Origin of the sequence: Corynebacterium aquatimens (assembly GCF_030408395.1) — a bacterium.
GTDB classification, from domain to species: Bacteria; Actinomycetota; Actinomycetes; order Mycobacteriales; family Mycobacteriaceae; genus Corynebacterium; species Corynebacterium aquatimens.
The window spans coordinates 115,344-172,292 of record NZ_CP046980.1 but is presented as its reverse complement, the minus strand read 5'-3'; the positions used below and the strand labels follow the sequence as shown (position 1 = coordinate 172,292).

Below are 56,949 nucleotides of genomic sequence, written 5' to 3'. Positions count from 1 at the left end.
CGTCGCCGTAGTACCGGGGCCGCCAATGGTGATGTTGATGGTGTAACCGGGGTACACGGTGACCGGGTTGGTTGGAACCCCAGGGCTCGCAGGCTTTTCGACGGTCACCTTGGCCGGTACCCGTTCGTCTTTCGTGCCGTCCGGGTACGTGACGTCGACGAGAATTTGCTGCACGTCTCCCTCGTTCGCGCTCGGCGGGATGACAACGGTGATCTTGCCGGTGTTCGGATCAATGGTCGGCTTCCAGTCACCGAGGATCTGGTTTGGGGAGATCACATACGTCGAGCCCGACGGGATGCCTGGGGTCAGCTGCTCCAAAATGATGGTGTCGCCGGGCTTACCCTTTCCTTCGCCGTACTTCGGGTTATGGAAGTCGGCTTCGGTGGCGACCTTGACACCCGGTTTCAAAACGTCCTTTGAGCCATCCGGGTAGGTGACCGTTACCTCGAGCGCCTGTACCTCGCCGGCACGCGCATCTGCCGGCGCGGCCACAGTCAACGTGCCAGTTTTTTTATCAATCGTCGCGTTCCAACCACCAACAGGCTTGGCGACGCTAAACGTCGTGCCATCGATGACTTTCTGGCCACCAATGACCTCCGTGATCGTCTTTTCCAAAGAGATCTCGAGGGTCTTTCCTGCTTGCACCGTGCTCTCGGCGGGGTAAGCAGGGTTGAACGAAGCGATGTTCACCTTGCCCACGAACTTCTTCGAGTTGTGGTCGACCGAACCAGGCCTTGCCTTATTCTCAATCCGCAAGAACTGCTCGTTGCTGTACGCCGCGTACATCGAATCCTTCGTATTTTCACGTGGCTTCGCCCAGATCTCCACATCAAGCTGCTTCGGCTTGTTGTCGTCCCACTCACCAGTGGAGCCCGGCTGCAAGGTCACAAAGACTTTACCTGCAGAATCAACGCGTACCTGCGCTCTGTCAACCTGCTTGCCTGCCCAGAAAACCCTTCCCGTCAGGCGCTCATAGTCCTCCTTGGCGTTAGCCACGACAATGCCGGAGTCGTACTCGCGACCGTCGGCGATGACGCTCACCGTCTTCTGTTGGGACGGGAGCATGGGCTGGCACTCGTCAGTTTCAAACGGCCACGGTTCCGCGTGTCCTTCAAGGACCGGGCGCGCCTGGGACATGTACAGATCACGATCTGTCGGATCGAATGGGGCCGTGATCTTCCACATCCAAACCTTCTTCTCTTTCAGGTCTGATGCAGATAGCTGAGCCCACGAACTCTTGGATTCCCCCGGTGCCAGGGTTATCGTTGAGTCACGAAGACCCAGGGTGTCTGTGACCTTCACCGAAACGTCTTGCGTGCCTTGAGAAGTTGCGACGTCCTTCCACGCGTAGACGCCAGGCTTTACCCGTTCAATCTTGTACGTGACGTTCTGCTTCGAAACGTTGCGGAGCTCAGGGGTGAACTGAAGCAGTCGGAACATACGATCACCTTCGGGAACAGCCTCAGCCCAGATGTAAAACTCCGTACGCTTGTTGATCCAATCTTCAACACGGTATGTCCCCACGGCCTGTCCGTTTGATTCCGAACGTTCGTAGAAGCGCGCATGCTGTCCGGGTTCCACGGAGTGGGAGACTGTGTTCCGGCAACCGCGTTCATAGCCGATGTTCAAACCGGGAGGGCTTTGGAAAGTGGCGGGAAGGGCTTCGGCGTACGGGGCGGTGAGTACGCCTGCGCCGAGCGTTAGGGCGAGGGCGCTGGCGGTGATTTTTCTGGAGAGTCTCATGGGCATCTTTCTGTGGATGTGATTAGAAATTACTGCTTACTATGAGACGTTTCTAAATGTTTTTCAAGTTTTAGAATAATTTAACTTAGGTTATCCACAGGATTCCACAGCCACGGTTCTGTGGATAAACGGTGTGGATCAAAGCATTCCAGCAGCTCATTGAGCGTTTTCACTTCGGGGTAGCCGATAGATTTACACAATGTTTCCACAACCTGTTGGGTACCCCCGTTCGCGGACATCTCCCTGAAAGTGACTGCCCCATCGCGTTTCGCTAAACGACGGCCATCGCCCGCGACAACAAGCGGAACATGCACGTAAAAACGTTGTTCCACGCCCAGTTCGTGCGCGATGTAGGCCTGCGTGGGCGCCGAGGGAAGAAGGTCATCGCCGCGAACGATCTGGTCGATATTTTGGTAACCATCGTCAACGACCACGGCCAAGTTGTACGCCCAATCGTCGGCTTGGTCACCAATCCCGCCGCGGTGGAGGACTACGTCATCGACTGGGCCGGTGTATTCCCCGTGGTAAAAGTCGTGGATTGTCCATTTCTCAGAATTCGCTCTGAGACGGATGGCTGGGGAGCGGTTGTTTTTGGTAAATTCCGACCGTCGATAAGCGATCTGCTCCTGCGTGAGGTTCCTACATGTGCCGGGGTACATGCCGGGCTGAAGATCCGGGCGGGCGTGAGGCGCTGAGGTGGCCTCGCGAATGTCCTTGCGTGAGCAGAAGCACTCATAGGTGTTGAGCTGGGCTAAGGCCTCCGCGTAGGCGGCGTGGCGCGTCGATTGGTAGACAACCGGCGGGTCGAAGGCGAGGCCCACGGCTTCGAGATCCTCGATCTGGCGGATCGCGGACTCTTGCGACGAGCGAGCGGTATCGATGTCCTCGACGCGAAGGTAGAAATCGCGGCCTGATTGACGGGCAAAGAGCCAGGCCAGGACGGCTGTGCGTAGATTTCCAAAATGCAGATCGCCGCTGGGTGAGGGGGCGTAGCGGCCCGCGCCCGCGTGATCGTTGGGGCGAGTGTCGTGCATATGTGCCATGATATTGCGCATGACTCAACCCGTGACTCACCCAGTGGCCCGCTCACCGTTTCCGTACCTCGTCGCCGTCTTTTGCGCGGTGTTCTTGATCTCAAATATCACTGCCCAAAAGGGCGTGGAGATCGGACCCCTCGTGACCGACGGTGCGTTCTTCCTCTTCCCGCTGTCGTACGTGATCGGCGATGTGTTGGCGGAAGTCTACGGGTTCAAGGCCGCCCGCCGTGCGGTGTTCACCGGATTCGGAATTGCGTTGCTTGCCATCGCGTCCTTCTACATCGCGATCTGGCTGCCGGCGGCGAGCTTCTACGACATGCAGGACACGTTCTCCGCTGTTCTTGGCCTGCTTCCGCAGATCGTTGCTGCATCGCTCGCCGGCTACGTCGTGGGCCAGCTGCTCAACGCGTGGGTGCTGCAGGAGATGAAGAATCGCATGGGCCACGGCAACCTGTGGGCACGTTTGATCGGTTCGACCGTCGTCGGTGAATTCGCGGACACCTTGTTGTTCTGCTCCATCGCAGCCACGGTGATCGGAATCGACTCGTGGCAAGCATTTGTGAACTACGTGGCAGTTGGATTCCTGTGGAAGACCTTGCTCGAGGTCGTGCTGTTGCCGATCACGTACCCGACCATCGCAGCCGTGCGCCGGGCTGAGGAGCGCGTGAGCGCGGAAACCGCTTAGCTGCGAGGCCCGTAGTACCGGCCGAGGAATTCGGCACGGTACTCCTCGAACCGGCCTTCGTCGATGGAGGCGCGGATGTTGTCCACAAGGCGAAGCATGAACTCCAAATTGTGGAGCGTGCACAAGGTCCCGCCGAGGAATTCCTTCGCCTTTAAAAGGTGGTGGATGTAAGCACGGGAGTAATTAGAGGACACGTAGGCGCCGGTCGCAGCGGCGAACTCGTCGTCGATTCCGCCAAAATCCCGTTTGAACCTGGCGGCGGCGAGGTTCATCCGTCCGTCGAGGGTGTAAACGCCGCCGCGGCGGCCAAGGCGGGTCGGGGCGACGCAATCAAACGTGTCGGCGCCGTTGGCGATGCACTCAAACAGGTCATCGGGTTCAGAAATTCCCAGCATGTGACGCGGTTTGTCATCGGGGAGTTCGTCGGTGACCCAGCTGGTGATCGTGCCCAGGATGTTCTTTTCTAATGCGCCACCGATGCCGTAGCCGCCGAAACCGCGCCGCCCCTCAGCCTGGGCGCGGTCACTAATTTCTACGAGCCCGCGGGTGGCTTGGCGGCGCAAATCCTCGTACTGCGCCCCCTGCACCACACCCCACAGCGACTGCTTGGGCCGGTCGGGATGGGTGATCGCGCGAGCGTTGGTCAGCCGGTCGTGCTCATCAAGGCAGCGCTGCGCCCAGCGGTGGGTGCGCGCCACAGATTCCTCCTGGTACGCACGCGTATCGACGAGCGTTGTGAGCTCATCAAAGGCAAACATGATGTCCGCACCGAGTTGGTGCTGAATCTGCATGGACACCTCGGGCGTGAAGCGGTGGGAGGAGCCGTCGATGACGGATTTGAAGTCCACCCCGTCGTCGTCGACACGCGCCATGCGGTCTTTCTTCGCGGCGCGAATGTCGCCTTCCGTGAGCTCCGCAACGTCCATGGCGAGGATTTTTTTAAATCCCACGCCCAGGCTCAAGACCTGGAAGCCGCCGGAATCGGTGTAGGTGGGGCCGCGCCAGTTCTCAAAAGCCGCAACACCCCCGGCTTCATCGACGATGTCCGGGCCAGGCTGGAGGTACAGGTGATACGCATTCGACAGGACCGCCTGGGCACCGGCGGCTGCGACCTGCTCCGGGGTGAGCATCTTCACCGTCGCCTTGGTTGCAACGGGAATGAACGCAGGCGTGGCAATGTCCCCGTGGGGAGTTGTGATCACGCCGCTTCGCGCGCGGCCGTGGGTGGAGCCCACTGTGAACGAGAGATCAGGCATGGGCGAATTCCTTTTCCAGCGCCTCGCCCTCGATGTCAAGGTTGGGCAGGGCTTTGTCCAGCCACTTGGGCATCCACCACGTTGCGTTGCCCAGGATGAACATCGTGGCGGGAACAAGGGCCATGCGGACAAAGAAGGCGTCGAAAAGCACGGCGGCGCCGAGGGAGAAGCCGAAGATCTTGATGAATGGCAGCGGCTGGTCAATGAAGGCAACGAAGACGGCGATCATGATGATCGCGGCGGCCGTGACCACGCGGGCGCCGCGGGTGAAACCTTCGATGGTGGATCGTTCAACCGCGTGGAGGCGCGCGTCGGAATCGCTGCCGTCACTGTCGTCACTGTCGGCACTGCGTAGGCGGGTGTACTCCTCACGCATGCGAGTGACCAGGAAGACCTGGTAGTCCATGGCAAGACCGAAGGTAACGCCGATCAGCAGGATCGGAAGGAATGACAGGATCGGGCCGGGGGTGTTGACCAGGCCGCCGAAGCCGTTCTGGAACACAGCGACGGTGACGCCGAAAGATGCCGCCATGGACAACAGGAAGCCAAGGCCTGCTACCAGCGGCACGAGCAGCGAGCGGAACACCAGAATAAGCAGCACGATGGCGAGACCCACGACGATCGCGAGGTAGAGCGGCATCGCGCCACTTAACGCTTCGGTGATGTCCATCTGGACTGCCGTGAACCCGGTCAATCCAACCTTTGCGCCGGTGACGTCCTCAATCTCACGATCGATTTCGCGCAGCGCGTGGGCGGTATCCACGGTGTATTCGTCGTCCGGGCCCGTCTTCGGCGTGGCCAGGATCTGGGCGGCCGTCATGTCTTCGTTGACGCCGACGAGCTGCGCGTGGGTGATCCCCGCGCTCGTCCCAGCGCGCTCCATCGCGTACATGAACGTGGCCAAAGCAGCCTTTTTCTGCGGGCCAGGGGCTTGCTCGTCGGGGATGAGGTTGATGTAGGGCTTGAGGCCTTCTGAATCGGGCTTCGCATCGTGCGCATCAACGACGAGGAGGAACGGCGCGTTCACGCCGGGTCCGAATCCCTCGGCCATCAGGTCGGCGGATTTACGCTGCGTGGTGTCGGTGTCGCTGTTGGAGTCCGAAGGAAGGGACAGCTCCATGTTCAGCGCGGGCAACGCGAGCCCACCCAGCGCCAACACGACCACAGCCATCACCAGCGCGGGAGCCTTCGCGACAAAATTCACCCAGGCGCGGCCCATGGTTCGGCCGTTTTCATCATGCTTAGCGACGAAAGGCAGGCGCACCCCAAACATCTTGTCGCCGAACAGGCCCATGAGGGCAGGTAGGAGTGTGATCGCCACGGCCACAGCAATGGCGACCGTGAGCGCAGCGGACAAGCCCATCCACGACAAGAATTCGATGCGCGCGAGGACAAGCGCGACGAGCGCCGTGAAGACGGTGCTTCCGGCGAAGACCACGGACGAACCCGCGGTGCCCGTCGCTAAGCCAGCAGCTTCAGGCCCGGGGAGGTGCCTGCGCTCCTGGCGGTAGCGCGACAGAATGAACAGCGCGTAGTCGATTCCCACGGCCAGGCCGATCATGATGGCCATAACCGGCGTGACCTCATTGAGGTCCACCCAGTTGGTCACAATCAACGTGAGGAAAGCGCCTAGGCCCACCCCCACCACTGCGGTAATGACCGGCATGCCGGCAGCAATGAGGGAGCCGAAGGTCACCATCATGACCAAAAAGGCAATCGCGATACCGACGATCTCAGAGGTGGACTTGATCTGGATTGGCTCACCGAATCCCGGCCCGCCGGCCTCAACCTGAAGCCCGCGTTCCCGGCCGATTTCCAGTGCCCGGTCCACCACCGCGCGCTCTTCATCGGTGACCTGCATGGAGGTTTCAGCGCCGAATTCAAAGGTGGTGTAGCCGATCCTGCCGTCGTCGGACACGAGGCGAACGTTGTGCGCATCAGCTTCGGCGCGTTCTTTCGGCAACCCCATCTCCGTCATCATGGAGACGATCTGTTCGGTTTGGGCTTTGTTGATCTCTACCGGATTACCAAAGCGCTGGTCGCCCTTGATGCCGCTGAGGTTGTCTTTGATGTAGCCCACCGTGGCGTCGATGGCGTCGGTGTGGTTGGCCAAACTATCTCCCTGCGGCGCCGCGAACACGAGGTTCACGGTGGGGGCCTGGACGGGATCGGATTGATCGGGGAATTGCTCGGTCAGCGTCACCAGCGCGTCGATAGATGGCGTGCCAGAAATAGCAAAGTCACTCGTCAGCGGCTTGGAGAGCGTGACCGCGCCGAGTGCCCCACCGACGAAGAGCAGCACCCAGGCAACGATCACCTTCCACTTATTCAGGAAGGACCATTTGCCCAGCCGGTAGAGCATTGTCGCCACGTGACGAGTCCCTTCAGCGCATCGAACGGAAATGAATCGGAAATGAATATGGAAAAAGTCCGTCAGCCGTGTGGCTGCGGACTTCTGTGGCGGTAGCGGCGGGATTTGAACCCGCGGAGGTTTTACCCTCACTCGCTTTCGAGGCGAGTACCTTCGGCCGCTCGGACACGCTACCGCGAAATACGTTAGCGGTAGCGCGCCTATGAAACCAAATTAGTTGTTCTCGCGTGCGTCCTGGATCTTGCCAGCGACCTCGTTGGCCTTGTCCTTGATAGCGTCTCCAGCCTGGTCCAGCTTGTCCTTGATGTCGCCGGACAGCTGGTCAGCCTTGCCCTCGTTCTTCAGCTCGTTGTTGTCGGTAGCGTCGCCCAGAGCTTCCTTAGCGTCGCCCTTGAGAGATTCTGCCTTGTCAGCCAAACCCATGATTGTCTCCTTTTCGTTGAAGTAATTGTTTCGACCCATGGTACGGCGGGGCCTAAAGAAGTTGTGTAACAATTCGGCACACTCTCGCTCACGAATTCCACCGCGCACCTCAACCGTGTGCAGATGATGCGGGTCACGCAGCGCATCAAGAACCGAACCCACGGCGCCAGTTTTCGGCTCGTATGCACCGAAAACCAGGCTTTCGATCCGCGCGCCTAGGATCGCGCCCGCGCACATCGTGCACGGCTCCAGCGTCACCACCAGCTCGCAGCCGTCGAGCCGCCACGTGCCCAACGCACTCGCGGCTGCGCGTATCGCTTCAACCTCCGCGTGGGCTGTGGGATCGCAGCTTGCTTGACGACGATTGGTCCCCACCCCAAGCTCCTCCCCACCCGGCCCGTACACAACGGCGCCCACAGGAATGTCACCGTCCGGGGTGGTGCGCGCGATGTCCAGAGCGCGCTGCATTCGGTTATCCAGGCGCTTATCCAAACGGTTATCCAACTGCATCGAGCAATTCGTCAAGAAAACCGAGCTCATCAGCGATCCGCTCGATGATCTCTGATGGGTCCGCCTCCCCATCGTCGATAAGCACGGCTAACGTGCCCTCACTCAGGCCGAGGTCTGCGAGGATGTCGAAGTCCCCGTCGGCGTACGCGTCAACGTCGTCCAGGTCGGCCGGGTCGATGTCGGGGATCTCGATGCCTGCTTCTTCGCAAATATCCGCCGCGAAGTCATCGTCGACCGCCATCGTCGCGTCCGAAATTAGCGCGCGGGTGCCGCGGGGACCGGGGCGAACGATGGCGAGGTACTCCTCCTCGACGTTGACGATGGCGAACGCCGCGGACTCACTACGCAAGTTGCGCACGGCTGAAATCGCGTGGCTGACGCGCGTGAAGTTGTCGGCGAACTCGCGCACTTCCCACCGTCCCTCGCGCTGGGTGACGGTGATTGCGTAGCCTTCCTGGTTCATGCCTAGTCAGCCTAATAGCAATGTGGGACACTTGGTTTTGTGATCGATCCTTCGAAGAATTCTCTCAGCGTGTGTGTGCTCGGCCTTGGCCTGATCGGCGGGTCGATTATGCGCGACCTTGCCGCGGCCGATGTGGAGGTTTTCGGCTATAACCGTTCCGCAGCGGGCGCGCGCGGGGCGGAAAAAGACGGCTTTGATGTCACCACGGATTTGACTGCGGTGCTGCAGCGCGCCGAAAAAGCCGGGGCACTGATTGTGATCGCGGTGCCGATGCACGCGGTGGGTGTCGCGTTGGACGCGATCAATGAACACGCACCGAATTGCGGAATCACTGACGTCGTGAGTGTGAAAGCTGCCGTCTACGACCTCGTGCGCGAGCGCGGCATGGGCCAGCGTTACGTGGGTGGGCACCCGATGGCGGGTACGGAGTACTCCGGCTGGATGGCCTCGAAGACCGGGCTCTTTGACGGCGCGGCGTGGGCCGTGGCCTACGACTACGCGCTGGAAAACCCCACTTCGCAAAAGTGGATGGACGTCTTTGGGCAGGTGTGCGCTGTCGCCCAGATCTGCGGGTCGGAGATTGTGCCGGTGACGGTCGGGCACCACGACGAATCCGTCGCCCGCGTTTCCCACCTCCCCCACGTGCTCGCTGAAGCATTGGCGGTCATCGGCGATCGGGGCGGCACGCTGGCGCAATCGCTCGCTGCTGGCTCTTTTGCTGGCGCCACCCGGGTGGCTGGGACCAAGCCGGAACTCGTCCGCGCGATGTGCGAAACCAACGGCCCCGCTCTGGTGAAAACGCTGGATGAGATCATCCCGATCCTCCAGAAGGCGCGGGAGGACCTAGAAACGCCGACCATCAAGGACCTCGCGGAGGCCGGCAACAACGCCTACGTCCGGTTCGGCGCGCGGGCATCGCGGCCCGTGATGCGGATTAACCCCGGCGGGCCGGGCTGGGTGGACCAGCTCAAGCAGGCCGAATCCATTGGCGGCCGCATCGAGGTGATGTAACTCAGGATGATCCTGACGGCCCTGACGATCCTGACAACGCAGACACCCATAAGGAAACCTGCACGTTTTTGACCTGCAGGTTTAGGGGCCGGATAGTAATGAACCCCGCCCGGGGATTGAACTGCTCCCCATTAGTTGGACTGAGAAATCAGTTACCGACTAGTGGGGAGCAGTTCCTTTGAGAGCACGTAGTTCGCTCAGTGAAGTTCAGCGTGAACAGTTAGTGGAGCTTTTCGAGCAGGGGATGGGTTGCCAGGCCGCTGCCATTGCTCTTGGTGTCTCCAGATACGCCGCCCGTATGCTCTATCGTCGGTTTACGCTGCATGGCAAGCTATGTCTTGTGGAGAAACCGACTAAGCAGCAGTATTCGTTCGAAATCAAGAAGGAAGTTGTCCAACGCCACCTTGCCGGTGAGACGGCGATGGATCTTGCGCGTGAGTTTGGCCTGTCATCAGACCAGCTAGTTAAAGGGTGGTCGTGGAAATGGCGTAAAGGTGGCGATGAGGCGCTAAAACCGAAGCCGAAGGGTAGGCCCAGAGGCTCGGTCGCACCGAAGCCGCTGTCGGAGGAAGAGAAGCTGCGCCGCCAGATCGCACGGTTGGAAGCGGAAAACGCATATCTAAAAAAATTGCGGGACTTGAGGAACCAGGGACGCGCCTGAAAGTCCAGGCGATTGTCATCCTCAAGTCACAACATCGTCTGCAATACCTTTTGGATGCGGCGGGCATGGCGAGATCGACGTTCTTCTACCACCAGAAACGCCTGCGCGAGCCGGATAAGCACGCTGCGCTCAAAGACGCGATCCGGGAAAGTTTCGAGCGTAATAAGCATCGCTATGGCTACCGACGAGTGCTACTTGACCTGCGCAACCAGGGCTGGGTGGTCAACCACAAGCTCGTCTACAAGCTCATGTGCGAGATGGGGCTTCGAGCCAAGGTCCGCCAGCGCAGGCCATATGTTTCCTACAACGGGACGATCAGCCACATTGCCGCCAACACACTTGACCGCAAGTTCACCCCAGATAAGCCAAATGCCGTCTTTGTCAGCGACGTCACCGAGTTCAGGGTCGCAGGCCGCAAGGTATATCTGTCACCGGTGATGGACCTGTTCGACCGTTCAATCGTTGCCCACACCGTGGCTACATCGCCGTCGACAGCGTTTACCGCCGCTTCTTTATCCAAGGCAATCGCGGCGTGTGCACCTGAACCCGGGTGGATGATGCACACCGATCAAGGCTTCCAGTACCAGCATTCCTCGTGGCGTGACCTGATCGGCGATAACGGTGGTGTTCAGTCGATGTCGCGTAAAGCCAACTGCTACGACAACGCGGTGATGGAGAACTTCTTCGGCCACCTGAAAGCCGAGATGTACCACGGGGAAGTCTTCGACACCGTCGCAGAGTTCAACCAGGCGATCGACGAGTACATCCAGTGGTACAACACCGAACGCATCCAACAACGACTCAAGGGCCTGACCCCGATGCAATATCGGAATCAGACCCTTGAAGCCCTAACCGCCTAGAATTAAACCAGTCCAACTTTCGGGGGCTAGTTCAGATGTCAGGATCCTCAGGGCGGGGCCGAAACGATCGCATACGATCCGTCGCATCCTGACCAAAGTGGGGCTCATCCCCCGAAGAAGAAGCCGAAAAGCGCCTACATCCGCTTCGAAGCCGCACTGCCCAACGAATGCTGCAGGCCGACATGCTCCGCTGTTAGGTGCTGAGTTGATGGGTATCGGGCTCCCGGATTATCCTGGTGTTTTCTCTACCGCATGGGCAAGCGGATCAAATCCAGATCTAATGAGCTTGGTGTGACACCAAACCACTCCCTGCTCTAGGAGTGAATATGCCGGGTACGGACAGCGGCATCGACGATGAAATAGGGATCTAAGACGCGGATATTGCTTTACGTAGGCTGAGCTAGTCATCAAGGCTAAGAAGAGCAAAGCAGGTAATCTTACAGTGAGATTAGATTAGTCTGCCTTTTCGCGCGAGTAGACGGCCAGCAGGAAAAGACCAAGGGTTCCCAGTGCAGAGAAGTCTGCAAACCGCGACCAGTCTAGATCCTCATCCCATCCTATGACGTCCCGGAGTACAACGTACGCTCCGATGATCAGGATCATGATAATCCACCTGACCAGGAATTTTCCTACAGCTTCCACGCATACGCCCTTCTAGTTCTGCTTGTGATGCTAAGGATTTACCAGCTACCTCGGCACTGCCAACCCCAATACGCGAACATGCCAGCCAGAGCAGCGGCATTTCTCTTGATGCCTTGCTTAGCTAGGTACTTCACTGCTTCCTTTGCGGCCTTGGCGTAGTTTTCTTGGCCAATCGCGGCGGCAACTACGTTAATGTCGAAGACGCTCTTGATGTCATCAGAGGCTTTTCCCTTAACACAGGTGAGGAATGTTCCAGCCCCGCGCGAGGACACGGACTGACCGGAGGCAGAATTCTCCTTGATTGCTTGATTAGCTGCGTCTTCACCGAGGAAATCTACGAGTGCGTCATGTGCTTCCTTTTCGGTTTGAGCATTGTCAATTTTGGCAAAGTATTGGGCGAGTGCTTGTTCGTCGACGGTTCCTGCAGATTCGACAGGAGCAGGAGTCTCTGCCGCAGCTACCGGGGCAACTGCAAGGGGCAGTGTGAATATGAGGGCCATCGTGGCGAGGCGAGTACGAGTGTTTCCCAGCATTTTGGGGGTCCTTATGGGTTTAGAGCGTTGAAGTAACCTAGCGCGTATTACTTCAAGCTTTGTGTCGATTATTGTTTGTAACCAAAACTAATCGAAGAAATTGTCAGATGCGGGTTTTTGGTACCGGTGTTCCGGAGACCCGGTACTGCCGGGTTCCGGGTAGTTGGTACCGGGGGCCGGGCCGACGGAGTCGGCCCGGCTGTTTGCTTTATTCGTCCGGTTCTATTGGGGTGGTGGCCTTGCGCATGTCGAAGTCTCCGATGCGGATTCGGTGGCCGTTGTTGAGGCGGCTAACGAGTGAATCGGCTCCGACTCTGTCGGGGAGGGCTTCGACCCAGTAGGCGGCGGCCGATTGGGAGGAGATCAGTGTTGGGAGCCGACCGTCGCGGTCGAATATGATCTTGCTCAGGTCTTCTTGCCCGCGCTGGTTGATGCTCATGGTCATAAAATCGTCGATGATAAGGACATCGACATTGATCAGTTTCCGCATCTTATCGAGGTAGTTCTGGTCAGTCGGTGAGAAGACCGCCAACATGTCTACGAGTTGGTCTAGCCGGTAGTAGGCCACGGAGTATCCGGCTTGACATGCGGCGACGCCGATGGCGCAGACTATGTATGTTTTCCCTGTTCCGGTCGGCGCGAGGATGTGAATGTTGGTCGGATTTTCCCGCCAGTTGGTCGCCGCGATTCGTTTCAGTTGGCGCATGTTGATGCCGCGTTGTTCTGCTCGGGTGACTTCAGCAAGGCTCGCGTCCGGGTATCGGAATTGTGCCTGGGTGATGGCTTTGGCGATGTTGCGTTGTTGCCGCTGTGTGTAGGCCTCTTCGACTGCTGCGAGGAAGATGTCCTCTGGTAGCGCATCCGCGTAGGCCTCGTCGTTGACAATCTCGTAGAAGACATCAGCGAAGGTCGATACGCGAAGCTTTCGCATTTTTGCCCGTACTGTTTCGTCATTGATGTTGCTCATGGTTCACGCTCCTTCTAGTTTTCGTAGTGGTCAGCAGGCCGGATGAAGACGGCGTCAGCTGCGTCGCTGGTAAGCGGGGCGCCTGGGCGTTGTTGGTTCTTCGTCGCGGGCTGTGTCCTTCGCCCTGGTGCAGCAGGGTGCTGCTGAGCGTGCGCAATGTCAGTCTGGATGCGCTTGATCACAGCCATAGTTGGAGCCAGCTTCTTTTCTAAGACCTGCTGGCACGCCGGCTCGAGGGTGGTTTTGCTGTGCTTTTTGCCCAGGTTGGCCAGCACGTTGCGAGCTTGGAGAAGTCCGCGGGGGACGGCGGCACTATTACGATCGAGGATCATCGCTATGACTGTGTGCGTTGCAGAACCGAACGACGAGGCCCAAGCCAAGAGTTCGTCGCGGGTGAGCGCCTTGTGGCCTTCGTCATCGCTGCTTGGCCCATGGTTGGGATCAGTGGAGTACCGGTATTTGAATCCGTGAAGGCGTGTGTGTTCAGCAACTAGTTGATCGCCGTTGAAGATGCTCACCAGTTGCGGGGTGAGCCTGACCGTCACTGCCTCTCCTACCAGCTGAAATGGCACAGAGTAGTACTGGTAGTCACAGGTGATGTGCCAATTACGGTCGACTTTGAGCCGCTTGTATGACACTTCCGTAAACGGTGTCGGCGGCAGATCGCGCATCACTGATGCTTCTTCTTGCTCAAAGCGCATGCGCCGTGTTGTGCCATCAGCCCGTGTCATTGCGCTGTTGATATCGGCAAGCCGGTCAGCGATTGCCTCATTGAGTTCATCGAGATTGTAGAAGACCTCGTCGCTGAAATACCCGAGTATTTTGGCGTAGGCGATTTTCACAGCACGTTCTACTGCCGCTTTGTCGCGTGGCCTGCCAGGTCTTGTCGGCACAATCGTGACCCCGTAATAGTCGGCAAACGCTGCGTAGCGGTCAGTGACCATCCGGTAGCCTGAATGCTTCCTCGGCCGGTAGGTCGCCGTAGAGGCATTATCCGGCACGATGACCGCCGGTAATTTGCCAAGATAGTTCAACGCTTTGACGTGGCACTCAATCCAAGCCGGCATCTTCTCATTCGCAGCAGCAGTGACGTACATCAGTCCTGAGTACGGGCATACCGCGATAAACAGTGACGCCTTGAATGCGGTATCACCACTGGCCTGATCCACCACCGGCACTTTGTCGCCAGCCCAGTCGACGTAAAGCTCTTGCCCCGGCTCATGGGTGACGACTTCGACAAGATCATGAGCACGGAGAAATTCATTGAGCCCACTGCAAAACTGGGAGTACTGGTACTTTGTCTTGTCCGTCGGACACGGCTGCGACAAGTAGTCCATCCACAGCTTATGCCTGGTCACGTGCTTTTTGCTTTGGAGCTTGCGTGCAAGGGCTTGAAAATCAGGCTGGTCGTAGGACATCGTCCGCTTACTCCGGCCGTCGCTGAATCGTTCATCGAACCATCCCGGTGGGAGTTGGCGGAAACGCTCTGGCGTTAGTGCCTCATCAGCGATGACTTTCTTTGCGCGGGATACTTCTCGCCGTGAACATCCCAATGCGTGTGTGATCTGCGCATAGCTTGCACCGTCAAGGCACATCGCGATGATCTGTTTGAAGTTGGCCACAAGGACCGGCTCCTTCCAAGTAGATGTTGACGCGACACCACCGGATTGTGGTGTCGCCAACATCAACTATGAAAGAAAACCCCTTGCAGTACCGAGTACGTGGAACACCGGTACCAACTACGCGGACTCGCGGTACCAACTACCCCGAATCGACAAAGAAATGACACAATGCAAGGATTTACTGACGTACCTCATGGATAGAATTTGCTGTGGGCTTCATTGAGAAAAGGCCTACTGGAAACACGGCGAACCACCACTACGCCCCGACTAACCCAAAACCGGTGCCCCAGAACACAAAAAACTGAGACACCGGTTTGTCCACTATGTCGCGACTCATCTGTCAAACATGTCGCGACTCAGGACAGTGGCGCGCCCGGAGGGATTCGAACCCCCAACCTTCTGATCCGTAGTCAGATGCTCTATCCGTTGAGCTACGGGCGCAACTCGCTAAACTGTACTCCCCCGACCGAAGAATCCAAAATTGCCAGCTAGGACCAGCTAAATCCCCAGCACCGCCTTGGCGATGAAGAAGTAGATCACCAAGCCGGTGGCATCGCAGAAAGTGGAGATGAAGGGGTTGGAAAACACCGCCGGGTCCGCGCCGACGGCCTTTGCGATGATCGGCATGGCACCGCCGACGGTGGCGGACATCGTGCACACGGCCAGCAAGGTCAGCCCAATGACGGTGCCGATGTCCATGCCGTAGAAGATGGATGCCACACCGAACCCGAGTGCGCCCAGCACGGCACCTAGCGTGAGCCCCACGCGGACTTCGCGCCACATGACCTTGACAATGTCGGACTTGTGCACGTCGCCGAGTGCCAGCGCGCGCGTGACGGTGGTGGCGGCTTGGTTACCGGTGTTGCCGCCGGTGCCGGTGAGCAGCGGAATGAACAGGGACAGCACGACTTTCTGTTCCAGGGTGGCCTCAAAAATATCCAGGACCTGGACGGTGAGGATGGCGGAGACCGCCAAGACGAGTAGCCACACGATGCGCGAGCGCACCAGGGCGAGCACCGGCGTGGTGAAGTAGGGCTGGCGCAGGGACTCGGAACCACCGTGGCGTGCGGAATCCTCGTTGTCCGCGCTCTCCACGATGCGGTACGCCTCGTCGTACGTGAAAATGCCCACGAGCTGCTCTGAATCATCCAGAACCGGAATAGCGATTCGCCCGGAGGTGAGGAAGGTGCGCGCAGTGTCCTCGGCATTATCGCTGGCGTGCGCCGTGGGTGTTTCGCTCGCAAGATCACTCATTACCGTGTCGCGATCGGCGAGGAAGAGGTCCCGCATTCGAACGGCGCCCAAAAGTAAACGGTCCTCATCAACGACTGGCAGGGTGTAGATCGTTTCCAGGTGGTCATGCTGGTCGCGAATCAGTTCCGCCGCGTCCCCCACCGTCATTTCGCCGGTGATCAGGGGAATCTCCGGGCTCATGACGCGCCCGACGGTACCCTTTTCGTAGCCAAGAACAACGTTCGTGCGGTCCTTGTCGTCCTCGCCGAGCTCCTCGATGAGTCGGTCGGCAACTTCGGCCGGGAGTTCGTCGAGAAGCATGACGCGATCCTCCGCGCCCATCTCCGTGAAGAACTCGTTGACCGAATCACCGCCGAGCGCGGTCACCAGCTCAGCCTGGTGGCGCGGGTCGAGCGAATCAAAGACAATGCTCGCGCGCTCAGGCGGGAGTAGGCGGAACAACACGGCACCCTTTTTCGCGGGATACCGCTCCATGAGGCGGAGGAGGTCATTGAGCGGGGTCTTGTTAACAAGACCTTGGATTTCTTCCGCGCGATCCGAATCAATCGTGCCGCTAGACTTCAGCACTTCGCGCAGCTGCGACACGGCAGCGTCTGTTTTCATAACTGCCATTATGGCGCATAAAAAGTGGCGCGCCCGGAGGGATTCGAACCCCCAACCTTCTGATCCGTAGTCAGATGCTCTATCCGTTGAGCTACGGGCGCGTGGCGGAGATGACAGGATTTGAACCTGCGGCCCTCGCGAGAGAGCAACTCCTTAGCAGGGAGCCCCATTCGGCCACTCTGGCACATCTCCAAAGCCGAATTTGAATAGTACCTAATTCCGCGCCTTAGACACAAATACTTGAGACTCGAATACTAGAATTTCACTCCATGATCCGCCCTGATTTGGAATCCATTCCCGCGTACGTGCCCGGCACCAGTGACCCGGAGGCGCTGAAGCTGTCCTCGAATGAGTCCCACGTACCGCCGATTCCGGCCGCCGCGGATGCGATGGCGCGGGCCGCGGCTAACAGTAACCGCTACCCGGACATGTCAGTGGTGGCATTGAAGAGGGCACTCGCTGACCACCTGGGGGTGACCTCCCACCAGGTCGCGGTGGGGTGCGGCTCATCCGCGCTGTGCCAGCAGCTGGTGCAGGCTACCTCGACCAGCGCCAACAACGTCATCTACCCCTGGCGCAGCTTTGAGGCGTACCCCATCTTCTGCTCAATCGTGGGCGCGCAGCAGCGTTCGGCTCCACTGTTAGACTCCGGCAAGCTCGATTTAGAGGGCATGGCTTCGCTTATCGACGACTCCACCTCACTGATTTTCCTATGCACGCCGAACAACCCCTCAGGCGCTGTGATCTCCACCGATGAGTTCCGTCAGTTCATGTCGCAGGTCCCCGATCATGTCACCGTCGCCTTGGATGAGGCGTACTTTGAGTACGTACGCGACCCGGAAGCCGTGAACGCGACGGAGGAAATCCGCAACTATGACAACGTCGTGGGGCTGCGAACTTTCTCCAAGGCATACGGGTTAGCCGGCGCGCGCGTGGGGTACGCGTTCGGCCCTGCGGAAATCATCGAGGCCCTGGACAAAGTGGGCGTGCCGTTCCAGGTCAGTGCCGTGGCGCAAGCAGGCGCTCTTGCATCCTTGCGCCGTCGCGACGAGGTGCTGGACCGCTGCGAAGAAACTGTTGCGGTCCGCGACGAGGTGGCGGACCACGTAGGTGCTGCACACTCGCAAGCGAACTTCGTCTGGCTTCCCGCGGGCCACACGTTCGACGGCCTGACGATCGACCCCTACGACATGGCATCCCGCTTAGCCGTTCACGGGGTTCTGACCCGCGCGTTCCCAGAGGGCCTTCGCGTGACCGTGACCAACCAGGAGGAGGCCGATGAATTTCTCTCCGCGTGGGATGCGTCCGTCGCCGAGGCCAAGGCCAGCGCCGATGCTGCCTCGTGAGCGGTTTGATGCCAAATTGTAAGAATCGGCTGATGCATTCCCGGCTACACTGGCAGGAGTGAAACTGAACTACTCCCTGACCTCGGGCTTTGCTTCCGGCGATGGCGCGGTCCCCACGACAGACAACGTCGATGCATGGATCGCCTGGACCACCGATCCCACCTCCACCACTTTGTACTTGGCCCCGCGGGCAATCCCCGGACTGAGCGAAAATGCAGCGCTGTACGGCGTGCTGGTTGGTGAGCTAGGGGGCGTCGATAAGCATGCACTCGCGTCTGGGGTGAACCCGCAGGAATTGGCGTACCACGACGGCGCGAACGCGACGATTGAGCTGGACGCACCGCTGCCCGCTGAGGCGATTCGCATTGTTGCGGCGGCGAACCGCGCGGGGCTCCGCGGCGCTCAAGCAGCGCTGGCGGACGTGCCGGGTGAGCGGCAGTTTCACGTTATGAGCGAGCTATACATCTAGAAAATCGAAGAGAAAGAAATCAATCATGGTGCGTTTTATTACTGACATTATTGTGACCATCCTGGCCCTCTGGCTGGTTACCGCAATTGTCCCCGGCGTTGAAGTCAACGGCGGCGTCGGCTCCTTCATCTGGGTCGCCCTGGTGTTCATGTTCGTGAACGCGGTGATCTCCCCGATCCTGCACACCCTGAGCCTTCCGCTGAAGATCGTGACCTTCGGTATCTTCTCACTGCTGGTCAACACCCTCCTGTTCTCCATCACCGGCTGGCTCTCCGGCCTGAACATCAGCGGCTTCTGGGCCGCATTCTTCGGTGCGATCGTGATGACCATCGCACTGTGGATCGTCGAGGGAATCTTCTCCGCACTCGGCGCAAAGAACACCGAAGCAACCGTCTAAGGTTCTTTTACCCATCCCGTCGGCCCTCTGGTCGGCGGGATTTTTCACGTGACAACAGTCTTAGAATTAGCTAAAATCGTCACTCCAGTAACACACGTTAGTGGGGACTGCCCCCCCGGACACCTGAAAGAAAACTGATGTTCCGCACGAAAATCCGCTCCAAAATCAGCACAGTTCTTGCCGCCTGCCTGGGTGTGGCAGCACTTGGCGCTGGCACCATGACCGTCACCGCTGACGCGGCACCGAACGGCAACATCGTCACTTTTGGTGATTCCTACACATCGAACCCTGACGAGCTACGCAACACGGTGAAGGGGATCAAAATCCCGCAGGTGCAGCACTTCGTGTGGGGCACCTACCCCAGCCGTGATGGCTGCCTGCAGGCCCCGAATAACTGGCCGCGCATGCTCGGCGGCATGACCGGCGCGCCGATCTCGGACTACTCCTGCACTGCGGAGTCCTCCCACGTGATCCCAGGCAAGGTTGACCGGGCAATCCGCAACGGTGACATCCACCGCGGCACCCGCGCCGTTGTTATCGCCGTTGGCATCAACGACTACGGGCCGTGGGGCATAGCCCGCGGCGCAAACCCATTGGACCAGCCGCGCATGCACCGCGAGTACGTGCACAACATCAGCGTTGCAGTGGGCAAGATCCGCCGCGCCGCTCCGAACGCGAAGGTCTTGCTGCCGGGCACCTTGTCCATTTCGGAGCCGTACCGTTTGAACTCCATTTGTCTCCTGGTCGCGGCACCGAACATGCCAATTGGTCTTCCGCTGCCAGCCCTGCAGCAGGTTGAAAACTTCAACCGCGACAATCAGCGTGCGGCAGCCCGCGCAACCGGCGCTACCTACATTGAGATCAAGGATCCGTCCGCTGGCCACAACACCTGCGCACTAGACAAGGACCGCTGGGTCGTGGGCTTTATGGACCCGTACGTGGAGCACAACATGAACCTGCACCCCTCCCCCGCTGGTTCGCGCTTCATGGCGGAGCAGGTCGCGCGCAACCTCTAAAGAAAAAAGCGGAGACGGCGGGATTTGAACCCGCGGAGGTGTGACCCTCGCTGGTTTTCAAGACCAGTGCATTCGGCCGCTCTGCCACGTCTCCTTGCCCGATGCCAACGCTTCGGGCACAAGGAATTCTAGCTAACGGCGGCCCGTGGGCGTGAATCGTGGGGGCTGTTTACGCCAGGGAGGCCACGACGCGGATTAGTTGGTTGATGTCCGCTTCCGTGTTGAAGGGGCTCAAGCCCACGGTCACGGCGCCGTTCATTTCCTCCAAGCCCATGTCCGTCAGCAGCGGGGACGGCGCGGCAAGGGATGTGACGATGCCGTTGTCAATGAGGCGCTCGTACACCGTCGCGGCGGGAACGCCACGCACGCCGAAGGTCAACACCGGGAGCCGGTCGGGGGCAGCTTCTGCTGCTGCTTCACCACTGGCGCCCATGATGTGGACCGCGGGCAGGGTGCCTAGGAAGGTGTACAGGTCATCGCGCAGGTGATCCATGTAGGCGGTGGTCTGCGTCATGGAGGCCTTCAGCCGGTCACGGCGGGTGACTTTGCCGGAGGCAGGCTGCTGCAAGGCAGCCAAAACGGCTAAGTGTTCCACTGCTTCGGCGGCGCCGCCGGCGAGGCCCGGCGCGACATCCAATGCGACGGTGCCGCCGAGGCGGCGGAACATCGCGGTGTCGCGGAAAACCAGGGCGGAAATCTGCGGGCCGCCGATCTGACTCACATCAATGCCGACGATGTCCGCGCCCCACTCATCGAAGTCGATGCAGCGGTAGGCAGCGTACGCCGATGCGTCCACAAGCACCCAGGCGCGCGAGCGCTCATGGACCATATCCACCACGTCAGCGACGTCCACGAGCGTGCCCAGTTGGTGGTGCGCAGCGGGAACGGTGATTAGGCGCGTGGTGCCGCTAACGAGCTCTGTGAACTGCCAGGCAGGCAGCTCCCCTGTGCCCAAGTCGGCGTGAGCGCGGCGCACATCTGCATCGACGAGGGAGAGCCCCGCGTGAAGCTCCGGGCGGTCTAGGTGCGTGACCACAACGGAAGAGTTGTAGCGGAACTGCGGGCGCATCGCCGCGATGAGGGAGGCGTAGAGGACCGGCAGGCTGGGACCAAGCACCACGCGGTTGGCCGTAGCGCCGACCAGGTCGGCGATGGCGTAGCGGGCGCTGGCTAAGTAGTTGAGCCCCTCCGGTTGGCCGATGAGGCGGCGGGAGTGGGAGCCTGATGCAGCCTCAGGGGGAGAAACGGATGCGGCCAAGCGGAAAGAGCGAGCAACCGCAGAGGCGACGCGTTCGGGGACTTGCGGGCACACGTCCGCGTTCAGGTAAGTCCACCCGTTGGACAAGGAGCTGTACAGCCCACGCACACTGGCGACATCGTACGACCAGTCATACGCCACGGCACGGCCCCTTTCCTTTACGTGTATTCATCCCTTGAGTGAGGATCCCCAATGGGAACTAGTATGCCTGCGCGGCGGGTAGAACGCACACTGGCCCCCAGACGGTGACTAGGGTTTAGGACGTGGTTGCACACCAGCAGGAGAAAGAGAAACTGCGCGCCGATGTGTCGCGGATGACGTCCGCTGACGCAGACGCGCCGCCAAAGTCCGCGTCCCAAACCATGTCTGCCGCCGCCTCGGACCTCACCCGGGGGTGGGGCCAGTACGAGCTGTGGTTGCAGTTGGGCTGGCAGGACATTAAGCAGCGCTACCGCCGAAGCGTGCTGGGCCCGTTGTGGATCACCATCGCGACGGGCGTGATGGCGCTGGCGCTCGGACTGTTGTATTCCATGCTCTTCCAGATCTCCGTGCGGGAATTTCTTCCGCACGTCACGGTCGGTTTCATCGTGTGGGGTTTCATCTCCGGCTGCATCAGGGAAGGTGCAAACGTCTTCATTGACAACGAGGGGCTGATTAAGCAGCTTCCTTCCGCCTTAAGCGTGCACGTGTACCGGTTGGTGTGGCGCCAACTGCTGTTTCTAGCGCACAACATGGTGATCTGGCTGGTGCTGGTGATCATTTTCCGCATCCCGCTCACGCTGCACACGCTGTTGGTGGTTCCGGCGTTGGCGCTGCTCATCCTCAACGGGGTATGGGTCACCATGCTCTTCGGCGTGGTGGCTACCCGTTTCCGCGATGTTGCGCCGCTGCTTGAGGCGCTGGTGCAGCTGTTGTTCTACGTCACGCCGATTGTCTGGACCACGCAGACGTTGAAAGAACAAGGCGGTGACGTGGCGCAGCGCGCGAAGATCGCGGAGCTCAACCCCTTGTACCACTACCTTGAAATCGTCCGCGCGCCACTGATTGACCAGCCGCTGGCCGCCTACCACTGGTGGGTGGTGTTGGGGTGCACTGCCGTTGGTTTGCTCCTGGCGCTCGTGGTTATGAAGCAGTGGCGCTACCGCGTCCCGTACTGGGTCTAACAGGTGAGTGATAAAAATGGTTTCCATTGATACGTACGGCGCCTGCGTTGACTTCCCCATCTTCGACGCCAAATCGCGCTCGCTAAAAAAAGCAATGATCTCTTCTGCTGGCGGGGCGATTGGTAAGAACGAATCCAATACCGTCGTCGTTGAGGCGCTGCGTGACATCAACTTGCACCTTCGTGAAGGCGATCGCGTGGGGCTGGTCGGCCACAATGGCGCCGGCAAGTCCACGCTGTTGCGCCTTCTCTCCGGCATTTACGAGCCCACCCGCGGCGTGGCTAACGTTCGCGGCCGAGTGGCCCCCGTCTTCGACCTGGGCGTAGGCATGGACCCGGAGATCTCCGGGTATGAAAACATCATCATCCGCGGGCTCTTCCTTGGGCAGACACGCAAGCAAATGAAGGCAAAGATTGATGAGATCGCGGAGTTCTCGGAGCTCGGCGATTACCTCAACATGCCGCTGCGCACCTACTCCACGGGCATGCGCGTGCGCTTAGCGCTTGGGGTTGTCACGTCCATTGAGCCAGAGATTTTGCTTCTCGACGAAGGGATTGGCGCCGTTGATGCCGCCTTCATGGCCAAAGCTCGCCACAGGTTGGCCGAGCTTGTGGAGCGCTCCGGAATTTTGGTGTTTGCCAGCCACTCCAATGATTTTTTGGCGCAACTGTGCAACACAGCGCTGTGGATCGATAAGGGCGAAATCCGCCAAGCAGGTCTTGTGGACGAGATTGTGGAGGCCTACGAAGGACCCGAGGCCGGCAAATACGTCCGGGATCTGTTGGTGCGCTTCGACAGTGAAGAGGAAGGTCTGGGCCAGTGAGCACCCAACTCAATGCACACGGCACGACCGCCGCAGTGATCGTGACGCACAAACGCGTCGATCTACTGGAACGATCCTTGCGCCAGGTCGTCCGGCAAACGCACCCTGTGGACTGGGTCGTTGTGGTGGATAACGGGTGTGAGGAAGCCGTCGATAAGCTAGTGAGCTCTGTGGCTGGCGAACGTGCGGTGTACCTGCCGTCGAAGACAAACCTCGGGGGCGCGGGTGGCTTTGCGTACGGATTCTTGCACGCGCTGGCGTTGGGCGCGGACGCGATTTGGTGCGCCGACGATGATGGAATGCCCGCGGATTCGGGCGTGTTGGAAGAGCTGTACCGCGTGGCCACGCGTGAGGGGCTGAGCGAGGTCTCCCCCGTTGTTGCCAACATCGACGACGCGGAAGCCTTGGCGTTTCCGCTGCGCCAAGGGCTTGTGTGGCGCCGGCGCCGCGATGAACTAGAGGGGGACTTCCTGCCGGGCATTGCGTCGCTGTTCAATGGCGCGCTGATCTCCGCGAAAGCGATGGAGCGCATTGGCGTGCCGGACTACCGCCTGTTCATCCGCGGCGATGAGGTGGAATACCACCGCCGATTAGCGCGCAGCGGGATGCCGTTTGGGACCGCTCTGACGTGCGCATACCTGCACCCGGACGGCTCGAGCGAGTTCCACCCCATCATGGGCGGACGCGCACACGCGCAGTACCCGGACAACGAGGTCAAGCGCTACTTCACCTACCGCAACCGCGGCTACATCATCGGCCAGCGGGGAATGAAGAAGATGCAGCTGCAGGAATTCGTGCGCTTTGGGTGGTTCTTCCTCATTGAGCGGAAGAACCCGAAGGAATTCGTGCGCTGGCTTAGGCTTCTGCGGATGGGTGCGCAGGAAGATTTCCGGCGTCCTTAAAGATGAGGACGCGCTGGAGCACAAAGTTGGTGATCGTTGCCACGCCTTGCGCGATGACGAAAGAAATCGTGTCCTTCCACGGATCTTCAAAGCCCAAGGCGATCAGCGGCGCGTTTGTCAGCTTGAACAAGCCCACCTGAATCGCGAACGTCGTGGCGTACAAAATAAACACGGCCCAAGCTCGTTTGGCCGTGAGCTCCGCCTTGAACGTGTAACGCGAATTCAGCACATACGCCGTAGCGGTTCCCGCGCACCAGCCGATAATTTTCGCGTTCACGCGGTCCCACCCAGCAACGTGGGTGAGGGTGTAGGTCAAACCGAAGTCAATGCATGCGGTAAACAGGCCCACGATGGTGAAGCGGATGAGCTGGGCTAATGCAGAATCTGTTTTCACGGCCGTGAAGTCTACTCGGCGGGGCCCTGGCGGCGAAGCAGCGCGCGGTAGACGTCCAAGCGATCCACCGCCGATGCCGATCCCGGCCCATACGCGCCGATCCCGGCGAGACGCACCAACGACCCGGAGCACAGGCGCTTCGCGCCCGCCGCCGTGACCTTGTTGCCGTGGGCTTCCGTATAGCCAAGCGCATCCATCGTGGCCTCAATGACAGCATCCGTGGTGGACGCATCGGTCATGCACGAATGGGCTAGCACCGTGGCCCAAAATGCATCGCGCGCTTTTGGTGATTTCTCCCGCGGCAGGCTCCGCAGTGTTTCGCGCTTGCGACGCTCCATGCTTTCCGGGCGTTCCAAGTCCATTGCCTTGAGCAGTGCTGGGAAGTCCAGCGAGGGCGCACGGTCTACCACGTCTTTGACCTCCGGACGCGTCTGCCCCAAGACGGCCTGGATCGCCGTTGGCCCAAGCAGCTGCGCGTTCACCGCGGCGATATCAAACGAGCTGTCGGGGAAACTTCCGGCACCCGCCACGCACAGCGCAGTGGGCGTCGCCGAGTCACGCAGATAGTCCTCCAACGCCGTAATCTGGAACGTCCACAGGCCCCAATGGAAAAACAGCTCGTCCCCAGGGTGCGCAAGGTAGCGGCCAAGGGGATCGTGCGGGTCCAACCGGCCGTCATCATCGTATCCGTGCGTGAAACGCTCAGGACTGTCCACCTGGGGCAGGCTGAAGGCCTTCTCAATGACGCCGCGGAAGTCCTCCAACGTGGTGTCACCGCACACACCAATGTGGCGCAGCACCTCTTCGTCCCCGAGCGCGACGCTGCAGCGCACCAGCAAAGTGCGCCCGCTTAAGTCTGTCCCCCGAAGACGCGCGCGGGCCGCTGCAAGGTCGACGACCTCCGCCACCTGCTGGTGGCGTTGCGGACGGTACAGCGTGCTGGGCATGACCCCAGGGTAGCTATTTTCGCGCTATCGCCGAGCCAGCGCTTCCGTCACCGCGAAGGTGGCAATGGCCGCAGCGGCGCCGATCCGGGTGTGCGGGCGGGCCCAGCCCTTCTTACGCAGCGTGGTGTTCAGCCAGCCATGGAATTTCACGTGCCCGGCGAGTGCACCGGCCAACCCCGCGGTGAGACCGACGAGCAATCCCCAGGTCTTCGCGGGTGAACCCACCTCGTGCCCGTGGTCCAGCTGGGCGGTCAAGTCATTGCGCGGGTCCTCATCGAAGGAGTTGAACACGCCAATGGTGGCAACAAGCGCAGCGAGGACCCCCAGCGAGGCCACCCCGCGGCCCCGAGCTACGTAGTCCGGCACAGCATAAAACGCGCCGACGAACGCCGCTTGAAGCGCGCGGCCCGCCGTCGTGTTGTCAAGCGCGTTGTAATCAATGGCGGTTTCACCAACTTGGTCTTGGATCGTGGCTGTCATGGGTGCCATAGTAGGCGTATGAGTGAAAAGCACATCGCGGCACAGTTGACCGAGGTTCCGCTGGATGACTACATGACGCGGTTGGTGGCCCAGGAACTCCCGTTGCTCGACAGCGTCAGCCGCGGGATTGTGTATGAGGAATTGCACAGCTACGACGGTCCTGTGATCTGTAGCCAAGACGAGCTTCCTCCGCGCGTGCGCGAAGTCCTAGACCTCTAGCCGCGGGTAGGCTGGCGGGCATGGAACTTCACACCACCGCCAAATCGCTTTACGGCTGGGGGCGCACTGCACCGTCCACGGCCCACGTTCTGAGCACCCCGGATGTAGAGGTAATCGCAGACGCAGTCCGCCTCGTTGCGGAAGCTAATGAATCATCGCCAAAGGCCGTCCAGCGCGGCGTAATCGCCCGCGGAATGGGCCGCTCCTACGGCGACCCCGCGCAAAACGGCGGTGGCTTAGTCATTGATATGCAGCCACTGAGCACAATCCACTCGATCGATCCTGAAACCGCGATCGTAGACGTGGACGGTGGCGTGACGCTGGACCAGCTGATGCGTGCAGCCGTGCCGTACGGCCTGTGGGTCCCGGTGTTGCCGGGCACCCGCCAGGTCACCATCGGTGGCGCGATCGGCCCAGACATTCACGGCAAGAACCACCACTCCGCCGGCTCCTTCGGTGACCACGTGCTGTCCATGGAGCTCCTTGTCGCAGACGGCCGCGTGCTGCACTTGGAACCGAACGGCTCCCCGGATGACCCGGACGGCACGTTGTTCTGGGCCACCGTCGGCGGAATGGGCTTGACCGGCATTATCCTGCGCGCCCGCATTCAAATGACGCGCACGGAAACCGCGTACTACATCGCGGACACGGTCCGTACCTCCACGCTGGATGAGACCATTGAAGAACACAGCCACGGTCAAGAGGAGGGCTACACCTACTCCTCCGCATGGTTCGATGCGATCTCCGGTCCGCCTAAGACAGGCCGCTCGACGATTTCCCGTGGTTCTCTAGCTACGCTTGCGCAGCTCGAGGAATTCGCGCCGAAATTGGCAAAGGACCCGCTGAAGTTCTCGGCCCCGCAGCTGCTCACCGTGCCAGACATCTTCCCGTCCTGGACGATGAACAAGCTGACGCTTATGGCGATCGGTGAGGCCTACTACTTCATGGGCAAGGACAGCAAGAACGACATCAAGAACCTGACGCAGTTCTACCAGCCGCTGGACATGATCGCGGAGTGGAACCGCGGCTACGGCCCAGCTGGCTTCCTGCAGTACCAGTTCGTCGTGCCCACTGACGCCGTTGAGCCGTTCAAGCAGATCATCTACGACATCCAGTCTTCTGGCCACTACACGGCGCTCAACGTGTTCAAGCTCTTCGGTGAAGGCAACCGTGCCCCGCTGAGCTACCCGATGCGCGGCTGGAACGTCTGCGTGGACTTCCCAATCCGCCCGGGCCTGCACTCCTTCCTGGACCGCTTGGATGACCAAGTCATGGAGTTCGGCGGCCGTCTCTACCTCGCGAAGGAATCACGCACAACCGCAGAAAAATTCCACGCGATGTACCCAGAGATGGACAACTGGCTTGCCACCCGCAACGCGATTGACCCGCACGGCGTTTTCGCCTCCGACATGTCCCGTCGACTTGAGCTCGCGTAGCTCGCTCAGAAAATAAGGATTAAACATGCTCAATGCAGTAGGACAAGCTCAACACATTCTTCTCCTCGGCGGAACCTCCGACATCGGGCTTGCCATTGTGCGCGAATTTCTCGTGCGCGGCGGCAACCCAGTAGTCACCCTGGCTGCCCGTGAAAACTCCCCTCGCCTTGACGCGGCGGTGGAGGAGGTCCGTGCAGCCGGTGCGCGCGAGGTGCGCGTGATTGACTTCGACGCTTTCGCCGTCGATAAGCATGAAGGCGTGATCGACGCAGTCTTCGCTGAAGATGACGTGGACGTGGCCATCGTGGCCTTCGGTACTCTGGGTGACCAGGAAGAACTGTGGCAAAACCAGCAGGCCGCAGTAGCTTCCGCGCAAACCAACTACACCGCGCCCGTGTCCGTGGGCGTGCTGTTGGGCCAGAAGATGAAGGAGCAGGGTCACGGCACGATCATCGCGATGTCCTCGGTAGCGGGCATGAAAGTGCGCCGCTCCAACTTCGTGTACGGCTCGGCCAAAGCAGGCATGGACGGCTTCTACATGCAGCTCGGCGAAGCGCTGCGCGATAGCGGCGTGAACGTCTTGGTGGTGCGCCCAGGCCAAGTACGTACGAAGATGACCGCGGACTTGGGCAAGGAAGCCCCGCTGACAGTGGACAAGGAAGAAGTGGCCAAGGCCACTGTTGATGCCGTTGTGAAGAAGAAGACCGCGATCTTTGTCCACCCGCTGTTCGGCCCAATTTCATTAGTGCTGCAGCACATCCCGGCACCGATCATGCGGCGGTTGAGCTTCTAGCCCAACGTGTTTGTGTGGGACACTGTTTTCTATGACTGACCGCCCCACGCACACCTCGCGCTTTGAGGCCCTGAATTTTGAAGTCCAGGAGTACGCGCCGGACGCTGTGAGCCTCCGCAGTGCCGTAATCCGCATGATCATCGCGATGATCTCTGGCGGAATGCTCGTCTTGATAGGGTGGTACGCTCTGCGCGCCACGTCGCTTCCCGCGTTCAGTTCCTCCATGGTGACTCGGGCGCTGTCCACCGCTGGGTCGCTCATGGTCCTAGCCGTAACGGCGACGTTGGCTTTCTTCTGGCTTCGCGACGCACGTCCGGAGGGCCGCAATAAACCTGGCGAGCGTCCACGCTGGCGCTACATCCTTACCGAAGGCGTGTGCGCGATGGCCCCGGCGGGCATCGTGCTCACCTCGATCGGCATTCCGCTTGCCTCCACCCGCCTGTACCTCGACGGAATCCAGGTTGACCAGGGCTTCCGCACCCAGTTTTTAAGCCGCATGGTCCAAACGGCATCCAACTCGGACATGGCCTACGTGGACATGCCGTCCTACTACCCGTCCGGGTGGTTCTGGCTGGGCGGACGTTTTGGCGCACTGCTGGGTCTTCCCGGGTGGGAGGCCTACCAGCCGTGGGCACTGGTGTCGCTTGCCATGGCCGCCAGCGCACTCACCCCGATTTGGCGCAAGCTCACTGGTTCTTTGCCCGTTGCTGTCGCCATCGCGCTGACAACGACGGCGATTGTTTTGCGCCTCGTTCCGGAGGAGCCCTATGCCGCGGTCGTGGCCATGCTTGCCCCGGCTATAGCGATCATTGCTACCTATGCCTTCCGCGGGCACTGGGCATCGACCATCGCTGTCATGATCTACCTCGGAGTTTCCGCCTGCTTCTACACCCTCTACACGGGCGTGATGGCACTAACGATGGTGGTCTACGCGTTTATCGTGTTCTTCTCCCGCGACCGCAGCTGGCGCCCGGTCATTCACTTGGCTGTGATGGGCGTGGGCTCCATCCTTATTGCGCTGTTGGCGTGGGGGCCCTACCTCATCAAAGCCGCGACCTTTGACGGTGTCTTGAGCTCGACGGCACAGCACTTCCTCCCGCGGGAGGGCACAGTTTTCCCGATGCCTATCTTCCAGCTTTCCCTGCTGGGCATCCTGACTTTCGTGGGTCTGATCTACATCATCGCGCGGTTCTCCACCCCGAAGATCGGCGCCCTCGGAATCGCCACTGGCGTGTGCTACGTCTGGTGCATCGGATCCATGGTGGTCACGGTGGTGGGCACCACCTTGTTGGGTTTCCGCGTTGAGGTGCTCATCTCCCTGCTGCTTGCAACCGCGGGAATCTTGGCCATCGCTGACTTGCGCCTCACCGGGTTTGATTACCTCTACCCGGGTGCCTTGGATAAAAAGGGCGAGCGCACCGTCTCGGCCGTGTTCATCGTGGTCCTCGCCTTTGCGGGGCTGGCGTATGTACAGCAGATCCCGGCTGAGAATGAGAAGTACATCGACCAGGCCTACGCGGACACCGATGGATATGGTGAGCGTGCTGACCGTCGCGCTCCGGATGCGGCGAAGTACTACGGCGCGATTGATGAATTCCTCCGAAGCCACGGCCGTGAGCCAGCGGACACCGTGGTGATGACGGATGAGATCAACTTCATGTCCTACTACCCCTACTACGCCTTCAATGCGTTCACCAGCCACTACGCCAACCCGATGGGTGAATTTGAGGAACGCAACAAGGTAATCGAGGCGTGGGGCAATGGCTCATTCAACGAGCTCAAAGACCCGGAAGCCTTCCTCAAAGCCGTCGAGTCTTCGCCGTGGCGCGCCCCTGACGCGTTCATCTTCCGGGGCAATGAAAACGCTGAGAACGTTAATGACCAGCAGTGGAAGACCCACGTTGCGCACGATATTTACCCCAACCAACCCAACGTCCGCTATGACGCGCTGTACTTCAACCCCGAGGCTTTCGACTCGAAAGCTTGGGACGTCAAGCAGTTTGGCCCGCTCGTGGTGGTGGTCCGCGCTTCATGAGACGATCGAACACGATGAGTACAAAAATTTCTGCGCCGCGGTGGTTGGCCAACACCGCCATCATCAGCGGCCTTCTCGCGTTTATCTGCCTAGTCGCCATCCCGTTCTTGCCGGTCAAGCAAGTCCAGTCATCCTTGGACTGGCCGCAGAACGGCACGTTGAACTCTGTTAACGCTCCGCTTATCTCGCTGGCGCCTGAGTCACTCAACGCAGAAATTCCGCTCAGCGCTGCCGCGTCGCTTAACGACGGCCAGGTCAACGTCTTGTCCACCCTCCCGCCCGACTCGCCCGAGGCCGCCGACCGCGGTTTGTTCGTGTCTGCGGGCAAAGATGCTGGGTTGACGGTCATTTCTATCAACGAGGTGGTCTTCGAACTCACTCCTGATGAGCTCGCTGAGGTGCCCGCCGACGCGAAGCTGAAACTCGAGGTCACAGACTCGGAGATGACCATCGCGATTCCGGGCACCGACTACACAGAGACCGTAGAGGAGGACATGCGTCCGCAGGTCACCGGCGTGTACACGGAGATCAAGGGGGATCAAGCACAGCGGCTTATCGACGAAGGGTTATCCGCCCACATCGAGATCAACTCGCGTTTCACCTCTTCGCCCACGGTGCTCAAGTGGGCGGCAATGATCCTAGGCACGCTGCTCACCATTCTCTCTCTGTGGTGCTTGTGGCGCCTTGATCAATGGGACGGAAAGAAGATTCCGGCATTTCGCGGCGAGTGGCGGAGGTTCCACCCGCTCGACGGGATCGTGCTCTTCGTGTTGGGCTTTTGGCACATCTTCGGTGCTAACACCTCCGATGATGGCTTCTTGCTCACCATGGCGCGAGTGGCCAATGACTCGGATTACATGGCCAACTATTACCGCTGGTACGGCGTTCCGGAGGCACCGTTCGGATCGCCGTTCTACGACATCTTGTCGCTGTTCGCCAAGATCTCCACCGCGTCGGTGTGGATGCGCATTCCCACGCTCATCGCGGGCATTTTGATTTGGTGGATTCTCTCCCGGGAGATCCTGCCCCGTCTCGGGGAGGCGATCGCAACACGTCGCGTGGCTTACTGGACGGCCGCGTTCATGTTCTTGGCGTTCTGGCTTCCGTACAACAACGGTCTGCGCCCGGAGCCGATTATCGCTCTCGGCCTCATTGCCACGTGGGCGTCGTTTGAGCGTGCCTGCGCCACGCGCCGCCTCACACCCGCCGCCGTGGGCACAATCATGGCCGCGTTCACCCTGGCCTGCGGCCCCACGGGCCTGTCCGCGGTGGGCGTGTTCTTGATCTGTCTGCCAGCACTGTTCCGCATCATGCGTGAGCGCGCCCCCATCGCCCCCGGCGCGGCGCACGTCTTCCCGTTCCTGGCCGCCGGCACGGTGGTCATGGTCGCGGTCTTCCACGACCAAACGCTGGCGACGGTACGCGAATCCACCGCGGTGCGTTCCGCCGTGGGTCCCGCACTGAACTGGTACGCGGAGTTTGTCCGCTACTCCACGCTTTTTGAAGAAGCCGCCGACGGCTCACTGCCCCGCCGCTTCGCCATGTTCACTTTGATCTTCTGCCTTGTTCTTGTCGCATGGAGCATTTCCCGCTACGGCGAGGTCATTGGCGCAGAGAAGGCCCCCACCCGCCGCATGTTGTTGATATTTGCTGCAGCGGCGTTCTTCCTCATGTTCACCCCAACGAAGTGGACGCACCACTTTGGTATCTTCGCGGGCATCGCCGGTGCCGCCGCGGCACTCGGCGCGGTCGTGCTCGCGCAGCTGGCTGTGAAATCGGCCCGCGCGCGGACGTTCTCCTTAGCCGCTGTCATGGGTCTACTAGCGATCTCTCTCGCTGGGTGGAACGCGTGGTGGTACATTTCCTCCTTCAACGTGCCCTGGTGGGACAAGATGGTGCAGTACAAGGGCATTGAGGCCGCCACCGTAATGCTGGGGCTGTGCGTCATCACGGTGATCGTGGGCATCATTCAGTCGCTGCGTTCGGACGGCGACACACCGCTTCCGGACACTCGCGTCAACCGCCTCATGCGCGCCCCGATTGCAGTGTCCTGCGTGGGCGTGGTGGTGTTCTGCATGCTGGTGTTTGTCAAGTCCTTTGTGGACCAGTACCCCGCTTACTCTGTCGGTTTGGGCAACGTACGCAACTTCGGCGGAGAAACCTGTGCAATGGGCGGGGACGTGCTGGTGGAGGCCAACACGAACGATTCCTTCCTCACGCCTATCGACGGCATCCCGCTGGGCAAGTCGCTTGAGATCGGCCAGCCGGAAGGCTTCGACCCCAATGGTGTCCCCGCCTTCATCATCGACGATGACGAAAACACCGCCGCGAACATCGGCCGATCCCGCACCACCCCGGATGCTGCGGTCGCGGATCAGCAAGGCGGCCAACAAACCGCTGACACGGAGGCAGAACAGTCCACCTCCGAAGCCGAGACACAGGGCAACCGCACCGAAGACAAGGTGGGCGTGAATGGATCGACGGTGCGCCTGCCGTACAACCTGGACTACAACCGCGTTCCGGTGATTGGTACCTTCGCCGTCCCCGCAGCCGGTAAGTCCGTAGCCAAAACCACCTGGTACGAGCTCCCTGAGGCCACCGATGCGGCACCGCTACTCGTCGCCTCGGTCGCGGGCCGCATCAAACACCACGATATCGACGGCATTGAACAGCCCGGCCAGGTTCTCAAGCTGGAGTACGGCACCCGCGAGCCGGACGGCTCCGTGCACAACATCGGCGAAGTAGAAATGCTCGACCCGGGTCCAAACATGAAATGGCGCAATGTCCGCTACCCCATCGCGGACCTGCCCGAAGATGCTGACGTGGTCCGCTTGGTGGCGCAGGACAGTTCCTGGGACCAGTACGAATGGCTAGCGATTACTCCGCTGCGCAACCCGCAGCTGCAGCATCTCACCGAAAGGTTTGATAGGGATGAACCCGGCTTGCTTGACTGGTCGACCTCCCTGCAGTTCCCCTGCAACCGCCCGTTCAACCACTACGCTGGCGTAGCGGAGATCCCCACCTTCCGCATCAGCCCCGACGCTCCGGGTAAGAAGGAGCTCAGTGCTTTCCAGGACTTCCTGGGCGGCGGCGCCATGTCCACCGCGGAGGCAGTCAACGCGGCGTACGAGCTACCCGGCTACCTGGATAAGGACTGGCAGCGGGACTGGGGTTCGGTGAACCAGTACATTCTGCGCACGAACTCCCTAGGTGAAAACCCAGATCTGGCAACGATCAACTATGAAACCGTGACTCGTTCCGGACTCTGGCACCCGTCCGACATGAAGATCCGTGACCCGGAGGAGAAGAAATATGACTAACACCGATCTGTACCGCCTGGTGAATGGTCCTTGGCTGGACTCGCACGTCATCCCCGCCGACCGCGGGGTCGACGGCACCTTCCACGCGCTTCGGGATAAGGCCGAAGTAGACGTCCGAGATATCCTCACCGCCTCCGACAGTTTGGGCGGCACTCTCTACGACTCCTTCATGGACACGGAATCCATCAACGCCGCGGGCTTAGCGCCCCTTAAAAAAGACTTCGACCTTTTAAGCGTGAAAGACATCAATGAATTCGCGCACAACCTGGGCCTATTGGAACGCACCGGCATCGCCGCGCCGGTGAGCTACTGGGTGGAAAAGGACTCCCAAGGCGAAACCAGCGTCCCCCATCTGGTGCAAGCGGGCCTCGGTCTTCCGGACGAAGCTTATTACCGCGAACCCGCCCACAAAGAGACCCTGCGCGCGTACCTCGACCACGTTGAGCGCATGCTTGGTTTCCTCGACCCGGCGCGACTGTTTGGCCTGGGTGCGGACGTGGCAGCACAGCGCGTCGTCAAGCTTGAAGCTCAGATCGCGGCGAGCCACTGGGACGTCGTGGATTCGCGCGACGCGCTGAAGATCTACAACCCGCGCGAGTTTTCTGACTTGCCGCAGATCATTCAGACGATGCTCGCCGCATCCGGTCTGGGACCGGGCCGCGTCGTGGTGATGATGCCGTCCTTCGTCGACGACCTTGCCGCGATGCTACGCCCGGACGCCCTGGCTGACTGGCAGTTGTGGGGCACCTGGCATATTTTGCGTTCCCGCGCTGGCCTCGTCGCCGAGGAAATCGGTACGGCCAACTTCGACTTCTACGGCACGGTCCTCTCCGGCGCCACGGAGCAGCGCGACCGCTGGAAGCGCGGCGTGAGCCTCGCCGAATCACTGGTGGGTGAGGACATCGGCAAGGTGTACGTCGACAAGCATTTCCCGCCTTCGTCGAAGGAGCAGATGCTTGAGCTTGTGGACTACCTCGTGTCCGCCTACCGCCAACGCATCAGCGCGCTGGCGTGGATGAGCGAAGAAACCCGCGGCCGCGCGCTGACCAAGCTTGAGAAGTTCCGCGCAAAGATTGGCTACCCAGACAAGTGGCGCGACTACAGCGACCTGAGTTTCTCCCCCGCAGGCAGTGACTTGGTTGAAAACGTGCGCCGCGGTTCGGCCTTCGAGCACGACTACCACGTGTCCAAGGTTGGCCAGCCGACCGACCGCGACGAGTGGGTGTCCACCCCGCAGACCGTCAACGCGTTCTACCACCCCGTGGTCAACGACATCACGTTCCCCGCGGCGATCTTGCAGCCACCGTTCTTCGACCCAGAGGCCGACGCCGCGGAGAACTTCGGCGCCATCGGCGCGGTGATCGGCCATGAGATCGGGCATGGCTTCGACGACCAGGGCTCGCGTTACGACGGCGACGGCAACCTCAACTCCTGGTGGACCGACGAAGACCGCGCGCGCTTTGAGGAGCTGACCAGCAAACTCGTCGAGCAATTCGATGGTCTAATTCCCACGGTGCTCGAGGGCCGCGAAGAGGTCGCTGGCGTCAACGGAAAGTTCACGCTGGGCGAGAACATTGGCGACCTCGGTGGGCTGGGCATCGCGATCGTGGCGTACAAAAACTACCTCGCTGAGCATGAGCTTGACGACGGCCCGGCGCTCCCCTTCGATGTCGACGGCGCCGATGCGGCGTTGTCCGGAAATACGTACACAGGCATGCAGCGGTTGTTCCTCGCCTGGGCACGCGTCTGGCGCACAGCCATCCGCCCGGAGATGGCCGCGCAGTACCTCGCCATCGACCCGCACTCGCCGGCCGAGTTCCGCTGCAACGTGATCGCCGCGAACATCGATGAGTTCTACGAGGCGTTCCCGGAGTACGCCGATTCCGCAATGCGGATTGAGGAGAAAGACCGCGTGGTGATCTGGTGAGCCGCTTTGAGGACGCACAGGCACGGATGCGGCACATCCCCGAACCTGCTGAGCCGAGCGAGCCGCTGCCTATCGGTGAGGCGGAAGCCGAGTTCACGGTCGGGGGCGTAAAGCGCACCCTTTCCCCCGCTGACCAGCTGAATCAGCTCGTGTCCTACATGGACGCGACTTACCCGCGCCCAGACGTCACCGCACCGTGGCGCGGCGGCGCCGGCGATCGTGCGGAAGCAGATCTCTACTTGGCTCACCTGCCTGACCGCATCACCCACGCGGCGATGCTGATGCTCGGCTCGGCTCTAGACCACACGATGCCTGGCGTGGCCTACTCCGACGGGATCACGGTGGAGGAACTGCCCGATCTCGCAGCCACGCTGTTCACCCCGTCCGAGCCCACCGGCCGATGGGCCATTTCGCTGCACCCGGGCGGCTGGTGGCGCGGTGCGGGCATCGCGCGCCAGATGCGCTGGCAGCCGGAGGTCGCCGCCGCGGCGCAGCTGTCCGGCACCACCATCGTCGACCTGGATTACCCGCTTGCCCCCGAGCACACGGTCGCGGACATGGTTGCCCACGTCCGTCGGGCGCTCGACGTTGTGCGCAGCCACAACCCTCAGTCCGTCACCATCTGGGGCGCAAGCTCGGGCGGAACGCTGGCCACGCTCCTTTCCAACGACGTGGACGCCCTCGTACTCACCTACCCGTCGCTCAACGAGTTCGGGCGCCTTCCAGACGACATCCGCGCCGGCGCAGAAATCCCGCCGGCGGAGTCATGGCCGCGCACGCTCGTGCAGATCGCGCTTTACGACGACAGGGTCGCCCGCCCCGATCTTCCCGCCAGCGTGCGGGTGGTGGACTACCACTCCACCCACACCATCGCCACCCCCGAGGAATCCCGTCGCCGCATCCGCGACGTCGCCGATTTTCTGTCTACATAAAGTCCAGGATCGAATCGGCTTCGCTCAGGGCGTCCTCGTCCACCGGCTCATCGACTTCGCACAACGTGACGACGGCACCCGTCGAGTCCACTGCCGTTAGCAACAGCCCGAACGGGGAGTTCTCCGGCCCGCGCAGTACCTCGCCGCCGAACTCGCTGATCCGCGACCGAGCCTCGGCGATGTTGGCCACGCCCAGATAGGTCTGCCAGAAGCTGGGCACATCCGCCGGGATCTGATCCTGTGCATCCCAGATTCCAGCGAAGGCAGCCCCGTCTGCCATGACCAGGTAGTAGCCGTTGTTCTCTACGATCTCCCACCCGAAGAGGTCACCGTAAAAGTCAATCACGGCAGCCACGTCACTCGTCGAGGTGTATTCATGCCACACAGGTGTCCCTGGCTCCCCCGCGGCGACGAATGCGTCTTCACCCGCCGGCTGGAACAGCCCGAACCACCCGCCGGCCACGTCCGCGCACAGCGCCATGGTTCCCAACGACACCTCGGTCGGCTCCGCGACAACCCGCCCACCGAGCTCAGCCACCTTTTCTGCGTCGGCTGAGATGTCCGCACTGAAAAAGTACGTCACCCACGCGTCCCCCATGGCTTCCGCGCTGACCATTCCTGCCACCGGCAGACCCTGGAGCCGCGCTACCCGGTAATCGCCGGCATCAATGTCCCACCCCAGCAGCTTGGAATAGAAATAGGATGACTTGCGCGCTTCCGAAGTGACCAAGTCAATCCAGTACGGCATTCCCGGTTGCGCTGCAAAGGCTGGCATTTAAAGGTTCCTCCACTTTTCAGGGTCAAAATCATCATCGGCAGTGCGCTCATCAAAATAATCACCACTACCAGTGGCAACAACCGCTTTGATTCCGCTCACGCTCACCACATCGCCGTCGTGAAGCATGTGCCCACGCGCAGTGACTACCTCGCCATTGACGGTGACCTCCCCGTCGGCGATCACCTCTTTCGCGTGCCCTCCGGTCTCCACGATGTTGGCAAGCTTGAGGAATTGCCCCAGCTTGATGCTGCTGCCTGAAATTTCAATCTCCATTGGTGCCACCTTAACCCAGCACGGGCCACAGGAGTTCGGGCGCTATGAGATCAACCAGCTGTGGCGGAAAGAACGGGGGAAGGAGCTCGCGTATCGGAACCCAACGAATCGTGGGAAGCGCAAACGAACTGCCTGCAAAATGGTGAACCTCCGGACCGATCATCGCCAAAGCGTCATTCGTATTTGCCGCAGCGTTGCCGTTCGTCATCGCAGCGGCAGTCCAACCTGGCCCGAAGCTCACGCTCGCCATATTTGACCAGCGATTATCAGACCATCCGAATTTCGTCCCCTCAGCGCCCGGAAGGCGGGAGGTGCCGTAGTTCTGAGCAAATCCATCTTGCGCAATCGGTGCGGCAGTACGCATGCCATTGATGATCGGTTGCGCGACAGGATCGAAACGGATGTCATTGACAAATTTTGCAACGTCGTACGCGGAAGTAGAGGTATTCCCCCACCGCCCGTTGCGGTGAGTGGCATGCAGCCCGAAGTTTCGCGCTACAACATCAATAGCCTGCGGGTGCGCGCTATCTAATCGCGCCGCGATGCTATCCGACGAGACCCTAATCATGTGCTCAACCTGCGCTTTTTCACCGGGGGAGCCGTGCTGCAGAATCCAGTAGCCAAGGTAGAGCTTGGACAGCGAAAGCGCTCGGCGCGGCTGCGTTGCATCGGGTGAACCGGTCCACGAGCCATTCGGGTGGTAGACCGCAACCGCGGTGCGTCCCCCTTGGGCTCCCGCTCGCACATCCATAGCAGCGGCCTGAGGCACAAAAATGACAGCGGCGACGAGGAATAAAGCAGCGATTATGCCTTTTAACTTCACGGAGTTGTTATACCCCACTTAGAAGCGCCGTCGCACCCTCAAAAATCATCCACACCGCTAGCACCGCAAAGATGACACCCGCGACAATGTCCACGAGGTAACCCCACCGATCCAAGAACCCGGCAATCACGTCGATGAGCAGAGCAAAGCCGACGAACCATGCCACGCCGGTGATCACCATGGTGACCAGAATTGCCACCATCCATTCCCAACCCATCCCGGGTTTGATGAACTGCGCGAACACCGCCCCAAAAAACAGCACGGCCTTGGGGTTCGAGAGGTTGGTGGCCACGCCCACCCAAAACGCTTTGCTTGACGACGACCCCCCAGCCGCCTCCACCCGCAGCCCGCTCTTCCCGCGGGCCGCGCACCCCGCACGAACCGCGCCGATACCCATGTACAGCAGGTACGAGCCACCAACGAGCTGCAGCACGGCCAGGATCTGCGGGAACGCCTGGATTAAGGCGCTGAGCCCCAGAAGCGACGCCGCAATCCAAAACGTGTTGCCAACCATGATGCCCAGCGCGCACGCCACGCCCGCCGCCCGGGACTTCGCCCCCTGCCTGGTTATCTGCAGCACATCGGGCCCGGGGCTCACGATGCCGACTAGCCAGATGCCCAGTAATGCACAGAAACTCGAAAAGGTCACCCAGAGAGTTTAGCGCTCCGCCTGATCCCTCGGCATAATGCTCATCGTGTCGATGTTCATGTGTGCAGGCAACGACGCCACCCAGCGGATCGCTTCAGCGATGTCCTCGGCCGTGAGGTTCAGTTTCCCCTCGTACACGGCGGCGGCACGCTGCTTATCACCTTCAAAACGGTTCAGCGCAAAGTCCGTTTTCACGCGGCCCGGGTCAATTTCGGTAATGCGGATCGGCTGGTCCACTTCCTCTCGTCGAAAAGCACGCGTGAGCGCGCGTAGACCGAACTTCGCGGCGTTGTAGCCGCTGCCCCCGACGTACGCGTCCCAGCCGGCGACGGACCCGACGTTAATGACCAGACCTTCTGCCGCCACGAGCTGCGGGTACAGCGCTTTCATCATCCTTACGGTGCCCACGACGTTGGTCTGGTACATCCACTCCCAATCGTCCAAATTCGCCTCGCGCAGCAAATCAAGCCCCTTCGCCCCGCCCGCGTTGTTGACCAGCAGGTCCACGCGGTCAAGCTGCGCAGCTAGCTTATCGACGGACCCCTGGTCCGTAACATCCAACTCAACGCCAATCCCGCCGATCTCGGCGGCAACGGCATCGCAGCGCTCTTTCCGACGAGCCGCCACGTACACCAACCACCCATCAGAGGCGAGCGCACGGGCAGCCGCCTCCCCGATTCCTGCTGATCCGCCGGTGACTACTGCTACTTTCTTTTCCACCATGACCCCGAGTGTATGGCTAACCGCGGCCGTATTGCTCAAACGCGAAGCGCGCCAGCAGGATCCGCCACGGCGCGCGGTTTTCGGAGCGCTGGAATTCCGGGACCCCGGCGCGCTCCAACGCGTCGACAATGCGCAGCATCTTTTGCTCAGTTTTCTTCCGTGTCCACCCCAGCTCCACAGCCAACTTGTCGACGCTCGGCACAACAATATGTGCCTCTGCCATGGGGTCTTCCACAAGCGGGGCTGCAAGAGCATTGAGCAACATGCGCTGCTCGGCGGAGGGAACGAAGTGCTCGTTGGTCGCTCGTCGGTCGAAGGCCGCTCGAACCTGGGGCTCGCGGATTACAGTGGCGTTGGTCAGTTTGATCGCGTAATCGGCTTCCTTGGTTGACCACCCCACGGTGGAGCGGCCTGCGGGAACATAGAGCACATCCCCCGGCGCGAGACGCAGCGGCAAGAAACGAACGTTGCCGGCGGGCACAATCCGGGCCGTGATCAAAGATCCCACGTTCTTGACTAACCAATCACCGTCAGAATCCCAAAAGTGAAACAGATGCCTGTGCATTCCTGGGTCGGAGGCCCCAATAGTAAAGTCAGCGCTTCGCCCAATCGTGATGTGCTGCCGCGACGATAAAGTCATGCTCTGACCACCACCGATGTCTTCCACCAACAGATTGCCCCGCACCAACACCCGTCATACGCCTTTCAGACCGCTTCACACTTAATAGAAATATGATCTATTGCGCGTGGGAGGCTTTCAACGTTTGCGGGGTGCAACCCCCAGTTGTCTAACAGAAAGGCAGCGACAGTATGAGATCGCTGCTGAGCAACCCAGTTACCAAAATCGCGTACGAATCCAACGGCTTTTCTTGGATTGCTACGTACGTCGGCTCTGCGACCGGATCCGCATCCTCGTAGAAGGAATAGCAAAAATTGTGAACTAAGTCGTCTTCTTCCGGAACGTGGAGTGACTTCTCCAAATTTTCCCGCGACCCATAGTCCGCTATCGCGAAAGTGAACTTAGTGCCGTAGCAGACAATTTTCGCCTCTTGCCCTTCTTCCAAAGTCCCGCGCGTACAGGTCGAGTCCCTCCACCCAGTGCCGTTGACATCTTCCGGAAGCATGAGTGAGTACATCTTGACCATGGCTTCTTCGGTCGGATTCCACCCTGTAGCAGCGTCACGGCCGATCAATTCCGCCGCCACGACAACGGCCATTACTGCCGCCACGGCAGCGACCCACCATTTCGGCTGACGCTTTACCGCCTGGGAGCATTCCAGCGCATTGATAAAGGAACGCGAGTTGGGAAAACGCTTGGACGGGTCGTTGGCTAGCGCTTGCTCAAAAACATGTCCCACTGGGACTTCTTTAAGGTGGGCCAACGGCCGTGGCCCACGCCACGCCTCCCTGCTCACGGTGGAGTAGAACGAACTACCCGTCACCATTTCGTAGGCAATGAGAGCCAGGGCGTAATCATCCGTCGCCGGGGTTGGGGAAGTCACGCCCGCTTCGTACAATTCAGGCGCCATGTACATTCCAGTACCGACAACGATTCCCTCCATCGTCAATCGGCTTTCCTGCGCGATGTCGCTCAAATAGGAAATACCGAAGTCCGTAAGCACCGCGCCCGACGGTGACAACAGAATGTTCTCTGGCTTAATATCCCTGTGCACAATGCCCGCTTCATGCAGGTGGTCAACCGCCTGCGCAATCGGCCGGAGCATTTCAGCGACCTGCGCGGGCTCGAAGGGCTCGTCGATAAGAGAAAGCTCGTCGGCAAGCGAAGGCCCCTCGATGAGATCCATGACAAAGTACGGCACGCCCGAGCCCGTAATCGCGCCGTCGTACACCCGCGCGATCGACGGGAAATCGAGGCTGGCCATGGTCACCATCTCATTATCAAATCGCGCCATCGCGACCGGGTCGCGGCTGAGCTGCGCCGACAGGACTTTGACGGCCACTTCACGGCTCAGCGCCCGGTGACGCGCCTTATAGACGGTGCCCATCCCACCGTGGCCGATCTCCTCAATGAGCTCGTACCCGGCATAAGAAAGCTCTTCTGCGATGTCTCTCAGCACGGCATCACATCGTCGTAGACATTCCTGAGCAACCTCGTCGTGCCGCCAGGATGGGACGCGGCCGCGTCACACAGCGCGTCGATGTCATTCCCAAAATCGATGTACACGGGGTAAATCGGGTCCCCATTATCCCTGTCGCGCAACGAACGGCACTGGCCCGGGTACGTGAATTCCGCCCGCGGATCCGCCGCAAGCTCACGCGCCAAGCGATCTGGAACCTCATCCGCCCACAGCTGGACCGATGCGAGAATCAGCACACCCCTGCCATCACACTGCGGACTTGATGGCTCCGTCCCATCACTAGCCCGAACGAAAAACGCCCTCTGCTGCTCCGCACTGATGTCAGGCGAAGTATCCGACGACTCCGGCTCCACATCCGCGAACATCGGCTCAATGCCCGGCGCCGCCGTCTCCGCCGCACACGCACCCAGCGCCGGCACCGCCGCGCACAATGCGATAGCTGCTAAGAAACGAACCACGTACGTAGTGTATGACGCACGCACGGAGATTTCTTCGGTTACCCAAGGCGGCAACTTCTTTTGCAATTGTCGCTATATTCCCTGGGGTCTATTCCCCGCACAGACGTTTCGCCTGCGCATATGCATACCCGCCACATCCAGGCTTACAGTGTCCTTGATCACACCTTGAAAATTCCTGCCAGAAGACAGGGGAACACTTGAACGGTCGTGCATATAATCAACACGTCAAGAAAACCCGACCTTCGAAACGAGGAGTCACCATGAAGATCCGCAAGTCTATCGCCGCGGTCACCGCTTCCGCCCTCATCCTGACCGGCACCCCGGCTGTGACCACCGTCGCTCCGGTTGCTCAGGCACAGATCATCGCTCCGGAGCCGAGCTCTCGCCTGGTCATCCCGGCTGACGTGACCAACTTCTTCCACGGCTTGGCCCCCCAGATGCCTCGCGCCGACGTCGAGAACATCCTGAAAATCGGCGCCGCCTGGATCCTTGTCGATATCTTCCTTGCGGTCTTCGGTGGGGTGATTGCTGCGATCCTTAATCTCACTGGCGTCGCAATTGCCGGAAGCGCTGAAGCGAGCTCGGGAAAATAAAGAACTCCTAAGCCTTACTTTTTCTAACAACAAAAGCCGGCGTTCCCACCGGCTTTTTGCTTTCTTTAGGCAGCTTTCCTGGTGCTCCAAAGCTCTTTCAGGTCCGCGAGTGCCATATCCACGGCTTGACCGCTCGACAGCGCGGGGTACGAATCAACTCTGTATATGCCGAACTGCGGACGGCGGATGTTGTTGAAGGCAATTTGGATGTTCTCGGCAGTCATATTTGCCATGAATTCGTCTGTTTGACGCTGGATGTGTTTGCGCTGTGCGCGGTTGAGTTTTGGCGGCGCGAATGGGTTGTCGTCGATAAGCCATTCGGCGGAAAACTCACCCGTGGGCGCGCAGTAAGCGAACACCGCGATGGGCAAATGCTCGTCCTTTTTAATGTTGGTGCGAAAATCCAGCGTGAACGTTTCATACAGCCGGTGTTCGTGGTTCAGCGCGCGAGTGACGAAGGTGTCCATGAGGCGATCGAGCGCCGCTTCGAAGTTTGCCGCGCTGAGCGGACGATTGACGGTGAGTTCGATATCCCATGTGGGGCAGCACCGGCCCTCCTCATCGAATAGACCGGGTCCGTCCGATTTGAAGAACTCGTCGATAATCTCCTCGATGTCGCACGCGATGTAGTCGCTGTACCACTCCGGCGCTTCTATTGAGTAAGGATCAAGAAGCTTCGTCACGCGCTTTCCGTCACTCGGATCGAACGTGATGATCCCCACCGGGAAGCTCTCGCCCGTGTAGGTGCCAAACTCCGGGTTATCTTCGATGAATGTCTCGAAATCGACGTCCTCATCCGGATACAGGTCGTAGTACGCGGCCCAAACCTCGTCGTTGTCGTAGTAGTAGTCGTCTTCTGATGGCGTGTAGTGAATTGTGAAACTTGCGATTTGCATGTTTTTACCCCCTTCGATGCTTACGCCGCTTTCCTGCTTGCCCAGAGCTTCTTCAGGTCGTCGATGGCTATGTCGAGCGCTTGGCCGCTGGACATGGCCTGGAATTCGTCGATTTTAAAGATGCCGAATTGCGGGCGGCGGATGTTATTGAATGCGATCTGGATGTTGTCCGAGTCCATGTTGGCCATGAACTCCTCGGTCTGGCGTTGGATGTGCTTTCTTTGCGAGCGGTTGAGCCTAGCCGGTTCGAACGGGTTCTCGTCATTGAGCCAAGCTGCGGAAAACTCGCCCGTCGGCGCGCAGTATGAGAACACGGCGATTGGGAAGTGCTCGTCTTTCTTGATGTTGGTGCGGAAATCGAGGCTAAAGGTCTCGTACGTCTTGTACTCATGGCCCAACGCGCGCGTCACGTACGTTTGCATGAGCAGCGCCATCCCGGCCTCAAAGTCGGATACCCCTAACGGGCGGTTGAGCGTCAGCTCGATGTCGCTTCCCACCATGATCTGACCGAACTCGTTGACCAAGCTCGTGTTCGAATCCAGTAGAAACTCGTTGATCTCTTCCTCGATGTCTCTGGCGAGAGACTCGCAGTACCATTCAGGAGCCGCTGCTGAGTCAGGCTCAAGAAGCCTAGTGATCCGCTCCCCCGTCTCCAGCTCAAAGGCAATGATCCCCACTGGAAAGCTGTCGGCTGCGTCGTAGTGTTCGGTTGGTGTGTAGTGAATTGTGAAACTTCCGATGTACATGTGTATTACCCCCTTCGATGTTCAACGCTAAAGCGTCCGGCCACTCGGGGGCAAGGGAAAGTTGCACACTATAGTGTGCAACTTCGGGGGAACCTTCTACGGGTTTCGGGAGTCTAACTAAGTTGCGGCTTTCACTCGAGCCTTTGCTTATCGACGATCCTTCTGGCCGCGTTCGAGTCCCCCTGTGGACGGTTGTCCGGTTTTGAAAGTCCGCAGGGCGGACTCGCGGACCTGTTCTGAACTGGGGTTTTGCGGATTTATTCGAACATGTGATCTATTTTCGAACATTTCGGGCGCTTGGTGTCGCGGGCGTTTTTACTATGGAACACACAAACGAATAATCGCTTACCTAGTTGCGTATAACGCAAGCAGATAGGGGGAATAATGAATCCGCTCGAACTAATAAGCTACGAATTTTCGATGATCAATTCATGCAAGGCACGGTTGCTCCGGTTGCTCGGAGAGTTGGACGAAGAACGGTTGGCCGACTTGTACGGCACGTCAAGCCTGTCCACGCTGCTCATCCGCCATGTCGGCGTTTCTAGGTCGACCGCGTTTGAGTACACGAGTGTGGCTCGCAGGCTCAGGCAGTTTCCGGGGCTCCTCGATGCGCTGGAAGATGGTGAGATCCACTATTCCACCCTGCGCTTCCTGCTGAAATACATTACGCCTGCTAACCAAGGGGATCTGTTAGCGCTGGCGAAGAAGCTATCGCATGAGGATCTGCGTAAAGCACTGGCTGGGTACGACACCAACGATGACGGTACGCAGCCAGAACACTTCCTACGCATCCGGGACGAGGACAACGGTGACGTGACGATTACTGCGCGATTGAACGCAACGGACGGAGCGATGTTCAAGGCTGCGCTCAAAACGGGTGAGGCGGCGTATTTCGGTACGCCCGAGACAGCCTCTCAAGATGACGGTGAAAACGCCGAAAACTCCCGCCCACAGCGGGTATCGGGATTCGGTATGCCCGTTGGCAGATCCCTGCTAGCTGCGTTAATGGGCATAGTTCATATAGCACGCGACTGCGTGAACCCCCCTTTGCGTACGCCCGGGGCACAGGTGAATCTAGTTGTAAACCTTGATGGGCACATTTACATGCCGTCGAACCCGAAGGCCCCCTCGAAATCGCTTACCCGGTTGATTGGCAGCGCGCTTGGCAGGCTCGAAGGAGTCAACGACAAGGGAGTGTCGCTCCATCTCGGACGCGGGCATCGCCTGGCGTCCCCCGGCCAGGTCAACGCCCTTTTGCGGTACTGGCATGAGCAATGCGCCATGCCTGGCTGCACCCACACGCGGTTCATCGAGATCCACCACATCACTTCATGGGCAGACGGCGGTGAAACGAACATTGATAACTTGCTGCCGCTGTGCAGTGCGTGCCATTCGATGGTCACCGACGGATGTATTTCGATAGAGAAGCAGGGGCAGGACACCTGCTTCTTCTTCCCAGATGGCTCCGCGTTCGTCTCACGCGAGCACGGGCATGTCCACCGCGATGACTCGCGCCGGCCGACCCCAGCATTGATCGATGCAGACAGCTTCGATGATTCCATCTTCGAAGGACTACCGGTATGAGGCGCTTAGGCGAACGCGTTGGTGCCGACCAGATGAACACACGCGGCAGAGATTGCATCTTGGCCGGACAAGGCGTCGTACTGCCCAACTGGGTGGACGCAGAATTGCGGGCGGCTAACTTTGTCGAACGCCCTGTGCGGATTAGGGCCGCGAAGGTGTTTGGCCAAGCGCTTGCGTTCACGTTTCACCATCCGCCGTTCCTCACGAGTGAGCGGGGGATCATGGAGTGGATAGTTATCGCTGAGCCACGTGGTGTGAAGATCCCCGCTGCGGAGGTTGATGGCAAACACCGCAATCGGTTCGTAGCAGGTGCACATCGGGTCATGAGCACGGTCGCGCCGGATATCCAGAGTAAAGGTGTCATAAATATCCGAGGCGAACCCGCGCGGGTTCAAGATATGAAGTTCGATGAGCGTGTCCAGCCCGGTTTCGAAGTCATCAGCTTCGACCACGGGATTGTCCACGAGGTCAATGTGATCGCCCAAAAGATCGTGGTTCGGTCCGCCGTTGAGCATGCTGTCTTCGAGGAAATCACCGATGCGCTCGGCGATTGCGGCGGCGGCCTCGTCGGTGTACCCAATCGGTGCCGCAGGATGCATGCCGTTCATGATCGGGACTGCGACTTCACCCGACTCGGAATCCATAGCTATAAGGCCGATGGGCAGGTAGAAATGGTCGTTCGGACAGTAACGGATAGTGAAACTTGGAATTTGCATGTGTTGTACCCCCTTCGCTTTTTAACGCTACGGGCAGTACTACGCGGTGCCAAGGAAATTCTGCACACTATAGTGTGCAAAACCGAGGGAACCATTTTCGGGTTTCGGGAGTCTAACTAGGTTGGGTTTGTACCCTGGATCGTGATGTTTGACCTTCTAAAGATCGGCGCGGGGTTGCCGGTGGCGAATGTGATCGATTCACTGCCGCCAACTGGGCCATTGGTTGTGGAAGCGCCACCGGGAACGGGTAAGACGACGTTGCTCCCGCCGTCGATAAGCAATCGTGTGGAAGGGGTGACCCTCGTGACGGCGCCGCGGCGAGTGGCTGTGCGCGCGGCCGCGAGGCGCTTGGCGCTTCTCGACGAATCGGTGCTGGGCGATAGGGTGGGGTACTCGATTCGGGGCGAGCACCGCGATGGCTCGCTGGTGGAGTTTGTGACGCCGGGGGTGCTGCTGAACCGGCTGATCGCGGATCCGGAGCTGACCGGCGTCGGCGCGATCGTGATCGATGAGGTGCACGAGCGCGGGCTGGAGACGGACCTGGTGCTGGCGATGGCGATGGAGGTCGCGTACCTGCGCGATGACCTGTATCTGGCGGCGATGTCCGCGACGCTGGACGCGAAGGCCCTGGCCGCGCACATGGGGGCGCAGGTGCTCTCGACTGAAGCGGTGACGCACCCGGTGGAGGTGAGCTACCACCCGCATCCGGGGCGCGCGCAGGGAACGCGGGAGTTCTATGAGCACGTCGCTTCGCTTGCCGACGGCGACGATCGCACCCTGGTGTTCGTTCCCGGTGTCCGCGAGGTGGAGCTGGTGTGCGGGGCGAGTCGTGACGCGGTGCCGCTGCACGGGCGGTTGAGCTCTGCGGAGCAAGACGCGGCGCTCAATGGCGACGCGCGGGTGGTGGTGGCGACGTCGATCGCGGAGTCGTCGATAACGGTGCCGGGTGTGCGGCGTGTTGTGGATGCCGGGCTTGCACGCGTGCCGCGGCGTGATGCGGCGCGGGGGATGACCGGTCTCGTCACGGTGTCCGCGGCCCGGACGAGTGCTGATCAGCGCGCGGGACGCGCGGGACGCCTGGGTCCGGGGACTGTATTGCGTGCGTACTCGCGCGAGGATTATCAGCACTTCGCGGCCGATATTGTGCCGGAGATCGCGTCGAGTGACCTGACCTCAGCGGCGTTGACCATGGCGGCGTGGGGTTCACCGGATCTGCCGTTGCTGTCGGAACCGCCGGCGCAGGCGATGGAGGATGCGCTGGCGACGCTGGCGACGCTGAGGGCGCTCGGAGCCGTTGACGGTGCGATTACGGAGTTCGGCGAGCGGCTGGCGCGGTTGCCGCTGGACCCTCGGATGGGGGCTGCTCTGCTGACACACGGCGCGGGAGCTGCGACGACGGTTGCGGCGATGGCGGAGGGCATGAACGGTGATCTGGACCGGGCGCGGGCGCCAAAGCGCAGTGTTGAAAGGCTGGCGCGGTTGGTCAAGGACCGTGGCCCGGTGTCTGCGGGGGAAGTTATCAGTTCTGCGTACCCGGAGTGGGTGGGAATGCAGGTGAGTGAACGCGAGTACCTGCTGGCCAGTGGCACCAGGGCGACGTTGGATGCAGCAATTCCGGTCAGCGAGTGGATCGCGGCGGCGGAAGTGCAGTTAACCGGGCGCGGTGCCGTTATTCGCTCCGGGGCGGCAACACAAATGCCCACGGACAGAATCGTCGAACAGACACGGGCAACGTATGAAAACGGCGCGGTGCGCGGGCGGCGAGTGAAGGCTATCGGCGCTATTGAACTGAGCTCAACCCCGGTGCGGCTCACCCCTGAAGAGGCCATCGAAGCCCTGCACGGGTTCGAGTTTTCTCAGTTCCACCTGTCCGAGAAAGCGGAATCGCTGAAAGCCCGGCTTGACTTTCTCCACGCACAGCTCGGCGAGCCATGGCCGGACGTGGAACGGGGTGACTATTCCCCGGAGATTCAGCAGCTGGCGCAGGGCGTGGCCCTGCGGGAAATAGATATGTATGGCGCACTGATGCGGCAACTACCGTGGCCGGAGGCAGCTGAGTTGGACACGCTTGCGCCGGAAAGGCTCGAAGTGCCTAGCGGGTCGCGGCCAAAAATTGAGTACGCAACGGGGCGGCCGATCGTCCGGGTGAAGTTGCAGGAGTGTTTCGGGTTGGAGGAGTCTCCGTCGATAAGCAATGTGCGCGTGCTCTTTCACTTGCTCTCCCCCGCGCGGCGCGAGCTGGCCGTGACCGATGACCTGCGGAATTTTTGGGACGGGCCATATGACGGTGTGCGCAAAGAGATGCGCGGGCGGTATCCGAAGCACCCATGGCCCGAGGACCCGTGGAGTGCGACTGCCACGGCGGGCCGTTAGGGATTCATGGGGAACACCAAGTAAATTAAGCGTTTATGACTACGGCCGATTCCGCGCGCACGAACCGCGCCCACACAGTGTCCATTTGGACGCTGGTTTCACTCATCATTGGTTCCACTGTCGGTTCGGGCATTTTTGCCCTGCCTCAAAATATCGCATCGACCGCGAGCCCCGGCGCGATGCTCATCGGTTGGCTCATCGCTGGCGTGGGCATGCTCGCTGTGGCATTCGTTTTTCAGATCCTGGCCTACCGGAAACCGCACCTGGATTCCGGCGTGTATTCCTACGTGCGCGCCGGCTTGGGCGACTTCATTGGGTTCACCGCGGGATGGGGCTACTGGCTTGGTTCCGTGATGGCGCAGGTGGGGTACGCCACGCTGTTCTTTGGCACGCTGGGCCACTACCTGCCGTTCTTTGATCAGAACAACATGTGGGCGATGGCCATCGCGGTATCGGTGTTGACCTGGGGAATCTTCGCGGCGCTGACCATGGGCATTAAGCAGGCCGCGGCGATGAACTTGGTCACGACCGTGGCTAAGCTCGTGCCCATTTTCGCGTTCATCGTGCTCGTGGCGTTCTTGGGGTTCAGCTGGGACAAGTTCACGCTTGACTTCTGGGGTAAGGGCTCCGGAATGCCGCTGATGGAGCAGATCCAGGGAATCATGCTGTTCACCGTGTGGGTGTTCATCGGTATTGAGGGCGCCTCGGTCTACTCCAAGCAGGCGCGGTCCCGCAGCGATATCGGGCGCGCGACCGTGATCGGCTTCTTGTCTGTGCTGGCGCTGCTGGTGGCGGTCTCCACGCTGTCCTACGGTGTGCTCACGCAGGAGGAATTGGCGGCGCTGCCCGACAACTCTATGGCCTCCGTGCTCGAAGCCGTGGTTGGGCCCTGGGGTGGTGTGCTGATCTCCATCGGCCTGTGCCTGTCCGTCCTTGGCGCCTACATTTCCTGGCAGATGCTGTGCGCAGAACCCATCGTGCTTATGGCTACGGATGGCCTGCTGCCCAAGAAGCTGGCCACTACGAACGCGTCCGGTGCCCCGTGGATCGCGCAGCTGATCTCCACTGCTGTGGTGCAGTTCTTCGTCATCGTGTTCTTTGCCAATGAGACCACCTACAACTCGATGGTGCAGCTGGCCACCATCATGTACCTGCTGCCGTACATCTTCTCCGCGCTGTACCTAGTGCTGCTGTCTATCCGTGGTCGCGGCCTTACCCACCCACACGCGGGCACGCGTTTCGACGACTCGGGCCCCGAAATCGCATCGGGCGACAACAAGCGCCACCTGGCCGTTGGTGTGTTGGCGTTCGTGTACTCCCTGTGGCTGATCTACGCGGCTGATCCGAAGTTTGTTCTGCTCGGCGCGCTGGCGGTTCTGCCTGGTCTGATTCCGTACATCTGGACCCGCATTGCGCGGAAGGAAAAGCTGTTCAACAGCTTCGAGTGGGTAGTCGTCGCCGTCGTGGTGATTGGGGCGGCATTCGCCGTGTTCGGGTTGGTCAACGGCTCCCTGACCCTTGATTAGTGCCCGGTGGTGCATAGTCGCCCCAGCCTCTATTGCGCTGGGGTGGCTTTTTGCGTCCCTGGGGGTTCCGGCCGCGTGGATCCTCGCCGCGATTTTATGTTCTGGCGCGATGGCACTAGGAACCGGCCAAGATCTGCCCGTCAGCGGGCACTTTTACAAGCTGTGCCGCGGGGTGATTGGCGTGCTGGCGGCGGCGCCGTTAGCCGGGGTGCCGCTTAGGGATCTGGCGCATTATCTGATCCCGGGGTTGGTCTCGGCCGTGGTGATCATCGGCATCGGCTTTGCCGGCGGCCTGATGCTCGCTAGGCACAGCGGTGTCAGCCGGGAAACCGGAGTGTTGTCCATGCTGGCGGGCGGGGCGTCGATCATGACCATGATGGCCAGTGAGTTCAAAGCAGACATGCGTTACGTGACCTTGGCACAGTACCTGCGCGTCCTGGCGGTGTCCGCGACGCTGCCGTTCGTTGCGTCGCTGCTGCCGGCGCCAGGAGAAAATCACCTCACCAACGCGGCGACGCCGTGGTGGATGTGGATCGCTGTGCTGGTGATCGCGGTCGTTGGCGACCCCGTCGCGCGGTTTCTACGCATCCCGGCGCCCAGCGTGTTCGGTCCGTTGCTCATCACCGCGGCCATCGCGGCTTTTAGTCCCGTAGTCATCATTCCGCCGACACCGCTGGCCGTCATGGCGTTTCTGTCCATCGGCTGGGTCTGTGGCGGCGGCATCAACGTGCCCGCACTCAAGCGTTTCGCGCGTCTTTTGCCAGCGACGATCGCCTTCATCATCGTGATCATGTCTGCGTGCGCGGCAATGGGCGTGGTGATCTCCCACTGGCTGGGAATCAGCTACTTCGAGGGCTATTTGGCCACGAGCCCCGGCGCGATCGAGACCGTCTTGGCCCTGTCCACGGAAGGCGGCGCCGGACCAGCCGTGATCGCATGCCAGCTGATCCGCCTGCTGTGCATCTTGGTCTTCGCCGGGGCCTTACCGACGATCTTGCGCAAGCTTTAGTTCAACACGTGGCGGCGCAAGATATCCATGGGCATGGATCCCAGACGAAGCGCCTTGTCGTGGAACTCCTTGAGACTCATGCCCTGAGCAAGCGCCGCGTCACGCAGGTCCAACCAGTCCCGGTAGCCCAGCGCGTAGCTGGTGGCCTGGCCGGGCCAGCCCAGGTAGCGGTCCAATTCGAACCCTAGGCGGGCCTCATTCATCGCGGTGTTGTCGCGCAAAAAGGCCTTCGCGTAGGCCACGTCCCAGGTGCCGGTGCCGTCCGGGGTCTGTTTGCGCAGGTGGACACCAATGTCTACGGCCACGCGGGCAAGGCGCAACCGGACACTATCTAACAGACCCATTTCATACGCAGGGTCTTCGAAGAAGCCGACCTCTTCCATGAGGTTTTCGGCGTACACGCTCCAGCCCTCACCGTGGGCGGAGTTGAAGTTCATCGTGCGGCGCCACAGGTTCAGCGTGTTGCGCTGAGCCATGGCGATGCCCTGTTGCACGTGGTGGCCAGGAACGCCCTCGTGGCAGATCTTTGTCAGTTCGTGCCAAGCGTGGATCGTCTCGCCTCCCGGAGTCGACCACCATAAGGTCCCAGGCCGCGAGAGGTCCTCCGACGGCGGCGCATACACCACCCCGCCGTGGCCGGCCTCACCCAAAGCACACTCAATGGTGCGCAGCTCCTCCGGCAGAGTGAACAGCGTCCCGTCCAGCTGATCAATCAGCCGGTCTGACATGTCCTGCATCCAGGACACAAACACCTCGCTGTCGGTCAAGGAATAGCCGGGGTCATTGTCCAGTCGCCGGTACGCGCCGCGCACGTTGACGTCGTCGCCGTACAGCTTCTTCGCCACCGCCCCCTGCCGCTCAACCAGCTTCTTCAGCTCCTCCAGCGACCAATCGTAGGCCTCATCCAGGTCAATCTGACGGCCCAGGAAGTACTCAGAGAACAGCTCGTAGCGGTCGCGGCCCACCGCGTCATAGTGCTTGGCCAGCGGCGCCAGCTCCGTGGACAGCCAGTCCCCCATGTCCGCGAACGCGCCCTTTGCCGTGCGCACGGCGTCGTTGTCCGGCGCAAGACCGAGGTCTTCAAGCAGCGACCCGTCGTCGGCAAGCGCCTCGCATTGGCTGGTCACACAGTCAATCTGACGCGCGGACGCGACGTCACCTTGGCTCGCGGCCTCCGCCAGCGACTCGCGGTAACCGGCAAGGGACGCGGAAACTTGGCGAAGGCGCGACTCAACGTTTTCCAGGTCGTCCGCCGTGTCTTTCGGCATCACCGTCAGCGCCTTGCGGATCTCTTGAACGGGCGAGGTGATGTTGTTCAGCTGCCGCAAGTTTTCACCCTGGTGGTGCAGCTCCAACTCCACCGACATGCGTTCGCGGAGGATCTCCGCCGTCAGCTCGTCGATCGAATCAAAGTCGTCTTCGTCATCGCTAGCATCCGTGCCGTCGTTAAGCGCATCAACGTCCGCGATGAGCTCGCGAATGCGATCAGCGATCGCCGACCAGTAGTTCGGGCTGAAATCTTGAAGCTCACCGTCGTAGCCTTCGAGCCCCAACTCCGTGCCCAGCGTGGGCGAAATCTCCGCGAGGTCATAGACGAAGGCCTCACACGTCGCGTCCAACAGCGACGGCGTGCGTTTAGCAGTCATACCACGGCAGTCTATCGTCATTAGTATGGGAACCCCACTGGACCAAGCAATCGAGCTCGCCGCCGGCGCCCGGCGCGTCAACGTTTTCACGGGTGCTGGCATGAGCGCGGACAGCGGACTGGAGACGTACCGCGACGCAGTGACGGGGCTGTGGGAAAACGTTGACCCGCAGGCCATGGCCTCCATCGACGCGTGGCGCGCGGACCCGGAGCCGATGTTCGCGTGGTACCTGTGGCGCACCAAACTCGCGAGCCTCGCGGAGCCAAACGCGGGTCACGTGGCCATTTCGCGCTGGTCGCTTATCGACGGTACCTCTGTCAGCGTAACCACCCAAAACATTGATAACCTGCACGAACGCGCAGGCTCGACGGACGTGACGCACCTCCACGGATCCCTGTTTGAGTTCCGTTGCACCTCGTGCGGTCAGCCTCATCGCGTGACCATCCCCGACCAGCCGGCGGAATCCATTGCGCCGCCGCGGTGTGAGTCCTGCGGGGACCTCGTTCGGCCGGGCGTTGTCTGGTTCGGCGAGGCTCTTCCGGAACGCGAATGGGAACGGGCGGAAATGGACATGGTCACCGCCGACCTCGTGGTCATCGTGGGTACGTCCGGGGTTGTGTACCCGGCGGCTGGGCTGCCGATGCTGGCGCACCAGATGGGCACCCCGATCATTGAGGTCACGCCTGCGCCGACTGAGCTGTCCCGGCTGGCGACGGTCACCGTGGAAGGGACCGCCGCGGAGGTTTTACCTACAATCCTGGCCGGTTTAGAATGACGCCCATGAGTTCGACGTGGTCCGCCTACGCACGGCCCCACACGCCGGCCGCCAAGTGTCTTCACCTCGTGCGGCTGAATTCGGTGACGTCGAGAAGCGAGCTTGTCTCCGCAACCGGACTGTCGCAGCCAACAGTGACCCGGGCAGTGTCCTCTCTGGTCGAGTCAGGATTCGTGGTTGAGCGCGCGGACCTTGCCCAATCGCAGGGCCGTGGCCGTCCGATCATTCCAATTGAGCTGGCGGACACGGGCGCCATTTATGCAGGAATCGCCGTGGCAACAGCGTCTACATACATCGCCCTGTTTGACATCAAAGGCCGCACGATCCGTGAGACCGACGTGCCCACCGACGTTGCCAACCTGGCCCAAGGCGACTTCATCCAGCACATCATGGCTGCCCTCAACCGAATGCTTTCGGACCTCAAGCAACCCCTGGCGACAGTCGGCGTGACCACCTCCGGATCTGTCACCCCCGATGGCGTGGTCACAGCGCCCAACCTGGGCTGGTTCGGCGAAGACATCGGCGCACAACTCCAGGAGCAATTCAGTGTTCCCGTCACCGTGACCGCGGCGGTTGCGGGGATCGTGGGGTCGGAGATCCAATCGACTGGCTCCATTAGCACCCCGCCCACCATGGCCCTGTACGTGGATGACTCGATCGGCGCGGCGGTCTCCCACGAAACCGGGGTCCTGCCCATCGCGATTGACCGGGAAGACCTGACCACCCAAGGGATGGCTACAAAGACCGGGATTGCAAAACTCAGCGATGCCGTGGTGGCGGCCCATACCAACACGTCCCTACGCGCAGCGCTTGACCAGCGCATTGTGCAACTCGGGGAGTTGGCTGCTGACCTGGTCAATGCCCATTCCCCGGCCACGCTAGTGGTCGCCGGGTCCGCTTTCACGGATGACCCGAAAGCCCCCGCCATCTTCGCCCGTGTGGCACGCTCCAATCTGCCCGATCCCGCCGAACGGCGCGCTGTCAACCTTCGCATGATCCCGACCCACCGCGAGGTAGTGCGCGATATTGCCCGGGCCGTTGCGTTGGACCTTGTTCTGCGGGAGCCGTTGCGTGTGAGCCGTGAAAACGTTTGATGATTTTCCTCGGCAACTAAATCCCACCTGGGCAAACGAGCATTTGGAACCGGCTGGAAGCAAACGTTTTCACGCGGCCAACCTGTCGGACCGAGCAACGATCAATCTGTACAGATAAATCGGCAGGTTTGGTAGGGTCCCCGCGGAAAACCGGAGCGGAAACCAGTCCTCAAAGGCGCAGTCCAGCGTGATCTCTGAATCCTGGTCCCGCTGGCTCCGCAAAAGATGGTGTTCACCGTCGTACATCAGCCCGATCTTCAACGATTCAATCGCCAGGTCAAAAACGGTAATCAGCCTGTTTCCATCGCGGACTTCCACCTGCTCCGTGAGTTTCAAACCCAGGTGGCTGATCCGTTCCGACAATTGAATAATCGCCTGGGCAGTCCGGTCCGTTGAATCAGGATGAATCAGTTGCAAAGGAAGCTGGCCCGGCCCCTCCAACAACGCCCGGGTCATCAGCCTCATCTCGGTCTCCATCGGGGAATCAGCCAAGTTGCTCGATAAACTGATCACCTTCTCAAGCCATTTCTTGTTTATTTTCCCCCGGGCGGCTTCCAGAACGGAATCGAGGGAAATATCGAGGAAGCGGCGGATGGCGTCGATAAGCGAAATTGCCCTGAAGCTTTTGTGATCAGAAACCCAACTTGGGACAGCCCACGTGCACACGCCATCCCTGATGTTGCGAATCGCATCTACCACTGCATCAGCAGGCGGACTGACATCAATCTCGTACCCCCGCCAACGCACGCACCAGGCATTTTCCGCTTTACGACGAACAATTCTTGGCGCCACAACCCCCGCCGGCCGGGTCTTGTTGATTGGCCCGCCCAGGGTCGTGTCGCAGCCGTCCGCGAAGTACGGCAACCCGAAAAGCGCGAGAGCGCTGAGCCCAGTGACCACATGTCCAGGGTGATCGATCGCGGCGGCGACGGCGCGAATGCCAGCATCGGCGGCGTAACCAATGTTGGCGGGATGAAACTGGGCTTGGTATCTGACCAGTTCAGGGGGTCTGGCAGAAATGCCCGTGGCGAATTGATGCTGGGAAACGCGGATGCCGTTGCCGTCTGTGTTGAGGCGTCCGGGTATCCATGAATGCACGTGCATTCCGTTAACTAGGTGCTTGGGGGTACGAGTGAAAGGTTTTCTCATACCCATTGGACTCATGCCACCGGTTCCAGGTTCCATGCCGCCCGGAATTCTCAGGTTTTGTTCACTGTAGTGGACATTTTGGGGGTGGATCGGGGGGAGCCGTGAAAACGTTTGCAGATTTGCCGCAGCAACTAAATCCCACCTGGGCAAACGAGCATTTGGAACCGGCTGGAAGCAAACGTTTTCACGCTAGAGGTTAGCCACGATGACTTCGGGTCCCGTGTAGAAGACAGCGTTGAGCCCGGCGCCGGCGGCCACAGCCAGGTGGGCGGAATCGGTGGAGAAAAAGATCGTTCGCTCAGCGCGGGTGCCCAGCGCGTCGACTGCCACGCGGAGGGCGCGGGGATCCGGAAGCCCAACCCCGATGTCGCTGGAGAAAACCGCGGCATCGAGTTCTGCGATCAGGGAAAAACTAGTGCGGACCTGCGATGTCGTTGCTGCCGGGCAGGTTGCGATCACCCCGCACGGGTGGCCGTGGGCCATGACCTGGCGGGCGGCAAGCTCGGCGGACGGGTTAGCGGGCAGCAGAGTGCCAAAGAGA

General features: G+C 60.5%; 53 protein-coding genes and 5 tRNA genes (2 of these 58 running past the window's edge). 24 read left to right on the top strand and 34 right to left on the bottom strand.

The genetic code is table 11. The features are described 5' to 3' along the window. Both CAQUA_RS00745 and gluQRS read right to left on the bottom strand, forming a co-directional pair. Positions 1-1,743: the 5' portion of a YPDG domain-containing protein gene (locus tag CAQUA_RS00745; protein ID WP_196824944.1), read on the bottom strand. The gene continues 1,110 nt to the left of window position 1, outside the view; the window shows 1,743 of its 2,853 coding nt (coding positions 1-1,743); the start codon lies at positions 1,741-1,743; the stop codon falls past the left edge of the window. Positions 1,744-1,823: 80 nt separating this feature from the next. Continuing rightward, positions 1,824-2,777 carry a tRNA glutamyl-Q(34) synthetase GluQRS gene (gene gluQRS, locus CAQUA_RS00740; protein ID WP_196824945.1) on the bottom strand — a complete coding sequence of 318 codons (954 nt, stop codon included), beginning with the start codon at positions 2,775-2,777 and terminating at the stop codon, positions 1,824-1,826. A gap of 19 nt (positions 2,778-2,796) precedes the next feature. Here gluQRS and CAQUA_RS00735 point away from each other — a divergent pair, with 19 nt between their 5' ends. Beyond that, positions 2,797-3,465, top strand: coding sequence for a queuosine precursor transporter (locus CAQUA_RS00735; RefSeq protein WP_231375496.1), 669 nt, complete (start codon positions 2,797-2,799; stop codon positions 3,463-3,465). On the opposite strand, the gene tgt is transcribed toward CAQUA_RS00735, so the two are convergent. From tgt to CAQUA_RS00705, 5 genes are all read right to left on the bottom strand, one after another. Then, the gene (gene tgt, locus CAQUA_RS00730; RefSeq protein WP_196824947.1) at positions 3,462-4,721 is read right to left on the bottom strand and encodes a tRNA guanosine(34) transglycosylase Tgt; all 1,260 of its coding nucleotides are present in this window, start codon (positions 4,719-4,721) and stop codon (positions 3,462-3,464) included. The two genes, CAQUA_RS00735 and tgt, sit on opposite strands and share 4 nt — an antisense overlap. Next, positions 4,714-7,092, bottom strand: a complete 2,379-nt coding sequence (locus tag CAQUA_RS00725; RefSeq protein ID WP_196824948.1) for an MMPL family transporter — start codon at positions 7,090-7,092, stop codon at positions 4,714-4,716. Before CAQUA_RS00725 ends, tgt begins: the two co-directional genes overlap by 8 nt. 87 nt (positions 7,093-7,179) lie before the next feature. Further along, positions 7,180-7,267, bottom strand: a tRNA-Ser gene (locus CAQUA_RS00720). Positions 7,268-7,305: 38 nt separating this feature from the next. Continuing rightward, a complete protein-coding gene (locus CAQUA_RS11265; protein WP_196824949.1) occupies positions 7,306-8,055 on the bottom strand; it encodes a deaminase in 750 nt (249 codons plus the stop codon). Further along, positions 8,012-8,488, bottom strand: coding sequence for a tRNA adenosine deaminase-associated protein (locus tag CAQUA_RS00705; protein WP_196824950.1), 477 nt, complete (start codon positions 8,486-8,488; stop codon positions 8,012-8,014). The genes CAQUA_RS11265 and CAQUA_RS00705 overlap by 44 nt, the downstream gene beginning before the upstream one ends. Positions 8,489-8,596: 108 nt before the next feature. On the opposite strand from CAQUA_RS00705, the gene CAQUA_RS00700 reads away from it, so the two are divergent. Continuing rightward, complete coding sequence (locus CAQUA_RS00700) at positions 8,597-9,499, top strand: prephenate dehydrogenase (protein WP_231375921.1); 903 nt, start codon at positions 8,597-8,599, stop codon at positions 9,497-9,499. 178 nt (positions 9,500-9,677) lie between these two features. Then, positions 9,678-11,020 (top strand): IS3 family transposase gene (locus tag CAQUA_RS00695; RefSeq protein ID WP_414600122.1). Its coding sequence is split into 2 segments (ribosomal slippage): positions 9,678-10,119 and positions 10,119-11,020, totalling 1,344 coding nucleotides; the frame shifts between segments, so codons are not numbered across the junction. A gap of 453 nt (positions 11,021-11,473) precedes the next feature. Here the strand turns inward: CAQUA_RS00695 and CAQUA_RS00690 are convergent. The 8 genes from CAQUA_RS00690 to CAQUA_RS00655 all read right to left on the bottom strand — a co-directional run bounded on the left by CAQUA_RS00690 (position 11,474) and on the right by CAQUA_RS00655 (position 16,833). Next, positions 11,474-11,623 carry a hypothetical protein gene (locus CAQUA_RS00690; RefSeq protein ID WP_196824951.1) on the bottom strand — a complete coding sequence of 50 codons (150 nt, stop codon included), beginning with the start codon at positions 11,621-11,623 and terminating at the stop codon, positions 11,474-11,476. 77 nt (positions 11,624-11,700) lie between these two features. After that, the gene (locus tag CAQUA_RS00685; protein WP_196824952.1) at positions 11,701-12,195 is read right to left on the bottom strand and encodes a hypothetical protein; all 495 of its coding nucleotides are present in this window, start codon (positions 12,193-12,195) and stop codon (positions 11,701-11,703) included. A 208-nt stretch (positions 12,196-12,403) separates the two neighbouring features. After that, complete coding sequence (locus CAQUA_RS00680; protein ID WP_070839886.1) at positions 12,404-13,162, bottom strand: ATP-binding protein; 759 nt, start codon at positions 13,160-13,162, stop codon at positions 12,404-12,406. Between the two features lie 14 nt (positions 13,163-13,176). Then, positions 13,177-14,784, bottom strand: a complete 1,608-nt coding sequence (istA, locus tag CAQUA_RS00675; protein WP_196824033.1) for an IS21 family transposase — start codon at positions 14,782-14,784, stop codon at positions 13,177-13,179. A 365-nt stretch (positions 14,785-15,149) separates the two neighbouring features. Continuing rightward, positions 15,150-15,225, bottom strand: a tRNA-Arg gene (locus tag CAQUA_RS00670). Between the two features lie 57 nt (positions 15,226-15,282). Further along, positions 15,283-16,641, bottom strand: a complete 1,359-nt coding sequence (gene mgtE / locus CAQUA_RS00665; protein ID WP_196824953.1) for a magnesium transporter — start codon at positions 16,639-16,641, stop codon at positions 15,283-15,285. A 25-nt stretch (positions 16,642-16,666) separates the two neighbouring features. Next, positions 16,667-16,742 (bottom strand) — tRNA-Arg (locus CAQUA_RS00660). 1 nt (position 16,743) lies between these two features. Beyond that, positions 16,744-16,833: transfer RNA gene (locus CAQUA_RS00655), tRNA-Ser, on the bottom strand. Between the two features lie 77 nt (positions 16,834-16,910). On the opposite strand from CAQUA_RS00655, the gene CAQUA_RS00650 reads away from it, so the two are divergent. From CAQUA_RS00650 to CAQUA_RS00635, 4 genes are all read left to right on the top strand, one after another. Further along, positions 16,911-17,987, top strand: a complete 1,077-nt coding sequence (locus CAQUA_RS00650; protein WP_196824954.1) for a histidinol-phosphate transaminase — start codon at positions 16,911-16,913, stop codon at positions 17,985-17,987. Positions 17,988-18,045: 58 nt separating this feature from the next. After that, a complete protein-coding gene (locus CAQUA_RS00645) occupies positions 18,046-18,456 on the top strand; it encodes a hypothetical protein (RefSeq protein WP_196824955.1) in 411 nt (136 codons plus the stop codon). Positions 18,457-18,481: 25 nt separating this feature from the next. Next, on the top strand, positions 18,482-18,853 hold the full coding sequence (locus CAQUA_RS00640; RefSeq protein WP_231375497.1) for a phage holin family protein: 372 nt from the start codon (positions 18,482-18,484) through the stop codon (positions 18,851-18,853). A gap of 137 nt (positions 18,854-18,990) precedes the next feature. Then, on the top strand, positions 18,991-19,869 hold the full coding sequence (locus CAQUA_RS00635) for a GDSL-type esterase/lipase family protein (protein ID WP_196824956.1): 879 nt from the start codon (positions 18,991-18,993) through the stop codon (positions 19,867-19,869). A 9-nt stretch (positions 19,870-19,878) separates the two neighbouring features. Here CAQUA_RS00635 and CAQUA_RS00630 read toward each other — a convergent pair. Together CAQUA_RS00630 and CAQUA_RS00625 are read right to left on the bottom strand one after the other, a co-directional pair. Then, a tRNA-Ser gene (locus tag CAQUA_RS00630) sits at positions 19,879-19,963 on the bottom strand. Positions 19,964-20,038: 75 nt separating this feature from the next. Next, positions 20,039-21,268, bottom strand: coding sequence for an aminotransferase class V-fold PLP-dependent enzyme (locus CAQUA_RS00625; RefSeq protein ID WP_196824957.1), 1,230 nt, complete (start codon positions 21,266-21,268; stop codon positions 20,039-20,041). Between the two features lie 173 nt (positions 21,269-21,441). On the opposite strand from CAQUA_RS00625, the gene wzm reads away from it, so the two are divergent. The 3 genes from wzm to glfT1 are packed head-to-tail and all read left to right on the top strand — an operon-like array spanning position 21,442 to position 24,015. Beyond that, entirely contained in the window at positions 21,442-22,290 is an 849-nt protein-coding gene (gene wzm / locus CAQUA_RS00620; RefSeq protein ID WP_196825677.1) for a galactan export ABC transporter permease subunit Wzm/RfbD, read from the top strand. Between the two features lie 16 nt (positions 22,291-22,306). Further along, entirely contained in the window at positions 22,307-23,113 is an 807-nt protein-coding gene (wzt, locus tag CAQUA_RS00615; protein WP_196824958.1) for a galactan export ABC transporter ATP-binding subunit Wzt/RfbE, read from the top strand. Next, a complete protein-coding gene (glfT1, locus tag CAQUA_RS00610; RefSeq protein ID WP_196824959.1) occupies positions 23,110-24,015 on the top strand; it encodes a galactofuranosyltransferase GlfT1 in 906 nt (301 codons plus the stop codon). The genes wzt and glfT1 overlap by 4 nt, the downstream gene beginning before the upstream one ends. On the opposite strand, the gene CAQUA_RS00605 is transcribed toward glfT1, so the two are convergent. Genes CAQUA_RS00605 through CAQUA_RS00595 form a run of 3 tightly spaced genes read right to left on the bottom strand, consistent with a single transcriptional unit; the run spans position 23,969 to position 25,836 of the window. Continuing rightward, positions 23,969-24,409 carry a GtrA family protein gene (locus CAQUA_RS00605; protein WP_196824960.1) on the bottom strand — a complete coding sequence of 147 codons (441 nt, stop codon included), beginning with the start codon at positions 24,407-24,409 and terminating at the stop codon, positions 23,969-23,971. The two genes, glfT1 and CAQUA_RS00605, sit on opposite strands and share 47 nt — an antisense overlap. An 11-nt stretch (positions 24,410-24,420) precedes the next feature. Next, complete coding sequence (locus tag CAQUA_RS00600) at positions 24,421-25,356, bottom strand: hypothetical protein (protein WP_196824961.1); 936 nt, start codon at positions 25,354-25,356, stop codon at positions 24,421-24,423. Positions 25,357-25,380: 24 nt separating this feature from the next. Beyond that, positions 25,381-25,836: a hypothetical protein gene (locus CAQUA_RS00595; protein ID WP_231375499.1), complete on the bottom strand. Its 456-nt coding sequence runs from the start codon at positions 25,834-25,836 to the stop codon at positions 25,381-25,383. An 18-nt stretch (positions 25,837-25,854) separates the two neighbouring features. On the opposite strand from CAQUA_RS00595, the gene CAQUA_RS00590 reads away from it, so the two are divergent. From CAQUA_RS00590 to CAQUA_RS00560, 7 genes are read left to right on the top strand one after another with little or no spacing between them, the layout of a single operon-like run. After that, positions 25,855-26,055 (top strand): hypothetical protein, encoded by a 201-nt coding sequence (locus CAQUA_RS00590; protein ID WP_196824963.1) that lies wholly within the window; start codon positions 25,855-25,857, stop codon positions 26,053-26,055. A gap of 20 nt (positions 26,056-26,075) precedes the next feature. Continuing rightward, positions 26,076-27,491 (top strand): decaprenylphosphoryl-beta-D-ribose oxidase, encoded by a 1,416-nt coding sequence (gene dprE1, locus CAQUA_RS00585; protein ID WP_196824964.1) that lies wholly within the window; start codon positions 26,076-26,078, stop codon positions 27,489-27,491. Positions 27,492-27,516: 25 nt separating this feature from the next. After that, complete coding sequence (gene dprE2, locus CAQUA_RS00580) at positions 27,517-28,284, top strand: decaprenylphospho-beta-D-erythro-pentofuranosid-2-ulose 2-reductase (protein ID WP_196824965.1); 768 nt, start codon at positions 27,517-27,519, stop codon at positions 28,282-28,284. A gap of 31 nt (positions 28,285-28,315) precedes the next feature. Beyond that, positions 28,316-30,319 (top strand): galactan 5-O-arabinofuranosyltransferase, encoded by a 2,004-nt coding sequence (locus tag CAQUA_RS00575; RefSeq protein WP_231375502.1) that lies wholly within the window; start codon positions 28,316-28,318, stop codon positions 30,317-30,319. Positions 30,320-30,333: 14 nt separating this feature from the next. Then, positions 30,334-33,639 (top strand): arabinosyltransferase domain-containing protein, encoded by a 3,306-nt coding sequence (locus CAQUA_RS00570; protein ID WP_196824966.1) that lies wholly within the window; start codon positions 30,334-30,336, stop codon positions 33,637-33,639. Further along, positions 33,632-35,566, top strand: a complete 1,935-nt coding sequence (locus CAQUA_RS00565) for a M13 family metallopeptidase (RefSeq protein ID WP_196824967.1) — start codon at positions 33,632-33,634, stop codon at positions 35,564-35,566. Before CAQUA_RS00570 ends, CAQUA_RS00565 begins: the two co-directional genes overlap by 8 nt. A 35-nt stretch (positions 35,567-35,601) precedes the next feature. Beyond that, on the top strand, positions 35,602-36,498 hold the full coding sequence (locus CAQUA_RS00560) for an alpha/beta hydrolase (protein ID WP_376993136.1): 897 nt from the start codon (positions 35,602-35,604) through the stop codon (positions 36,496-36,498). On the opposite strand, the gene CAQUA_RS00555 is transcribed toward CAQUA_RS00560, so the two are convergent. The 8 genes from CAQUA_RS00555 to CAQUA_RS00520 all read right to left on the bottom strand — a co-directional run bounded on the left by CAQUA_RS00555 (position 36,491) and on the right by CAQUA_RS00520 (position 42,301). Beyond that, complete coding sequence (locus tag CAQUA_RS00555; RefSeq protein ID WP_196824968.1) at positions 36,491-37,273, bottom strand: VOC family protein; 783 nt, start codon at positions 37,271-37,273, stop codon at positions 36,491-36,493. The two genes, CAQUA_RS00560 and CAQUA_RS00555, sit on opposite strands and share 8 nt — an antisense overlap. Then, a complete protein-coding gene (locus tag CAQUA_RS00550) occupies positions 37,274-37,558 on the bottom strand; it encodes an RNA-binding S4 domain-containing protein (RefSeq protein WP_376993135.1) in 285 nt (94 codons plus the stop codon). It abuts the gene before it with no gap. 1 nt (position 37,559) lies between these two features. Beyond that, positions 37,560-38,372 (bottom strand): hypothetical protein, encoded by an 813-nt coding sequence (locus CAQUA_RS00545; protein WP_290178464.1) that lies wholly within the window; start codon positions 38,370-38,372, stop codon positions 37,560-37,562. Positions 38,373-38,379: 7 nt separating this feature from the next. Next, positions 38,380-39,021 carry a LysE family translocator gene (locus CAQUA_RS00540; protein WP_196824970.1) on the bottom strand — a complete coding sequence of 214 codons (642 nt, stop codon included), beginning with the start codon at positions 39,019-39,021 and terminating at the stop codon, positions 38,380-38,382. Between the two features lie 9 nt (positions 39,022-39,030). After that, positions 39,031-39,744 (bottom strand): SDR family oxidoreductase, encoded by a 714-nt coding sequence (locus tag CAQUA_RS00535; protein WP_196824971.1) that lies wholly within the window; start codon positions 39,742-39,744, stop codon positions 39,031-39,033. Between the two features lie 16 nt (positions 39,745-39,760). Further along, positions 39,761-40,384: a hypothetical protein gene (locus tag CAQUA_RS00530; protein ID WP_290178462.1), complete on the bottom strand. Its 624-nt coding sequence runs from the start codon at positions 40,382-40,384 to the stop codon at positions 39,761-39,763. 148 nt (positions 40,385-40,532) lie between these two features. Continuing rightward, positions 40,533-41,822 carry a serine/threonine-protein kinase gene (locus tag CAQUA_RS00525; protein ID WP_196824973.1) on the bottom strand — a complete coding sequence of 430 codons (1,290 nt, stop codon included), beginning with the start codon at positions 41,820-41,822 and terminating at the stop codon, positions 40,533-40,535. Next, a complete protein-coding gene (locus CAQUA_RS00520; RefSeq protein WP_196824974.1) occupies positions 41,816-42,301 on the bottom strand; it encodes a hypothetical protein in 486 nt (161 codons plus the stop codon). The genes CAQUA_RS00525 and CAQUA_RS00520 overlap by 7 nt, the downstream gene beginning before the upstream one ends. A 260-nt stretch (positions 42,302-42,561) precedes the next feature. Here CAQUA_RS00520 and CAQUA_RS00515 point away from each other — a divergent pair, with 260 nt between their 5' ends. Then, on the top strand, positions 42,562-42,894 hold the full coding sequence (locus CAQUA_RS00515) for a hypothetical protein (RefSeq protein WP_196824975.1): 333 nt from the start codon (positions 42,562-42,564) through the stop codon (positions 42,892-42,894). Positions 42,895-42,959: 65 nt separating this feature from the next. On the opposite strand, the gene CAQUA_RS00510 is transcribed toward CAQUA_RS00515, so the two are convergent. Together CAQUA_RS00510 and CAQUA_RS00505 are read right to left on the bottom strand one after the other, a co-directional pair. Further along, positions 42,960-43,790, bottom strand: a complete 831-nt coding sequence (locus CAQUA_RS00510) for a hypothetical protein (protein WP_196824976.1) — start codon at positions 43,788-43,790, stop codon at positions 42,960-42,962. 20 nt (positions 43,791-43,810) lie between these two features. After that, positions 43,811-44,536 carry a hypothetical protein gene (locus CAQUA_RS00505; protein WP_196824977.1) on the bottom strand — a complete coding sequence of 242 codons (726 nt, stop codon included), beginning with the start codon at positions 44,534-44,536 and terminating at the stop codon, positions 43,811-43,813. Between the two features lie 420 nt (positions 44,537-44,956). Between CAQUA_RS00505 and CAQUA_RS00500 the strand changes: the two genes are divergently transcribed. Then, a complete protein-coding gene (locus CAQUA_RS00500) occupies positions 44,957-46,120 on the top strand; it encodes an HNH endonuclease signature motif containing protein (RefSeq protein ID WP_196824978.1) in 1,164 nt (387 codons plus the stop codon). Positions 46,121-46,125: 5 nt separating this feature from the next. Here the strand turns inward: CAQUA_RS00500 and CAQUA_RS00495 are convergent, their stop codons facing one another. Next, on the bottom strand, positions 46,126-46,836 hold the full coding sequence (locus CAQUA_RS00495) for a hypothetical protein (RefSeq protein WP_196824979.1): 711 nt from the start codon (positions 46,834-46,836) through the stop codon (positions 46,126-46,128). A gap of 144 nt (positions 46,837-46,980) precedes the next feature. Here CAQUA_RS00495 and CAQUA_RS00490 point away from each other — a divergent pair, with 144 nt between their 5' ends. From CAQUA_RS00490 to CAQUA_RS00480, 3 genes are read left to right on the top strand one after another with little or no spacing between them, the layout of a single operon-like run. Continuing rightward, a complete protein-coding gene (locus CAQUA_RS00490) occupies positions 46,981-49,209 on the top strand; it encodes an ATP-dependent RNA helicase (RefSeq protein WP_196824980.1) in 2,229 nt (742 codons plus the stop codon). 35 nt (positions 49,210-49,244) lie between these two features. Then, positions 49,245-50,735, top strand: coding sequence for an amino acid permease (locus CAQUA_RS00485; RefSeq protein WP_196824981.1), 1,491 nt, complete (start codon positions 49,245-49,247; stop codon positions 50,733-50,735). Then, positions 50,728-51,744, top strand: coding sequence for an AbrB family transcriptional regulator (locus CAQUA_RS00480; RefSeq protein WP_196824982.1), 1,017 nt, complete (start codon positions 50,728-50,730; stop codon positions 51,742-51,744). The genes CAQUA_RS00485 and CAQUA_RS00480 overlap by 8 nt, the downstream gene beginning before the upstream one ends. Here CAQUA_RS00480 and CAQUA_RS00475 read toward each other — a convergent pair. Then, positions 51,741-53,390 carry a DUF885 domain-containing protein gene (locus CAQUA_RS00475; protein ID WP_231375503.1) on the bottom strand — a complete coding sequence of 550 codons (1,650 nt, stop codon included), beginning with the start codon at positions 53,388-53,390 and terminating at the stop codon, positions 51,741-51,743. The genes CAQUA_RS00480 and CAQUA_RS00475 overlap by 4 nt on opposite strands. Positions 53,391-53,415: 25 nt before the next feature. Here CAQUA_RS00475 and CAQUA_RS00470 point away from each other — a divergent pair, with 25 nt between their 5' ends. Together CAQUA_RS00470 and CAQUA_RS00465 are read left to right on the top strand one after the other, a co-directional pair. Beyond that, positions 53,416-54,165 carry an NAD-dependent deacylase gene (locus tag CAQUA_RS00470; RefSeq protein ID WP_196824984.1) on the top strand — a complete coding sequence of 250 codons (750 nt, stop codon included), beginning with the start codon at positions 53,416-53,418 and terminating at the stop codon, positions 54,163-54,165. A gap of 5 nt (positions 54,166-54,170) precedes the next feature. Beyond that, positions 54,171-55,259, top strand: coding sequence for an ROK family transcriptional regulator (locus CAQUA_RS00465; protein WP_196824985.1), 1,089 nt, complete (start codon positions 54,171-54,173; stop codon positions 55,257-55,259). Positions 55,260-55,328: 69 nt separating this feature from the next. Here the strand turns inward: CAQUA_RS00465 and CAQUA_RS00460 are convergent, their stop codons facing one another. Continuing rightward, positions 55,329-56,363, bottom strand: coding sequence for a hypothetical protein (locus CAQUA_RS00460; protein ID WP_196824986.1), 1,035 nt, complete (start codon positions 56,361-56,363; stop codon positions 55,329-55,331). Between the two features lie 234 nt (positions 56,364-56,597). Next, positions 56,598-56,949 carry the 3' portion of an HAD family hydrolase gene (locus tag CAQUA_RS00455; RefSeq protein ID WP_196824987.1) on the bottom strand. Its footprint extends 20 nt past the window's final position, so the window shows 352 of its 372 coding nt (coding positions 21-372); the start codon falls outside the window, past its right edge; the stop codon is at positions 56,598-56,600.

Coding starts and splice junctions, on each gene's coding strand:
- CAQUA_RS00590 (WP_196824963.1), top strand. CDS start 25,855: ATGAGTGAAAAGCACATCGCGGCACAGTTGACCGAGGTTCCGCTGGAT.
- CAQUA_RS00460 (WP_196824986.1), bottom strand. CDS start 56,363: ATGCACGTGCATTCATGGATACCCGGACGCCTCAACACAGACGGCAAC.
- CAQUA_RS00510 (WP_196824976.1), bottom strand. CDS start 43,790: ATGCAAATCGCAAGTTTCACAATTCACTACACGCCATCAGAAGACGAC.
- CAQUA_RS00505 (WP_196824977.1), bottom strand. CDS start 44,536: ATGTACATCGGAAGTTTCACAATTCACTACACACCAACCGAACACTAC.
- CAQUA_RS00700 (WP_231375921.1), top strand. CDS start 8,597: ATGCGCGACCTTGCCGCGGCCGATGTGGAGGTTTTCGGCTATAACCGT.
- gluQRS (WP_196824945.1), bottom strand. CDS start 2,777: ATGCACGACACTCGCCCCAACGATCACGCGGGCGCGGGCCGCTACGCC.
- CAQUA_RS00535 (WP_196824971.1), bottom strand. CDS start 39,744: ATGGTGGAAAAGAAAGTAGCAGTAGTCACCGGCGGATCAGCAGGAATC.
- CAQUA_RS11265 (WP_196824949.1), bottom strand. CDS start 8,055: ATGAGCTCGGTTTTCTTGACGAATTGCTCGATGCAGTTGGATAACCGT.
- CAQUA_RS00635 (WP_196824956.1), top strand. CDS start 18,991: ATGTTCCGCACGAAAATCCGCTCCAAAATCAGCACAGTTCTTGCCGCC.
- CAQUA_RS00735 (WP_231375496.1), top strand. CDS start 2,797: ATGACTCAACCCGTGACTCACCCAGTGGCCCGCTCACCGTTTCCGTAC.
- CAQUA_RS00570 (WP_196824966.1), top strand. CDS start 30,334: ATGAGTACAAAAATTTCTGCGCCGCGGTGGTTGGCCAACACCGCCATC.
- CAQUA_RS00575 (WP_231375502.1), top strand. CDS start 28,316: ATGACTGACCGCCCCACGCACACCTCGCGCTTTGAGGCCCTGAATTTT.
- CAQUA_RS00485 (WP_196824981.1), top strand. CDS start 49,245: ATGACTACGGCCGATTCCGCGCGCACGAACCGCGCCCACACAGTGTCC.
- wzm (WP_196825677.1), top strand. CDS start 21,442: ATGACGTCCGCTGACGCAGACGCGCCGCCAAAGTCCGCGTCCCAAACC.
- dprE1 (WP_196824964.1), top strand. CDS start 26,076: ATGGAACTTCACACCACCGCCAAATCGCTTTACGGCTGGGGGCGCACT.
- CAQUA_RS00475 (WP_231375503.1), bottom strand. CDS start 53,390: ATGACTGCTAAACGCACGCCGTCGCTGTTGGACGCGACGTGTGAGGCC.
- CAQUA_RS00530 (WP_290178462.1), bottom strand. CDS start 40,384: ATGACTTTATCGTCGCGGCAGCACATCACGATTGGGCGAAGCGCTGAC.
- CAQUA_RS00705 (WP_196824950.1), bottom strand. CDS start 8,488: ATGAACCAGGAAGGCTACGCAATCACCGTCACCCAGCGCGAGGGACGG.
- CAQUA_RS00490 (WP_196824980.1), top strand. CDS start 46,981: ATGTTTGACCTTCTAAAGATCGGCGCGGGGTTGCCGGTGGCGAATGTG.
- mgtE (WP_196824953.1), bottom strand. CDS start 16,641: ATGAAAACAGACGCTGCCGTGTCGCAGCTGCGCGAAGTGCTGAAGTCT.
- CAQUA_RS00640 (WP_231375497.1), top strand. CDS start 18,482: ATGGTGCGTTTTATTACTGACATTATTGTGACCATCCTGGCCCTCTGG.
- CAQUA_RS00680 (WP_070839886.1), bottom strand. CDS start 13,162: ATGAGCAACATCAATGACGAAACAGTACGGGCAAAAATGCGAAAGCTT.
- CAQUA_RS00600 (WP_196824961.1), bottom strand. CDS start 25,356: ATGCCCAGCACGCTGTACCGTCCGCAACGCCACCAGCAGGTGGCGGAG.
- CAQUA_RS00690 (WP_196824951.1), bottom strand. CDS start 11,623: ATGATCCTGATCATCGGAGCGTACGTTGTACTCCGGGACGTCATAGGA.
- CAQUA_RS00515 (WP_196824975.1), top strand. CDS start 42,562: ATGAAGATCCGCAAGTCTATCGCCGCGGTCACCGCTTCCGCCCTCATC.
- CAQUA_RS00565 (WP_196824967.1), top strand. CDS start 33,632: ATGACTAACACCGATCTGTACCGCCTGGTGAATGGTCCTTGGCTGGAC.
- CAQUA_RS00650 (WP_196824954.1), top strand. CDS start 16,911: ATGATCCGCCCTGATTTGGAATCCATTCCCGCGTACGTGCCCGGCACC.
- CAQUA_RS00555 (WP_196824968.1), bottom strand. CDS start 37,273: ATGCCAGCCTTTGCAGCGCAACCGGGAATGCCGTACTGGATTGACTTG.
- dprE2 (WP_196824965.1), top strand. CDS start 27,517: ATGCTCAATGCAGTAGGACAAGCTCAACACATTCTTCTCCTCGGCGGA.
- CAQUA_RS00465 (WP_196824985.1), top strand. CDS start 54,171: ATGAGTTCGACGTGGTCCGCCTACGCACGGCCCCACACGCCGGCCGCC.
- CAQUA_RS00500 (WP_196824978.1), top strand. CDS start 44,957: ATGATCAATTCATGCAAGGCACGGTTGCTCCGGTTGCTCGGAGAGTTG.
- CAQUA_RS00685 (WP_196824952.1), bottom strand. CDS start 12,195: ATGCTGGGAAACACTCGTACTCGCCTCGCCACGATGGCCCTCATATTC.
- CAQUA_RS00595 (WP_231375499.1), bottom strand. CDS start 25,836: ATGACAGCCACGATCCAAGACCAAGTTGGTGAAACCGCCATTGATTAC.
- wzt (WP_196824958.1), top strand. CDS start 22,307: ATGGTTTCCATTGATACGTACGGCGCCTGCGTTGACTTCCCCATCTTC.
- CAQUA_RS00470 (WP_196824984.1), top strand. CDS start 53,416: ATGGGAACCCCACTGGACCAAGCAATCGAGCTCGCCGCCGGCGCCCGG.
- tgt (WP_196824947.1), bottom strand. CDS start 4,721: ATGCCTGATCTCTCGTTCACAGTGGGCTCCACCCACGGCCGCGCGCGA.
- CAQUA_RS00495 (WP_196824979.1), bottom strand. CDS start 46,836: ATGCAAATTCCAAGTTTCACTATCCGTTACTGTCCGAACGACCATTTC.